The 56,054-nt window shown below is 60.4% G+C and carries 54 protein-coding genes, 2 tRNA genes and 4 pseudogenes (1 of these 60 running past the window's edge); 31 read left to right on the top strand and 29 right to left on the bottom strand.

Annotation, left to right across the window (positions count from 1 at the left end):
* Positions 1-217, bottom strand: the 5' portion of a protein-coding gene (locus AC0L3D_RS05170) for an FkbM family methyltransferase (RefSeq protein WP_473643327.1). Its footprint begins 488 nt before the window's first position; 217 of the gene's 705 nt are visible here — the first part of the coding sequence; the start codon lies at positions 215-217; its stop codon lies beyond the left edge, outside the window.
* A 354-nt stretch (positions 218-571) separates the two neighbouring features.
* Here AC0L3D_RS05170 and AC0L3D_RS05165 point away from each other — a divergent pair, with 354 nt between their 5' ends.
* Positions 572-1,882 (top strand): hypothetical protein, encoded by a 1,311-nt coding sequence (locus tag AC0L3D_RS05165; RefSeq protein WP_473643325.1) that lies wholly within the window; start codon positions 572-574, stop codon positions 1,880-1,882.
* Here the strand turns inward: AC0L3D_RS05165 and AC0L3D_RS05160 are convergent.
* Both AC0L3D_RS05160 and AC0L3D_RS05155 read right to left on the bottom strand, forming a co-directional pair.
* Positions 1,868-2,698, bottom strand: coding sequence for an O-methyltransferase (locus AC0L3D_RS05160; protein ID WP_287181990.1), 831 nt, complete (start codon positions 2,696-2,698; stop codon positions 1,868-1,870). The two genes, AC0L3D_RS05165 and AC0L3D_RS05160, sit on opposite strands and share 15 nt — an antisense overlap.
* A gap of 172 nt (positions 2,699-2,870) precedes the next feature.
* Positions 2,871-3,167: a hypothetical protein gene (locus AC0L3D_RS05155; RefSeq protein ID WP_473643323.1), complete on the bottom strand. Its 297-nt coding sequence runs from the start codon at positions 3,165-3,167 to the stop codon at positions 2,871-2,873.
* Between the two features lie 93 nt (positions 3,168-3,260).
* Between AC0L3D_RS05155 and AC0L3D_RS05150 the strand changes: the two are divergent.
* The 3 genes and pseudogenes from AC0L3D_RS05150 to AC0L3D_RS05140 all read left to right on the top strand — a co-directional run.
* A pseudogene (locus tag AC0L3D_RS05150) lies at positions 3,261-3,479 on the top strand (C40 family peptidase); the annotation flags it as partial.
* 124 nt (positions 3,480-3,603) lie between these two features.
* Positions 3,604-3,762 carry a hypothetical protein gene (locus AC0L3D_RS05145; RefSeq protein ID WP_473643395.1) on the top strand — a complete coding sequence of 53 codons (159 nt, stop codon included), beginning with the start codon at positions 3,604-3,606 and terminating at the stop codon, positions 3,760-3,762.
* 364 nt (positions 3,763-4,126) lie between these two features.
* Complete coding sequence (locus tag AC0L3D_RS05140; protein ID WP_473643321.1) at positions 4,127-4,678, top strand: hypothetical protein; 552 nt, start codon at positions 4,127-4,129, stop codon at positions 4,676-4,678.
* Here AC0L3D_RS05140 and AC0L3D_RS05135 read toward each other — a convergent pair.
* From AC0L3D_RS05135 to AC0L3D_RS05110, 6 genes are all read right to left on the bottom strand, one after another.
* Entirely contained in the window at positions 4,617-5,441 is an 825-nt protein-coding gene (locus tag AC0L3D_RS05135; protein WP_473643319.1) for a class I SAM-dependent methyltransferase, read from the bottom strand. The genes AC0L3D_RS05140 and AC0L3D_RS05135 overlap by 62 nt on opposite strands.
* Before the next feature lie 300 nt (positions 5,442-5,741).
* Complete coding sequence (locus tag AC0L3D_RS05130; RefSeq protein WP_473643317.1) at positions 5,742-6,590, bottom strand: phosphorylase family protein; 849 nt, start codon at positions 6,588-6,590, stop codon at positions 5,742-5,744.
* Positions 6,591-6,670: 80 nt separating this feature from the next.
* Positions 6,671-7,306 carry an ABC transporter permease gene (locus tag AC0L3D_RS05125; RefSeq protein ID WP_473643315.1) on the bottom strand — a complete coding sequence of 212 codons (636 nt, stop codon included), beginning with the start codon at positions 7,304-7,306 and terminating at the stop codon, positions 6,671-6,673.
* A 148-nt stretch (positions 7,307-7,454) separates the two neighbouring features.
* Entirely contained in the window at positions 7,455-8,342 is an 888-nt protein-coding gene (locus tag AC0L3D_RS05120) for an ABC transporter permease (RefSeq protein WP_473643313.1), read from the bottom strand.
* Complete coding sequence (locus AC0L3D_RS05115) at positions 8,339-9,376, bottom strand: ABC transporter ATP-binding protein (RefSeq protein ID WP_473643311.1); 1,038 nt, start codon at positions 9,374-9,376, stop codon at positions 8,339-8,341. The genes AC0L3D_RS05120 and AC0L3D_RS05115 overlap by 4 nt, the downstream gene beginning before the upstream one ends.
* A gap of 28 nt (positions 9,377-9,404) precedes the next feature.
* Positions 9,405-10,445 (bottom strand): ABC transporter substrate-binding protein, encoded by a 1,041-nt coding sequence (locus AC0L3D_RS05110; RefSeq protein WP_287344674.1) that lies wholly within the window; start codon positions 10,443-10,445, stop codon positions 9,405-9,407.
* 197 nt (positions 10,446-10,642) lie between these two features.
* Between AC0L3D_RS05110 and AC0L3D_RS05105 the strand changes: the two genes are divergently transcribed.
* Entirely contained in the window at positions 10,643-11,641 is a 999-nt protein-coding gene (locus AC0L3D_RS05105; protein ID WP_128169409.1) for a LacI family DNA-binding transcriptional regulator, read from the top strand.
* A gap of 59 nt (positions 11,642-11,700) precedes the next feature.
* Here the strand turns inward: AC0L3D_RS05105 and AC0L3D_RS05100 are convergent, their stop codons facing one another.
* Positions 11,701-12,486, bottom strand: a complete 786-nt coding sequence (locus AC0L3D_RS05100) for a DUF1499 domain-containing protein (RefSeq protein WP_473643309.1) — start codon at positions 12,484-12,486, stop codon at positions 11,701-11,703.
* A 75-nt stretch (positions 12,487-12,561) separates the two neighbouring features.
* Positions 12,562-14,190: a fatty-acid--CoA ligase gene (locus AC0L3D_RS05095; protein WP_473629716.1), complete on the bottom strand. Its 1,629-nt coding sequence runs from the start codon at positions 14,188-14,190 to the stop codon at positions 12,562-12,564.
* Positions 14,191-14,386: 196 nt separating this feature from the next.
* Between AC0L3D_RS05095 and AC0L3D_RS05090 the strand changes: the two genes are divergently transcribed.
* Positions 14,387-14,743, top strand: coding sequence for a hypothetical protein (locus tag AC0L3D_RS05090; RefSeq protein WP_023797902.1), 357 nt, complete (start codon positions 14,387-14,389; stop codon positions 14,741-14,743).
* Between the two features lie 130 nt (positions 14,744-14,873).
* Positions 14,874-15,263 carry a DUF427 domain-containing protein gene (locus AC0L3D_RS05085; RefSeq protein ID WP_473629717.1) on the top strand — a complete coding sequence of 130 codons (390 nt, stop codon included), beginning with the start codon at positions 14,874-14,876 and terminating at the stop codon, positions 15,261-15,263.
* A 95-nt stretch (positions 15,264-15,358) separates the two neighbouring features.
* On the opposite strand, the gene ppdK is transcribed toward AC0L3D_RS05085, so the two are convergent.
* Entirely contained in the window at positions 15,359-18,037 is a 2,679-nt protein-coding gene (ppdK, locus tag AC0L3D_RS05080; RefSeq protein WP_473629718.1) for a pyruvate, phosphate dikinase, read from the bottom strand.
* Positions 18,038-18,268: 231 nt separating this feature from the next.
* Here ppdK and AC0L3D_RS05075 point away from each other — a divergent pair.
* Both AC0L3D_RS05075 and AC0L3D_RS05070 read left to right on the top strand, forming a co-directional pair.
* Positions 18,269-18,380: pseudogene (locus tag AC0L3D_RS05075) on the top strand (VOC family protein); the annotation flags it as partial.
* A gap of 172 nt (positions 18,381-18,552) precedes the next feature.
* Positions 18,553-18,627 (top strand) — tRNA-Gln (locus tag AC0L3D_RS05070).
* A 61-nt stretch (positions 18,628-18,688) separates the two neighbouring features.
* Here the strand turns inward: AC0L3D_RS05070 and AC0L3D_RS05065 are convergent.
* Positions 18,689-18,838 (bottom strand): annotated as a pseudogene (locus AC0L3D_RS05065) (SLC13 family permease); the annotation flags it as partial.
* A 22-nt stretch (positions 18,839-18,860) separates the two neighbouring features.
* Between AC0L3D_RS05065 and AC0L3D_RS05060 the strand changes: the two are divergent.
* Positions 18,861-19,100: pseudogene (locus AC0L3D_RS05060) on the top strand (transposase); the annotation flags it as partial.
* A 268-nt stretch (positions 19,101-19,368) separates the two neighbouring features.
* Positions 19,369-19,686 carry a hypothetical protein gene (locus AC0L3D_RS05055; RefSeq protein WP_128174332.1) on the top strand — a complete coding sequence of 106 codons (318 nt, stop codon included), beginning with the start codon at positions 19,369-19,371 and terminating at the stop codon, positions 19,684-19,686.
* A 70-nt stretch (positions 19,687-19,756) separates the two neighbouring features.
* Here the strand turns inward: AC0L3D_RS05055 and AC0L3D_RS05050 are convergent, their stop codons facing one another.
* From AC0L3D_RS05050 to AC0L3D_RS05025, 6 genes are all read right to left on the bottom strand, one after another.
* Entirely contained in the window at positions 19,757-20,320 is a 564-nt protein-coding gene (locus tag AC0L3D_RS05050) for a DUF995 domain-containing protein (RefSeq protein ID WP_473629719.1), read from the bottom strand.
* A 132-nt stretch (positions 20,321-20,452) separates the two neighbouring features.
* Positions 20,453-21,397, bottom strand: coding sequence for a glycoside hydrolase family 26 protein (locus AC0L3D_RS05045; RefSeq protein ID WP_128169368.1), 945 nt, complete (start codon positions 21,395-21,397; stop codon positions 20,453-20,455).
* A 15-nt stretch (positions 21,398-21,412) separates the two neighbouring features.
* Positions 21,413-21,919, bottom strand: coding sequence for a DUF995 domain-containing protein (locus AC0L3D_RS05040; RefSeq protein WP_473643307.1), 507 nt, complete (start codon positions 21,917-21,919; stop codon positions 21,413-21,415).
* 201 nt (positions 21,920-22,120) lie between these two features.
* A complete protein-coding gene (locus AC0L3D_RS05035; RefSeq protein ID WP_473643305.1) occupies positions 22,121-23,959 on the bottom strand; it encodes a glycosyltransferase in 1,839 nt (612 codons plus the stop codon).
* Entirely contained in the window at positions 23,956-24,942 is a 987-nt protein-coding gene (gene galE, locus AC0L3D_RS05030) for a UDP-glucose 4-epimerase GalE (RefSeq protein ID WP_473629721.1), read from the bottom strand. Before galE ends, AC0L3D_RS05035 begins: the two co-directional genes overlap by 4 nt.
* Entirely contained in the window at positions 24,942-25,955 is a 1,014-nt protein-coding gene (locus AC0L3D_RS05025; RefSeq protein WP_473629722.1) for a UDP-glucuronic acid decarboxylase family protein, read from the bottom strand. The genes galE and AC0L3D_RS05025 overlap by 1 nt, the downstream gene beginning before the upstream one ends.
* A gap of 574 nt (positions 25,956-26,529) precedes the next feature.
* Between AC0L3D_RS05025 and AC0L3D_RS05020 the strand changes: the two genes are divergently transcribed.
* Positions 26,530-27,672, top strand: a complete 1,143-nt coding sequence (locus AC0L3D_RS05020) for a helix-turn-helix domain-containing protein (protein ID WP_473643303.1) — start codon at positions 26,530-26,532, stop codon at positions 27,670-27,672.
* Positions 27,673-27,691: 19 nt separating this feature from the next.
* Here AC0L3D_RS05020 and AC0L3D_RS05015 read toward each other — a convergent pair whose 3' ends face one another.
* Positions 27,692-29,464 (bottom strand): SLC13 family permease, encoded by a 1,773-nt coding sequence (locus tag AC0L3D_RS05015; protein WP_473629723.1) that lies wholly within the window; start codon positions 29,462-29,464, stop codon positions 27,692-27,694.
* Between the two features lie 279 nt (positions 29,465-29,743).
* Here AC0L3D_RS05015 and AC0L3D_RS05010 point away from each other — a divergent pair, with 279 nt between their 5' ends.
* Positions 29,744-30,313: a peroxidase-related enzyme gene (locus AC0L3D_RS05010; protein WP_473629724.1), complete on the top strand. Its 570-nt coding sequence runs from the start codon at positions 29,744-29,746 to the stop codon at positions 30,311-30,313.
* Between the two features lie 2 nt (positions 30,314-30,315).
* Positions 30,316-30,705 carry a rhodanese-like domain-containing protein gene (locus tag AC0L3D_RS05005; RefSeq protein WP_027150948.1) on the top strand — a complete coding sequence of 130 codons (390 nt, stop codon included), beginning with the start codon at positions 30,316-30,318 and terminating at the stop codon, positions 30,703-30,705.
* A gap of 44 nt (positions 30,706-30,749) precedes the next feature.
* On the opposite strand, the gene AC0L3D_RS05000 is transcribed toward AC0L3D_RS05005, so the two are convergent.
* Both AC0L3D_RS05000 and AC0L3D_RS04995 read right to left on the bottom strand, forming a co-directional pair.
* A complete protein-coding gene (locus tag AC0L3D_RS05000) occupies positions 30,750-30,986 on the bottom strand; it encodes a hypothetical protein (protein WP_023797920.1) in 237 nt (78 codons plus the stop codon).
* Between the two features lie 111 nt (positions 30,987-31,097).
* Entirely contained in the window at positions 31,098-32,030 is a 933-nt protein-coding gene (locus AC0L3D_RS04995; RefSeq protein ID WP_473643301.1) for a complex I NDUFA9 subunit family protein, read from the bottom strand.
* Between the two features lie 665 nt (positions 32,031-32,695).
* Between AC0L3D_RS04995 and leuA the strand changes: the two genes are divergently transcribed.
* From leuA to AC0L3D_RS04975, 4 genes are all read left to right on the top strand, one after another.
* Positions 32,696-34,414 (top strand): 2-isopropylmalate synthase, encoded by a 1,719-nt coding sequence (gene leuA, locus AC0L3D_RS04990; protein WP_473629742.1) that lies wholly within the window; start codon positions 32,696-32,698, stop codon positions 34,412-34,414.
* 182 nt (positions 34,415-34,596) lie between these two features.
* On the top strand, positions 34,597-36,369 hold the full coding sequence (locus AC0L3D_RS04985; protein ID WP_473643299.1) for a hypothetical protein: 1,773 nt from the start codon (positions 34,597-34,599) through the stop codon (positions 36,367-36,369).
* Between the two features lie 88 nt (positions 36,370-36,457).
* Entirely contained in the window at positions 36,458-37,261 is an 804-nt protein-coding gene (locus AC0L3D_RS04980) for an alpha/beta fold hydrolase (RefSeq protein WP_473629727.1), read from the top strand.
* 124 nt (positions 37,262-37,385) lie between these two features.
* Positions 37,386-38,006 carry a hypothetical protein gene (locus AC0L3D_RS04975; protein WP_023797926.1) on the top strand — a complete coding sequence of 207 codons (621 nt, stop codon included), beginning with the start codon at positions 37,386-37,388 and terminating at the stop codon, positions 38,004-38,006.
* Here the strand turns inward: AC0L3D_RS04975 and AC0L3D_RS04970 are convergent.
* Positions 37,996-38,910: a metallophosphoesterase family protein gene (locus AC0L3D_RS04970; protein WP_023797927.1), complete on the bottom strand. Its 915-nt coding sequence runs from the start codon at positions 38,908-38,910 to the stop codon at positions 37,996-37,998. The two genes, AC0L3D_RS04975 and AC0L3D_RS04970, sit on opposite strands and share 11 nt — an antisense overlap.
* A gap of 53 nt (positions 38,911-38,963) precedes the next feature.
* Here AC0L3D_RS04970 and AC0L3D_RS04965 point away from each other — a divergent pair, with 53 nt between their 5' ends.
* A complete protein-coding gene (locus tag AC0L3D_RS04965; RefSeq protein WP_031254497.1) occupies positions 38,964-39,464 on the top strand; it encodes an NUDIX domain-containing protein in 501 nt (166 codons plus the stop codon).
* A gap of 1 nt (position 39,465) precedes the next feature.
* Here AC0L3D_RS04965 and AC0L3D_RS04960 read toward each other — a convergent pair whose 3' ends face one another.
* A complete protein-coding gene (locus AC0L3D_RS04960; RefSeq protein ID WP_023797929.1) occupies positions 39,466-40,455 on the bottom strand; it encodes a glutathione S-transferase family protein in 990 nt (329 codons plus the stop codon).
* A gap of 310 nt (positions 40,456-40,765) precedes the next feature.
* Here AC0L3D_RS04960 and AC0L3D_RS04955 point away from each other — a divergent pair, with 310 nt between their 5' ends.
* The 6 genes from AC0L3D_RS04955 (at position 40,766) to AC0L3D_RS04930 (ending at position 45,866) form a co-directional block, all read left to right on the top strand.
* Positions 40,766-41,302: a GNAT family N-acetyltransferase gene (locus AC0L3D_RS04955; RefSeq protein ID WP_128174312.1), complete on the top strand. Its 537-nt coding sequence runs from the start codon at positions 40,766-40,768 to the stop codon at positions 41,300-41,302.
* Between the two features lie 172 nt (positions 41,303-41,474).
* On the top strand, positions 41,475-42,236 hold the full coding sequence (locus AC0L3D_RS04950; protein ID WP_023797931.1) for a 3-hydroxyacyl-CoA dehydrogenase: 762 nt from the start codon (positions 41,475-41,477) through the stop codon (positions 42,234-42,236).
* A 6-nt stretch (positions 42,237-42,242) separates the two neighbouring features.
* Positions 42,243-43,433: a CaiB/BaiF CoA transferase family protein gene (locus tag AC0L3D_RS04945; protein WP_128169354.1), complete on the top strand. Its 1,191-nt coding sequence runs from the start codon at positions 42,243-42,245 to the stop codon at positions 43,431-43,433.
* Positions 43,434-43,471: 38 nt separating this feature from the next.
* Positions 43,472-44,233 carry a HugZ family pyridoxamine 5'-phosphate oxidase gene (locus tag AC0L3D_RS04940; protein WP_031254499.1) on the top strand — a complete coding sequence of 254 codons (762 nt, stop codon included), beginning with the start codon at positions 43,472-43,474 and terminating at the stop codon, positions 44,231-44,233.
* A gap of 173 nt (positions 44,234-44,406) precedes the next feature.
* Positions 44,407-44,745, top strand: a complete 339-nt coding sequence (locus AC0L3D_RS04935; protein WP_128169352.1) for an ArsR/SmtB family transcription factor — start codon at positions 44,407-44,409, stop codon at positions 44,743-44,745.
* Positions 44,746-45,062: 317 nt separating this feature from the next.
* Positions 45,063-45,866 carry a TrmH family RNA methyltransferase gene (locus tag AC0L3D_RS04930; RefSeq protein ID WP_473629730.1) on the top strand — a complete coding sequence of 268 codons (804 nt, stop codon included), beginning with the start codon at positions 45,063-45,065 and terminating at the stop codon, positions 45,864-45,866.
* A gap of 29 nt (positions 45,867-45,895) precedes the next feature.
* Here the strand turns inward: AC0L3D_RS04930 and AC0L3D_RS04925 are convergent, their stop codons facing one another.
* A complete protein-coding gene (locus AC0L3D_RS04925) occupies positions 45,896-47,044 on the bottom strand; it encodes a coiled-coil domain-containing protein (RefSeq protein ID WP_473629731.1) in 1,149 nt (382 codons plus the stop codon).
* A gap of 148 nt (positions 47,045-47,192) precedes the next feature.
* On the bottom strand, positions 47,193-47,801 hold the full coding sequence (locus tag AC0L3D_RS04920; RefSeq protein WP_023797936.1) for a DUF1134 domain-containing protein: 609 nt from the start codon (positions 47,799-47,801) through the stop codon (positions 47,193-47,195).
* Positions 47,802-48,158: 357 nt separating this feature from the next.
* Between AC0L3D_RS04920 and chpT the strand changes: the two genes are divergently transcribed.
* Positions 48,159-48,788 carry a histidine phosphotransferase ChpT gene (gene chpT / locus AC0L3D_RS04915; RefSeq protein WP_473629732.1) on the top strand — a complete coding sequence of 210 codons (630 nt, stop codon included), beginning with the start codon at positions 48,159-48,161 and terminating at the stop codon, positions 48,786-48,788.
* Positions 48,789-49,025: 237 nt separating this feature from the next.
* A complete protein-coding gene (locus AC0L3D_RS04910; protein WP_128248043.1) occupies positions 49,026-49,394 on the top strand; it encodes a response regulator in 369 nt (122 codons plus the stop codon).
* A 121-nt stretch (positions 49,395-49,515) separates the two neighbouring features.
* Here the strand turns inward: AC0L3D_RS04910 and ctrA are convergent, their stop codons facing one another.
* Entirely contained in the window at positions 49,516-50,211 is a 696-nt protein-coding gene (ctrA, locus tag AC0L3D_RS04905; RefSeq protein WP_006203583.1) for a response regulator transcription factor CtrA, read from the bottom strand.
* Positions 50,212-50,661: 450 nt separating this feature from the next.
* Between ctrA and AC0L3D_RS04900 the strand changes: the two genes are divergently transcribed.
* Positions 50,662-51,039 carry a flagellar export protein FliJ gene (locus AC0L3D_RS04900; RefSeq protein ID WP_029349790.1) on the top strand — a complete coding sequence of 126 codons (378 nt, stop codon included), beginning with the start codon at positions 50,662-50,664 and terminating at the stop codon, positions 51,037-51,039.
* Positions 51,040-51,456: 417 nt separating this feature from the next.
* On the opposite strand, the gene sciP is transcribed toward AC0L3D_RS04900, so the two are convergent.
* Positions 51,457-51,732 (bottom strand): CtrA inhibitor SciP, encoded by a 276-nt coding sequence (gene sciP / locus AC0L3D_RS04895; RefSeq protein ID WP_006203587.1) that lies wholly within the window; start codon positions 51,730-51,732, stop codon positions 51,457-51,459.
* Between the two features lie 274 nt (positions 51,733-52,006).
* Between sciP and mnmA the strand changes: the two genes are divergently transcribed.
* Positions 52,007-53,197, top strand: a complete 1,191-nt coding sequence (gene mnmA / locus AC0L3D_RS04890; RefSeq protein WP_473629734.1) for a tRNA 2-thiouridine(34) synthase MnmA — start codon at positions 52,007-52,009, stop codon at positions 53,195-53,197.
* 55 nt (positions 53,198-53,252) lie between these two features.
* Here the strand turns inward: mnmA and AC0L3D_RS04885 are convergent, their stop codons facing one another.
* Complete coding sequence (locus AC0L3D_RS04885) at positions 53,253-54,218, bottom strand: Gfo/Idh/MocA family protein (protein WP_473629743.1); 966 nt, start codon at positions 54,216-54,218, stop codon at positions 53,253-53,255.
* A 329-nt stretch (positions 54,219-54,547) separates the two neighbouring features.
* Between AC0L3D_RS04885 and AC0L3D_RS04880 the strand changes: the two genes are divergently transcribed.
* Both AC0L3D_RS04880 and AC0L3D_RS04875 read left to right on the top strand, forming a co-directional pair.
* Positions 54,548-54,624 (top strand) — tRNA-Met (locus AC0L3D_RS04880).
* A gap of 276 nt (positions 54,625-54,900) precedes the next feature.
* Positions 54,901-55,680, top strand: coding sequence for a DNA-methyltransferase (locus tag AC0L3D_RS04875; protein ID WP_473629735.1), 780 nt, complete (start codon positions 54,901-54,903; stop codon positions 55,678-55,680).
* Positions 55,681-56,054 lie beyond the last annotated feature (374 nt).

The raw sequence follows: 56,054 nt of genomic DNA, 5'->3' as shown, positions 1-56,054 counted from the left end.
TTGAACTGCCAGCCTCGATCACCTTGTCTGTCTTGGTGATGAACTTTTCGGCAAGCTCAGCATCTCGCGTCTCGTAGCCGCGAAACATCACATAACGCATACGGCTAGAAACACCCTCCAAGGAAAGGGTGGCTCCTTCAACGGTGACACTTTTCTTCCCCGCTGTTGCGGCTGCAAACGCGTAGTCACGAACGGTTCTGGCTACATTGGTGATCATGAGCGTGCCCCATTGACAAGCGCTATCGCCGCCTTAATCCTCGGCTCTGCTTCGCCTCGAATGTGGCGATAGGCATCGATCAGGGCTGCCAGATAGCCAATGGTGAAATCTATGTCCGGCGGACTCGCTTTGTAATTGTCGATCCTGTCCCTAAGCCAAGTCGCTAAGCGCGTTTCATCGAGGTCAACGACCCACCATCTGGTTTCAAATTCATATGTCCGCCTCAGGAAAGTGAGGCGCGATACAATCCTTTCGGAACGGAATAGTCAACGCTAACGTAGCCGTGTACTTGACCTTTGGAGAAGCACAGATGACGATGACGGCGCCGTCCGTGATGCAGCGAGGGGAGCCGACTTGATACTTGTCCTTTGGGCCGCCGTGATAGGCGCCATAGTTGTCTGCTACATTAACTTCCCGGCTGTCTCCGTGCCTTGGATCGGGGTTGTCGGGCTGTTTTCCTACACCATACCGGCTCTGGTCGGGCTCACGAGCCCGGTTATGCCGACCGGAATGGCTGCCCACTTCGCCCCGGCCTCGGCTCATGCGACGAGTGTCATGGCGATCGTGTGGATATCGTTTGCCGCGTCCATAGCCATCGCAAATTCGCTTGGCGTTATTGTTCGAAATCCAATCCGGGTGGTGCCGCACCCGCGCTACGTTTCACGTTTCCTTACGCTGATCTTCCTTCTCAGCGCCGGTATATTCGCGTCCTACGTGGCGAGGCAGGGCACCGGATGGTTTCTTCAGAGCCGTTCGGAACTCGGGTCCGCAATCGGCGTCGACTGGCTGATCTGGAAATGGAGCAATGCCTTAGGGCTGATCGTTGCCGCGTATTTCTTTAGTTGGTCCCGACTCTCTAAGGTCTACGCGGCCTATTTTGCCACAATGATCGTGATCAACATGATCGCCGGGGATCGAACCACGCCCGTTATCGCCGTGATCGGCGCTATCTTTTCTGTGAGTTGGGGAATGCCCATATCACGAGCGGTGTTATCGCCTAAAGCGTGGCTCAGCGGTGGGGTTGTCCTCGCCATCGTCTTCCTCGCCAAGCCGTTCTATGTTGCTATGAAGACCGGGCAGTCCTTCGGCTACGTGTTCGACAGCATGTCGACGATGGCGTTTCAGTCTGGCTGGGAAGCCTTTGCAACGCATGAATTGCTTGAGCGAGTTACGGCCCTGGGAGTCTCTTATTCCCCATGGGCCACCCTTCGGGACAGCCTGGCTCAATTTTTGGTGATGCCATCAGCATTCGGTTTCGACAGTACCGGTTATAACGAGTTGATCCAAACTCAGATCGTTAGCTACGCGACCTATGGATTAGCATCGAACTTCTGGGCTCACTGGTGGTCGATGTTTGGCCTGGTCGGAGCGGTAGCCGGCGGGATGGTTTATGGGTTCTCCCTGATTTTCTTGAACAACAAGATCCTGCGCAGCGAAGGGACGGGGTTCTTCCTTTTCATGATGCTCGCCGCGATTCTAGGTGTTTATGTTCACCGGAACTCGCCGGAAAATATCCTTGCGCTGATGAGGCCGATCGTTCTTGCCTACGGGGTTGTCTGGCTGGCGATGCACGTCATTCCTTTGCGGGCGCAATATCGCGGAATGCAGCCTATGCCTAACCGGAATGATGGGTTCCGCGGCATCGTCTCATCACGCTCGTTTTGAACCCCAAGCATAGGACCGCGTCTGGGAAGCTGTCAGCCGTCGAATGGAATATTCTCCGGCTTTCTCGATTTCATCGACGGCAGCAACAACGCCATCAAATGTGCCGGGTGTGACGTCATCGAACACGATCATATCGTCCTTTGCCTGCAGCCGCGACACGCATTGGAATTCTTTCATCACGTCCTTTTTAGTGTGCTGTGCGTCAACGAAGGCAAAATGAATCCGATCGACCCCGAGCCTTGGCAATTGGAAGAGAGTGTCGCCTTGCAGGAAGACAATTTTGTCCAATAGAGATTGCCATGGCTGGAGGAGTTCCGCCCTGGTCTTCTTGCCTTCCTGATCGTCAATACAGTTCCAGAAGAAGCTTCTATGGTGAGGAAGGACATCCAGCGTGAGGATGTGACCAGCGACGCCTGCGTCCTCCAGTGCCTTGGCCATACATATTGCGGAGAAGCCCCGCGCTGTACCTGTCTCGACTATGGTGACAAAAGAACTCGGGTTCTCAGCAAGGTAGCGTCGCAATAAACTGTAAAGCACGCGTCCGTGAGGATACGCGAGTGGACTCTTCTTGATGGTGATCTGGGTGTGGAGGGCTAGATCGTCGAGCCACTCTCGGCTGATCGCGAAGCCGGTTTCTGCCTCGAGCTTATCAATTTCCGGGAAAGCGACCTGCCGCGTTTGTTCGAACAGCCGCAGATACTCCTGCTTTGAGGCGCGCGGGGACTTGCCAAACGGGTCCTCGTTCCAGCGACGATCGATCAATGCGGATAGACGGTCAAAGGCCATGCGACTGGCCGCGCCGATGAAATGTCTCATCTAGTAACCTTTTCGTTGTTTGGGATAACAGTGGCGCGTTGTCAAAAGACGGTAGTCAGTAGCAGGTAGAGCGTTACCACGCCCAAGATGAACATAAATGGATCATACCATTCTTGCTTGCGCGGAGGCTCGTCCTCGTCAAAACTGGGGCGTCTGTCCAGCATGGCGGCTCTTAGTGAAACCTATGCAGATCAAACGAAATAAGACGATCCACATTGCGAACTGGAAAGACCCGGGCCAGCCAGCCTTTTCGCGCCACTATCAGACTGTCCATGCGAAGCGTGTATTTCCCGGCATCGTGTGACCAGTTGATAATAACGGCATCGCAATCAACGGGTTTGCCCGCCATCTTTGATAGCGTCAGGAGGCCGGTTCTTTCCATCAGGATCATCGTCCCTGGTGGTGGCAGGGCGTCAGCGTCGCCAGAGAACTCGTAAAAATACGTATTGCTGAAATCCAACGGGTGCATGGCGCCGGTCCTCGATAGGTACGCCCCACAAAGGCGGCATCTAAACATACCCCAGCACCGAAAAGTCAATCCCCACAACTCATAGGTACACCAATGTCTGATCCGGCATGGCTTTCGACTGCCAAAAAGTATCTCGGGCAGCGGGAGGTCCACGGCCCGCAACATAACCCGCACGTCCTCCAATGGCGGAAGAACATGGGCGCGCCGTTCAAAGACGATGAAACGCCCTGGTGCGGGGCCTTCGTGGGGGGTGTTCTGGTCGAGACCGGCATCAAGCCGGTTGTCGGCGATGCCAGTGCGCAAGCTTGGCTGAAGCTCCCGGTTAAGATACCCAATCCAGCGGCCGGCTGCGTCGTCGTCTTCTGGCGCAAATCGCCGACCAGCGGCCTTAGGCCATGTCGGCTTTGTCGTCGGCAAGGACCAGGCTGGGCATATCATGGTGCTGGGCGGGAACCAAGGCGACATGGTGTCGATCAAGCCGTTCTCGACCGATCGCGTAAAGGTCTATCGCTGGCCCAGTGTCTATCCCTATCCGGAGCGCTTCAATCTGCCCGTCATCAGCAGTGATGGTCGCGTTTCCACGAACGAGGCGTGACGTGAACCTTCTCGCTCGCAACGTTCACAAGCCGATGGCTGATCTGGAAATGGAGCAATGCCTTAGGACTTATCGTCGCTACTTATTTTTTCGGCTGGTCGCGGTCATGCAAGCTCTATGCGATCTTTTTCACCACAATGATCGTGATCAACATGATCGCCGGGGATCGAACCACGCCCGTCGTCGCCGTGGTGGGAGTCATTGTCACGCTGAGTTGGGGAATGCCGATCTTTCGTGCTGTGTTCTCCATCAAGGCTTGGTTCGGTGCTGCCCTGGTCCTCGCCGTCATCTTCCTAGCTAAGCCGTTCTATATAGCGGTAAAAACTGGGGTGTCGTTCAGTTCCGTTTTCGACAGCAGTCGACGATGGCGTTTCAGTCTGGTTGGGAAGCCTTCCAAACGCATGAGCTGCTCGAACGCGTGCTTGCGTTGGGAGTTTCCTATCCGGCATGGGACACCTTGCGCAATTCCATGGCGCAATTGTTGGTCATGCCATCAGCATTCGGTTTCGACAGAACCGGCTATAATGAGTTGATCCAGACCCAGATCATCAGCTACGCGACTTATGGACTGGCATCGAATTTTTGGGCGCACTGGTGGTCTACGTTTGGCCTGGTCGGAGTGGTAGCCGGCGGAATGGTCTACGGGTTCTCGCTGATTTTCTTGAACAACAGGATCCTGCGCAGCCGGGGGACGGGGTTCTTCCTATTCACGATGCTAGCGGCAATTCTAGGTGTTTACGCTCATCGCAACTCGCCGGAAAATATCTTGGCGCTGATGAGGCCAATTGTTCTCGCCTACGCGGTAGTGTGGCTTGGAATGTACGTTGTGCCCTTGCACACGGCCTATCGACGCATCATGCCGTCCAGGATTCAGACTTGGGCTTTTGGAAAACGTAGAGGCGGGTGTGAAAGCTGAGTGGGCTAATCACCCTATCCACACCGGCCCTGATCATCCGGGCGAACGGCTGCTTCATATCGTAAAGCACCTGGAGAGGGGCGCGGAGAAAACCTGCCTCATCCTTCATTCCCTTGAAGCCCCCGCGAGGCTTTGACGAGATGAGCCGGAACCCGTGTCTCTCGAAGCCCTGGACGATCGATCCCGGGGACAGGATGAACTGATAGAACCCGGTGAGGTCGCGGCCATCAATAGAGGGGTATGATCCCATCTTCGCCTTCAGCCGGCGCAGTGGCGACATCGACGGAACCGTGATGAAGGCATAGCCGCCGGGACGCAGCACCCGATACATTTCGGCAAGGATTTGGTCATAGCCATCAAAAAAGTGCTCGATGACACCAAGCGACCAACAGCCATCGAAAAACTCATCGGAGAACTGGCGAAGGTCGCGAACGTCGCCGAGTGAAACCTTTAGCTCTGGCGCAATGCTGTTTACCAGTTCGACCGTTCTGGGCGCGTAGTCGATGCCGTAGGCATCAAAGCCGGAGTGATGAAGCCCGAACACTGTCTGGGCAAGGCCGCAGCCGGCGTCGATGACCTTAGCCCCCTTTGGCAATCTGGCGGCCGTCTCTTTAACGACGAAGCGATCCTTGCGCCGGACGGCCTTGGCAGCTTCGTCATTGGACCAGTGGTCATCCCAGAAGCCTTCGTCGGCAGGCCGGCCAACATACACTAGACGGCTGTTGGGCCGGTCATAATAAACTGAAACGGCTTCACGCCCCATACGTCACCTACAACGCCTTTCGAGGCGCCTTTCGAAGGCGGCATCTAAACATCTCCCGGCACTGAAAAGTCAATCCCCACTACCTGCCGTGATGGCCTGACGACGGACCCCCTGATGCCTTCGGGCAGAGAGGCGTCGCCGGGCCGGACCTTCTCTTGGCCCAACCGCCGGCGCGCTGCTCAACTGGTTCAGGGAGCTTTTGTGGCTGCTCATCGTGCTCAATTGCCTGAGAAACCTGTAGCAGCCTGATCCGCCTTCATTGTTCACGGCGACTACATCGCATCAGCTCATTTCACGGGCTCAGAACCGGCTGGAGCGCTCTTCCGGTTGAGGCGACTTCAGAGCCTGGCAAGAGCATTGCGGATTGGCCGGAAGTCGCGCGGCGGTCTCCAGCGCGACAAGCGAGGCTGTCATGGACAGATTGGGCAGCACGTCCTCCTGCAGCAATTTCTGGCGGTTGCGGTCCATATAGTCGTTAAAACCCGCCGTGACGAACGCACAGGGCACGAAGCAGGCGCCGATCTCGCGCGCCAAGGTGGCCTCAGGGGCGATGGAATGGTTGAGCACATCCGCCCCCATGCCGCGATAGGCCAAGGCTTCGGCCGGCGTTGTCAGCCGCGGCCCATAGCAATGGGCAGCCACCAGCTGCTGTTCGATGCCATGGACGCGGGATGGCCAATGGCGACGGGCCGTTTCGACCAGAACCGCCGCACATCTTGGGCATACGATCTGCTTGCCCGAACAGTCAAAACTCTGGCGATCCGGAAGCAGTGAAAACGGGGTCTGCGTCAGTTCGATGATGTCGGCGGGCACCACCATGTCGCCGGGCTGGATCGCCTTGTTGACAGCGCCAACGGTCGAGCAGGCGAGGACCTGCCGCACACCCGCTTGCATCAACACCCAGAACGCTCGGCGATGGCAGGAATGGTCGATATGGTCGCGGGGATTGCCGTGCGAATACATGCACAACGCGCGCTTTTCTCTGCCTTCGGCTGAAATCGAGGCATCGAACTCGAGCAACTTCCAGTTGTCGGAACGACCGAAAGGCGTTTCAAAACTCATGTCGCGCCGCAGCGTGCGCACGCCCTCGACTCCGACATCTTCCGGGAAGGCAAGCCCCCAGTTTGCCGACCCGGTGATGATGGCCAAGCCTACCTGAGGGATGTCAGTCGATCGGTCCGCCGGAGCACCGGCCGCGTGATGATTTTGGGGCATGCTTCCAGTCTCGGTCAGGATTTTTGGCGAACGGCCACGATCACGACGACGACCACAACAATAGCGGTCCACAATGTCGAGATCGCCGCAATGGTCGGATCGATCTGATCGCGCAGCGAGATGAACATGAGCTTCGGCATCGTGCTGTTGCGACCACTTGCGACGAAGATCGAAATCACGGACTCATCGAGCGACGTCAGGAAGGCCATCAAGGTCGCCGACAACAGGCTGAGCCGAAGTTGCGGAACGATTATTCCGCCAATGGCCCTGGCCCAGTCCGCGCCGAGGCTGCGCGCCGCCTGAACCTGGTTCCAGTCGAAGCGAGCCAGGGCCGGCAACAACACAATGCACGCCACCGGAACAGCCAGCACCACATGTCCGACCAGCACACCGAACAGCGTTCCGACCAGACGTTGCGCCGCCAGCACAAAGAAGAGGCCGATCGCCAGCAGGATTCCGGGGGTGACCGAGGGGGTGAGCAGGACGCCCTGGATGGAAGCCGCGGTCTTGCCGCCCAGCCGATTCATCGAGATGCAGGCGAGCAGCGCAAAAGGCACCGCGATCAGCGCCGTCAATGTCCCGAGGATCAGGCTGGTCCTGAGCGCTGCCATCCACGTCGCCGAGCCGAAGAAGTTCTCGTACCAGCGCAACGAGTAGGCTTGCGGCGGAAACTCGAGGAGGCTCGACGCCGAAAACGAAAGCGGCACCACCACGAGCGTCGGCAACATCAGAAATGCCATGACCAGAGCAGCAAAGCTCCACAGGACGATACGGGCGAGCCTGTTTTGCGGATAGGCTTCAAGCATGGGAGGCTGCCGCTGCGTTCTGGGCCAGCAGGCGGCGTGCCGCCAGCAGCATCACACCGATCAGCGCCATCAGAACGAGGAGCAGAATGCCCAGGACGCTCGCCGATCCCCAATCCTGAAAGGTCGATAGCGCACGCTCGATCCGGGTGGAGAGAGGATTTACCTTGCCGCCGCCAAGCACCGCCGGCGTGATGAAAAAACCGATGGAATAGATGAGGACGATGACCGAACCCGAGAAGATGCCGCCGGCCGAAAGCGGCATGATGACGGTGCGGATGACCTGCCCGAGCGTGGCTCCCATGCTCGCTGCCGCGCGAACGAGGTTTGGGTCGATATCGCGCATCGCGGCATAAACCGGCAGCAGAAAGATCGGCAGCATGTAGTGAACCATGCCGATCAGCGTCCCGGTGAAGTTGTAGACCAGCGGCAAAGGCTCCGCCGTCAGGCCCGAACCAGTCAAGGCCGCGTTGATCAGGCCATCACGCCGCAAGAGCACGAGCCAGCCATAGGTGCGCACCAGGATGGCGGTCCACAGCGGCAGCATGACGAAGGCCATCAGCACGTTGGCCACCCTTGGTCTGGCGCTGGCCAAGGCGAGTGCCAGCGGGATGCCCAGAAGAATGCAGATCGCCAGCGTGCCGAGGGACAGTTCGAGGGTGGTGACGAGCGCCGACCATGTCAGTCCGCTCGACAGCACTTTGGCGTAGTTGCCGACAGTGTACTCACCGCCTGTGGTCAAAAAAGATTGCCGGATGATCCAAAGGATGGGCAGTATCGCCGCCAGTCCAACGATGAACAGCGCCGGCAGCGAAAGCGAAAGAAAAAACCGCCGCTCGCGGCGCGCATCCGCCAAGAGCGCTGGATCCGCGGTGACGGTCACGCCAGCGCTCCCGGTATCGCGTGAACCTTCGCTGCTGGTGCATAGGCGGTCATCCGCTGACCGGCGGCAAGCTCGGCGCAGCCGCCGGCCAGTGCTGCCGGAATGCAGACAAGGACCTCCTGGCCACCGTCAAGCGCCAGCGTCAAAAGCCAGTTCTCGCCGCGGAACGCCTTGGCGCGCAGTGTTCCTTCGAGAGCCACTGCGTCTGCCCCGGCGAGCTTGGCATCAAGATGGAAGCTTTCGGCGCGAATCATCAGGGTCTCGCGTGACGCTTCGGCGCCGTCGATCCTGCGCACCGAGCCCGGCGGCACAATGTTTGCTTCGCCCATGAACTCGGCGACGAAGCGGGTCGACGGACGATCATAGATCCGCTGCGGCGTATCGATCTGTTGGATGCGGCCGGAGTTCATCACCGCAATCCGGTCGGACATGATCAGCGCTTCGCGCTGGTCGTGTGTCACATAGATTGTGGTGATCCCCAGGTCATCGTGCAGACGCCGGATCTCGTACTGCATGGTTTCGCGCAGATTCTTGTCGAGCGCCGACAGCGGCTCGTCCATCAGCATCACGCGCGGTTCGAAGACGATTGCCCGCGCCAATGCCACCCGTTGACGCTGGCCGCCGGACAGTGCGGCAACATTGCGCTCCGCCAGGCCATCCAGCTTGACGCGGGCCAGGGTGGCAAGCGCCCGCTGACGCGCCTCCGCTCTCGGCGTCTTGCGCAGCGCCAGCGGATACGCGACATTCGCCAGGACATTCATGTGGGGAAACAAGGCGTAATTCTGGAATACGATGCCGATGTCGCGTTTGTTCGGCGCCAGGCGGGTGATGTCGCGATCGCCCAACAACAGCTTGCCGGAATCCGGCCGGACAAAACCGGCCAGAGCCATGAGCAGCGTGGTCTTGCCCGATCCCGATGGCCCCAGCAGCGTGAGGAACTCGCCAGCTTGAATGTCGAGCGAGACATCATCCAGTGCGACGTAGGACCCGTAAGCCTTGCTGACGCTGTCGATGGTGATCGGGAGCGACTTCATCATCTGCTCCAGCCTTGTCAGCCGAGACTCAGCGGGCCATCATCTCGTCGAAGGCCTGTTGGGCAGCCTCGCCGTTCTTGACCCACCATTCCGAATTCGAAAACACCGAAGTGCCGGCATTTTCAGGCGCGGTCGCAAGCGTCTTCAGACGGTCCTCGGGAATCAGGCCACCCTCATAGGCCGCAGGATTGACCGGGCCATAGGCGATGAAATCGGTCAGCTTCGCAACACGCGCGGGCTGCGTCATCGCTGCGATGAGCTTCATCGCGGCTTCCTTGTTCGGCGCGCCCTTCGGCACCCCGAGGCAGTCCGTGCCGATGACCGAACCCTTGAACGTGTAGTCGGCCGCGCCGCCATCTTTTTTCACAGTCTCTGCCCGTCCGTTCCAGGTAACGACCAGATCCGCCTCACCATCCTTCAGCAGCTGCGCGGACTGGGCTCCCGAGGTCCACCACACGGCGACATCTGGTTTGATCGCTTCAAGCCGCTTGATGGCGCGCTCCAGCCCTTCCGGCGTGCTGAGCACGGAATAGACGTCCGCCGGCGCCACGCCCTCGGAGAGAAGCGCGATCTCGATCGAGTCCTGCGCATTGGCGCGCAACGCGCGGCGGCCGGGGAATTTGGCTACGTCCCAGAACTCGGCCCAGGTCTTCGGCGGGTTCTCGCCATAGGTCTTGGTGTTCCACGACAGGACGGTGCCATAGGAATCGAAGGGATAGCAGTAGTCGGACGCGGCACCCTCCGGCACGGATTTGGGATCGATGATCTTGTAGTCGAGCGGCTCCAGCAACGACTGAGCGGCGGCCTGGGCGCCTTCCGGCGAGCCGAGGTGGATAATGTCGGTCGCAACTGCCCCCGAGGTGACCTGCATCTTCAAGGCGGCCAGGCCGTCGCTCAGCGTCTCCTCGCGAACATCATGGCCTAGCTCTTGTGCAGCAGGGCCCCACATGGCCTCTTTCATGGCGTTGCCATAATCGCCGCCTGCGGTCGTGATGGTGAGTGTTTGCGCATGGACGGGCAAGGCAGCCGAGATGGCGAATGCTGTTAAGGAAATGCGCAGCCAGGACATAGGTTCTCCTCCCCAACTTGATCAAATAATGCCTGAAATGGCTATTTATTTGTAATCGTAACGTTACGATTGCATCTGAATACGCAGGAGTCAAGCTGCTTGCGACGGGCGTTCGGATTGACCGGGATGTCGAATCCGGTAACGTTATGGCGGTCAGCAAGTCAGCCGGCGCTTTCGCAAATGAAGTCGGGCGAACAATGGCCAATCTAAAGCAGATCGCGGCGGAACTTTCCCTCTCGGTGACCACAGTGTCCCGCGCTCTGAAGGATGGGCCGGAAGTGCAGCCCTCGACCATAGCCCGCGTCAAGGAGGCGGCCAAGCGGGTCGGCTATCTGCCAAATCATCATGGCCGTGCGCTAAAAACCGGTCGAACGCTGACGCTGACGGCAGTGCTGCCGATGGAGACCCGAGACCATCTCTCCGATCTGTTGAAGCTGCCTTTGATCGAAGGCATGACGCTGGCGGCGCGAAAAGCCGGTTATAGTCTGTCCATCTATTCCACCACGCCCGACGACGATCCCGTCGAGAGCGTGCAGCGGCAGCTCCAGGCGCGCAGCACGGACGGACTGATCATCACGCGCCTGGTGTCGGGTGATCCGCGCGTCAAGCTGCTGCTGGATCAACGCATGCCATTCGTCGCGTTTGGAAGAACCGACCTGGACACCGCCTATCCTTATGTCGATGTCGACAATGAACAGATTGCCTACGAGGCAACCCGACGGCTCATGGACAAAGGCTGTCGACGCATTGCACTGCAACTTCTGGTTCCAGAGGATCAGGCGAGTGCCATGCGTCTTTCCGGCTATGCAAGGGCAATGGCCGAGGCCGGCATTCCGATCGACCAAGCGCTGATCGGTCATGGCATGTTCACCATGGAATCGAGCGCAGCCTGGTTCGATCGCTTGCTGGCTTGTTCAGATCCGCCGACAGGCTTGGCATGCGCCAACGAACTCGGCCTTCTGGGGGCGCTGCACGCTCTTGGCAAAAGAGGTCTTGCGCCGGGGAGCGACGTCCACATCGTCACGCGTGACAGCACACGGCTGGCACGCTTCCTGCCGGCAAAGATCGAAGTTCATTCCGTCGATATGGCGGCTGTCGGACGCAAGCTTGTCGAAGTCCTGGAGAGCCGGATCATCAATCCGCTTGGACCGGTGGAGACAATCCTGCTCAAGGGTGAATTCGACCCCGGCGAATAGCCTGCCCGCATACTCAACCCGTGATTGTATCAGCCGCATTTCTGTGGCGTCAAAGCGATTCACTCGGCCGGGGCCGTGCCGACCTGGCCGGCGACTTCCTTATCCAGCTCGGCCAGGAAATCCACGATGCGGGCCGCATTGTCGCCAAGGTCGTAGCGGCCGTAACGCGAGGCCGAGCGCATGTCGACGATGACCGCATCGCCATCGTCGGTCACACGGATGGCGACGTCGGCGGGAAGGCTGAGGATGAAGCTCCTGGCCAGGGCGTTGATCGTCACCTCGCTCTGCCCGATCGCCCGCGGAAACGGCGCCGCAAGCTGCCAGTCCCGACGATCAAGCACGGTTTCGACTGCTTCCAGGACCCGATCGAAAGGCAGATTGTAGCTGCGTCCGGTGACAAGCGGATAGGTCTCGGCCTGCAGGCGCCGCTCGCCCGGGTTCGGTGGCGAAAGCGCGTTCATATCACCGGTCCGGGTGCTGGTGTCGAGCACCGGCGGATCGTCGAAATCCGTCGAGATATCCCTGAGCGGCGGAGAAGTCGCTGCCCAGTAGGCGGCAATGCCAAAAGGAACAAGCACCAGCAGTGCCAGCACCGTGCCGACGGTGAGATCGCGGCCGCCACGGTCGCCGAAATTCCACAGTCTCGAAAAGGCAAATCCGGCGAACAACAGCGCAAAGGCGGCAAGCAGCGCGACAATGCCGAGCACCCAAAGGAAAGCCGGCGTTTCAACAAGCTGATATCGGTGGCCGACGAGAACCGTCAGCAGAAGGACCGCCGAAAAAGCGCCTGTCCGCCGCGACCAGCCGGCCGCCCTCGACGTCTGTCGCTCGGGAGTTTTCATCATTTTCAGCACTGCTTCACCCCGGACCGGCGCTTAAGCCGTCCAGCGGCGGCTTGAAAGCGAAAGACGTCATGTCAGTCAGTCCGTCGGCAGGCGGTAGTCCCTGAACTGCCGGCGCAAGGTTGTCTTCTGGATCTTGCCGGTAGCGGTGTGGGGAATTTCGCCGACGAAGGCGACGTCATCCGGCATCCACCACTTCGCCACCTTGCCGTCCATGAAGGCGAGGATATCCGTCTTGGTCGGCTCGCGGCCAGGCTTGCGGACGATGACAAGCAACGGCCGTTCACCCCATTTCGAATGTTGGATGCCGATGGCGGCCGCCTCCGCCACATCCGGGTGACCGATCGCGAGATTCTCGAGCTCGATGGTCGAGATCCATTCGCCGCCCGACTTGATGACGTCCTTGGCGCGATCGGTGATCTGCATGTAGCCGCCCGGGTCGATATGGGCGACATCACCGGTATCGAACCAGCCTTCTTCATCGAACTGTTCGGATCCGATGCCGCCATAATAGGCACGCGCGACGGCCGGTCCGCGGACCTTCAGCCGCCCGAATGTCCTGCCGTCCCAAGGCAGTTCCTTGTCGTCGTCGTCGGTGACCTTCATTTCGACCCCGAAAGGTGGAAAACCCTGCTTGCTCTGGACGTCGAGCCGGGCTTCGCCCTCAAGCCCGGCATAGCCCGGCTTCAAGGTACACAGCGTGCCGAGCGGCGACATTTCGGTCATGCCCCATGCATGGATGACCTCAACATCGTAATTGCCCTGGAACTTTGCCGTGATCGCACGCGGGCAGGATGAGCCGCCGATAACGACCTTGTTCAGATAGGGAAGTTTCTTGCCGGTCTCCTCCAGGTACTGCAGCAGCATCAACCACACTGTCGGCACGGCGGCGCTGAACGTAACCTTTTCGGTGTCGAGCAATTCATAGATCGAGGCGCCGTCCATCTTGCAGCCAGGCATGACCAGCTTGGCGCCGATCATCGGGCCGCTCTGGCCGAGGCCCCAGGCGTTGGCGTGGAACATCGGCACAACCGGCAGTATGGTGTCGCGCGAGGAGAGGCCCATCGCATCGGGCATCGCCGCAATCATGGCGTGCAGCACGTTCGAGCGATGGCTGTAGAGCACGCCTTTCGGATCGCCTGTCGTGCCCGAGGTGTAGCACATGCCGGCGGCGGTGTTTTCATCGAACGTCTTCCAGGTGAAGGCGCCGTCGGATTCGTCAAGCCATTCCTCATAGGCAACAGCATTCGGCAGCGCCGTTTGCGGCATGTGCGCCTTGTCGGTCAGCACGATCACCTTTCTGAGCGATTTGACCGCGCCGGCGAGCTTTTCAAGCAGCGGCACGAATGTCAGATCGACGAAGATCGCCTTGTCCTCGGCATTGTTCATGATCCAGGCGATCTGCTCGGGAAACAGGCGCGGATTAAGCGTGTGATAGATCGCGCCGACACCCATGATGCCGTACCAGGCTTCGATGTGGCGCGCCGTATTCCAGGCCAATGTGGCGATGCGGTCGCCAAGCCCAAAGCCATCACGCTCGAGCCGCTCGGCGACCCGCAAGGCGCGGCGATGAATTTCGACGTAAGTGGTGCGGACGATCGGGCCCTCGATCGAGCGCGACACAATCTCGCGTTCGCCGTGCTGCCTGGCTGCGTTGTCGATGAGCTTGTGGCAAAGCAGCGGCCATTCCTGCATCAGTCCGAGCATTCTTTTCCTCCCATGGGTTTTCGTTCCCCCATTGGTTTTCGTTCCATTGTGGGACGAACACGCGGATTGTCCAGCCATGACCGGGCAGAAGCAGCCCATTGTTCAAAAAGGCAGGGAAAACCGCCACAATCCGGCCATTGTCGACATTAACTTTGATTAATGGTAGGGGTGTGATTGGCGAATGAAAGAGGTTCGCATGGACGCGCAGCTCGACGACAAAGCTCTCGAAGATTCGCTTGCCGAAAGCCTGGCCGATTTGGTGCCGGACGCCAAAACCGTTTCCGAGGACGAATTCGTCGAAGTCGTCGGCGGCGCCCTAGAGGCGGTCGGCGGCACGCTGCTGTTCAAGATGTGCGTTCAGAACGAAGGCGAAAGCCAGCACGTCGCCGCGGCTTGCGTCGGCGATGGCGGCAACCGCCAGTTCCTGCTTCTTACCTTGCCGACCGGCGGTGGTGCGCTCAAGGTCGAAACCGCGTCGCGAAGCACCAATCCGGTCGCCGGTATCGCCGCCGCCTATGCCGGGCTGATGGACGCCTTTCAGGCTGCCGCCTGATCGGTCATAGCCAAGCTCGATTTGACGAGAGATCCTTCAACGCCAAAAGGCGATGGAGCCCCCGCATTCGACAGCGACCTTGCGTAGCGCGCACGCCCTACACACCTTAGGTCGTGCAAGGAGAACCGTCATGGACCAGACCGCCAATCCGTCACCCGGCTTTCAGCGCAACCCGGATAAAGTCATTACCATCGAGCCGTACAGCGGAACTGTGACCGTACGCGCCGGCGACGCGGTCATTGCCTCGTCCAGGAGGGCCAAGGTGTTGACCGAATCCCCCTACCCCGGGATCCTCTACATTCCATTCGAAGACATCGATTTCGACCAGCTTCGCAGGACGGACTCGTCGACTCATTGCCCATTCAAGGGCGATGCGGGCTATTGGAGCGTGCTGCCTGCCGCGGAAGCAGGCAGGGATGCGATGTGGGCCTATGAGCGGCCTTTCGACGAGATGATCGAAATCCGCGATCACGGCGCGTTCTATCCCAACAAGGTGACGGTCGAAGCCAAACCAGCTTGAACAGGGCCAGCCTGAGCAGGGCCAGCCTGAGCAGGGACGGCTCGTGGCCTGTCCCGCCGATCAAACGCTGGCACGGCCAAGCCGACGTCGGCCCGTTACCCACGACCGTTCTTGGCAGCCTGCACCGCCGCCTGCGCGGCAGCCAGCCTGGCGATCGGCACGCGGTAGGGCGAGCACGACACGTAGTCGAGGCCGATCTCCTCGCAGAAATGGATCGACGCCGGATCGCCACCATGTTCGCCGCAAATGCCGAGCTTGATGTCCGGCCGCGTTGCCCTGCCTTTTTCGGCCGCCATCCGCACCAGTTCGCCGACGCCCTCGATGTCGAGCGACACGAACGGATCCTGCTCGATGATGCCCTTCTGGCGATAGGTCTCCAGGAACGAGGCCGCATCGTCGCGTGAGATGCCGAAGGTGGTCTGGGTCAGATCGTTGGTGCCGAAAGAGAAGAATTCGGCCGCCTCGGCGATGACCTGGGCGCGGATCGCGGCGCGCGGCAGTTCGATCATCGTGCCGGTAAGATAGGTGATCTTGACACCGGTTTCCTCCATCACGCTCCTGGCGACGGCATCGATCCGCGCCTTGACGTAGTCGAGCTCCTTCACCAGACCGACCAGCGGCACCATGATTTCCGGGACCACCAGCGCGCCGGCCTTCCTGCCGGCTTCGACGGCGGCCTCGAAAATGGCGCGCGCCTGCATCTCGGCGATTTCGGGATAGGAAACCGCAAGCCGGCAGCCGCGATGGCCAAGCATCGGGTTGAATTCGTGCAGGGCTTCGGTGCGCTGCCTGAGCTTGTCGGGCGACAGGTTCATGGCGGCGGCGACTTCGGCCACCTCTTCCTCGGTCTTGGGCAGGAATTCGTGCAGCGGCGGATCGAGCAAGCGGATCGTCACCGGCAGGCCGGCCATGATCTCGAACAATTCGAGGAAATCCGAGCGCTGCATGGGCAAGAGTTTTGCGAGCGCCGTTCGCCGGCCCTTTTCCGTGTCGGCCAGGATCATCTCGCGCATGGCAACGATGCGGTCGCCCTCGAAGAACATGTGCTCGGTGCGGCAAAGCCCGATGCCTTCGGCGCCGAAGGAACGCGCCATGCGCGCGTCGAGCGGCGTTTCGGCGTTGGTGCGCACCTTCATGCGGCGCACGGCATCGGCCCATTCCATGATGGCGGCGAAATCGCCCGAGAGCTCCGGCTGCAGCATCGGTACGGCGCCTTTCAGCACCTGGCCGTTGCCGCCGTCGATGGTGATGATATCGCCCTTGCGGAACGTCAATCCCATCGCCATCAGGGTGCCGGCCCTGTAGTCGACGCGCAGCGAGCCGGCGCCCGACACACAGGGCTTGCCCATGCCGCGCGCCACCACCGCAGCGTGGCTGGTCATGCCGCCACGCGTGGTCAGGATGCCTTCCGCCGCATGCATGCCGTGGATGTCCTCCGGACTGGTCTCGATGCGCACGAGAATCGCCTTGCGGCCTTGCGTCTTGAGCTCCTCGGCATCGTTGGAGGAAAACACGATCTCGCCGGTGGCTGCCCCCGGAGATGCGGGCAGACCGATGCCGATGACATCGCGTGCCGCCTTCGGATCGATGGTCGGATGCAGCAACTGGTCGAGCGAGGCCGGATCGATGCGGGCGACGGCCTCCTCCTTTGAAATGAGCTTGTCGCGCGCCATTTCGACGGCGATTTTGAGCGCCGCCTTGGCGGTGCGCTTGCCGGACCTGGTCTGCAGCATCCACAATTTGCCGCGCTCGATGGTGAATTCGAGATCCTGCATGTCGCGGTAGTGCTTTTCCAGACGGTCGGAGATGGTGACGAAAGACTGGAAGGCTTCCGGCATCAGTTTCTGCAGCGACGGCTTGTCGGAGCCGGCGGCAATGCGCGCCGCCTCGGTGATGTTTTGCGGCGTGCGGATGCCGGCGACGACATCCTCGCCCTGCGCATTCACCAGGAACTCGCCATAGAGCATCTTTTCGCCGGTCGACGGATTGCGGGTGAAGGCGACGCCGGTGGCCGAGGTCTCGCCCATATTGCCGAAGACCATGGCCTGGACGTTGACCGCGGTGCCCCAGCTTTCGGGAATGTCGTGCAGGCGCCGGTAGGTGATGGCGCGGTTGTTCATCCAGCTCGAAAACACGGCGCCGATCGCGCCCCAGAGCTGCTCGTTCGGATCTTGCGGAAACGGCTTGCCGAGTTCCTCCTCGACCTTGGCCTTGTAGAGCGCGATCACGCCCTGCCATTCGATGGCGCTCAGATCGGTATCGAGTTCATGGCCGAGCCCGCCCTTCTGGTCTTCGAGGATTTCCTCGAACACCTCATGGTCGAGGCCCATGACGACATCGGAATACATCTGGATGAAACGCCGGTAGCTGTCATAGGCAAAGCGGGCGTCGCCTGAATCGGCGGCCAGTGCCTCGACCGTCTCGTCGTTCAGGCCGAGATTGAGCACGGTGTCCATCATGCCGGGCATCGAAGCGCGGGCACCGGAACGCACCGACACCAAAAGCAGTTTTGAGGGATCGCCGAAACGGCGCCCGGTCAGCCGGCCGATGTGGTCAAGCGCAACCGCGACGTCCGCCTCTAGCGAGGCCGGGTAGGTGCGGCCGTTGGCGTAGTAGGCGTTACAGACCTCGGTGGTGATGGTGAAGCCCGGCGGCACCGGCAGGCCCAGGCTGCACATTTCGGCCAGATTGGCGCCCTTGCCGCCCAGCAGGTTCCTGTCGCCGGCACGGCCTTCTGCAGCGCCGTCGCCAAAGGTGTAGACCCATTTGGTCATGCTTGCTCTCCGGTTGCAGGAGATTGAAAAGATTGACGAAGCCGAAGTTCCGCCGTGTCCCTGCACGAGCGATATGATGCTGCAGTGCGAAAGGCAAGCCGTCGGCAAGCCAGCCGGCTTCTACAATCGATTAAGAAAAAGCGATGACAAAAAGACTTGCGGCTCGACCGCCAGTTGAAGGAGGACAAAACAGGAACTAGCGATAACGCCATGTGACTGACCGGAGAACTCGAAACGCTGGGCGCCGTCGAAAATGCCGGCGGCACGACCCCAAGCCGATCTTCTCACTCCCGGCGGCAGGCGGTTCCATTTCTTCGATCCGGCCGGCAATGAAATGGCAGTTGGGGTGAATAGATGCCATCGCCCGACAGCAGACGATGATACGCGACGCCAATCTGCGGGAACCGGTGGATCAGTTCCGCGCACTTTCCGTTCTCGACACTTGCCATTCTCGCCATTGAGCTTTCCGTCGGCTCGTCCTATAAGGCCGCGCGCAGCGGGCATGTTCCGACTGCTGGGGCGTAGCCAAGTGGTAAGGCATCGGTTTTTGGTACCGACAATCCCAGGTTCGAATCCTGGCGCCCCAGCCAATCCGGCATTTTCCGAACTGTGGACCGCGAAGGCCGCCAGGATTGATCCGTCCGCCGTATATCAGCTCATTGGCCAAACGATCATGAGCATCGGCACGGCAACAATGACGACGAGGAACGATAGCAGCAGTCCCAAATGTGGATAATCGCTGAAACGGTAGCCGCCCGATCCCATGGCGAGCGTGTTGCACTGGTGGCCGATCGGTGGCAGCCCTTTTCTCGAATCCAATGGGGCGCGGCGGGATGAGGCGCTGAGTGCCTCGAAGGCGAGTGGACGCTGGAGCGGCTCGGCTACCGCTCGAGTTTATTACGGCCGCACCCTTGTCACCCGCGTCGGCAAGCTTGAGCTGCGGATTCCGTAGGACCGGGTTGGCCGCTTCTCCACCGGGCTGTTCGAGCGTTGCCAGCGTTCGGAGCGGGCCTTGGTGGCCACGCTTGCGGGGTTGTATGTGCAAGGCGTGTCGACCAGCAAGCAGCTGGTCCAGCAGTTTCTCGATAGCCAAGCGATGATTCTTTCCTTTCCATCATCATGGCCTCGCGCACAGAATTCCTGCAGGCCCGCGCGATGACTGCCTGCAGGAGCTGTCGATGCCGGCACGCTCTCGCCGAAGCCAAGTCCAAGGCCGATCTCTCTGCATGAGGAATGCAACATTTTGTCTAAATTTATCAAGATAGTTCAAACCAGAACCTAAAGTCCTGTGGGTACAACGCACTCCAGAACAAAACATTGGAGGCTAGCACATGACGTTTTCTACTGCGCATCGGAACCGTTTTAGAAGAGTGGCGATTGCAGCGATCGGGCTTGCTTTTTCCGTGGCTCTCGGCGCAAACGCGCGAGCAGGCGAATTGCGTAAGCCAGAGAGAGAGACACGGTCCGTCTACCTTGTCAAATATCGGGTTAACAACGATGTTCGCTACAACAAGAAACCCGTCGGCAAGGTCGTTAAAATATCAGCATCCCGGTACTTGAACAGCAACAGCTATGTCTGCACTCCGAGCGGCTTTGGTCAGAAAGCGCGTTGCTACACTCGAAGGGGCTCGAATCAGCCGGGCGTTTAATGTTGGACCTGGTTTTGACAGAAGCCGCCGCGCCTGAGCCTGAAGCCGCGGCGGCTCCGTTTTTGCGCGGTTATCGAGAATTCGCCTTAAGATGCGAAACTTCTTTGCTTACCCGATTACCTTTGACCAGTTTGCGCGCCTCATCGTCCCGGCGAGCGGGATTGTGACGAAAGACATACCATTTCCCACCGGTGGAAGGCTTCTGATAAACGACGCCATGTTTTTCACGGTGCAGGAAACATGTGATTGCACCGTTTCTGGCCAGACTCCCTTTCGCTACTTTGCTGGTCCAGATAGCGCGCATACAGAGCTTGCCCCCATTGGTCGCATACCAGTTTCCCTCCGCATAGGACCATGCTGCCCGTTTGCGCGACCAAGCGGCGAACGGCTTCCTATTTGCAGAGAACAGCCCGCGAGCAGTTGTCTCCGCAGAATAGAACCCGCCGCCGTTTTGCCATTTCCAGGTGCGGCCGGCATAGAGCTTTTCAACCGCTGAGGCCCTCATCGGCGTCGCGGCAGCGGCGCGTTTTTCTATAGCGTCGCCCGCCGGTTGTTTGGGAGCGGCGTAGGCATTGCCTGCAAGCAAGAACACAAACAGCACCGCACTTGAGATAATCGAACGGATCGAAAACATTTTACTTCCTCTCCACCAAGGCAATTCCAGTAAGACTGCGTAAGAGTCCTGCGTTGGAACCGCATAGAAATAAAGGGATGGAGCGGTTCGGCCATCTGGTGAAAGCCGAACCACTCTGTCGAACGACTTGGATCAGTCCAGCGGATGGTTGGCCACGCGCCAATCGGGCCGGCCAACCTTCCTCGGCCATGGATAGACTTCAAGATCGTTGAAGTAGACAACGGCTGTCATGTCCGGGAACTCGGCATGCGGCTTGTTTGCTTCCGCGGCCCAGTCACGAGCATATTCGTCGTTACCTTCGTAGCCAAGCTCCGCAATGGCGATCGGTTTGCCGAAGCCCGTCACACGGTCATAACCCGGCTTTGTGCGCTCCACAAAAGTCGTATCACGACCGACCTCCAGCTTGTCATAGGGCTGATAGCCAAAGACGGACAGACCGATAATGTCGACATACTTGTCGCCAGGATAGAAAGCTTCCAGTCCTTCTTCTCCTTTCGGTGACCACATGTATTGGGCCGACGGAAGGTGCTTGCGGCATATGTCGATGGCATGCCTGTAGGCGTTCACATAACCTTCAGGCTTCCAGAAAGCCCAGGTGAATTGCCCGTCATTATCTTCCATTTCCTGCGCCCAGCGGATAGTGACGGGGCTTTTCAGCTGCGCCGCCGCAGAGCAGACCGCTGACATATTGGCATCGTAGCGCCCGCCCAAAATCCCGGCGAGCAAATCCTCGGGACCTACACGCCAGTCCCGCGCCCAGGACCACGGCTCGACCGTGATCAACAGGGAACGTCCACGCTCACGCGCATAGGCATCTGCGGCGCTGAGCGTTGCCAGATCCACATCTTCCCAGGGAAGAAAAAGGTGTTCGATTTTTGAGTTGGAATCGTTGGTATAATCCGCATGCGGATCGTAGGCGCCGGGGGTTACGGAGTCAGCCGTGATGATGGGACGCTTGTCCCGAAACTGATTGCGGCTGTCGACACTCGCTCCCGACACGCCGCTGGCTGCATAAACACCACCGGAAATGCATAAGCCGCAAAGCAAGGCTGCTGATAGTTTAAAGAGACTTTTCAAGGACCCCTCCCTTTCTTACTGTTCAGATTGCTGTGCCGCACCAAGCGCGGCTTTGATGGCATCGAGTTGACGGGAAACCAGATCGGTGGACACTAGCTTGCTGGCCTCGTCGCCTTGGTGGACCTCGGCGTTACGGAACGCATACCACTCACCACCGGGCTCGCGCTTCTGATAGATCGTTCCATTATCGATGCGATGCGAAAAGCAGGTCTTGGCGGGAAATACACCCTGTTCGGAATGCCATGTCGCGTTGAGACACATCCCACCTGTCTCGGTGATGATCCAGCGGCCTTCCGCCCAGGATTTGCCCGTCTCACCGTCGGTCCATGCGGAAAATTGCCGGTCCGCGCCCACCATTCGTCCGGCTCCGCTGTCCCACTGCCAGCTCTTGTCTCTATAGAGATCGTAGATTTCGCCTGCTGTCATGCGACGTGCCCCTTCCGGCAGAACGGAAACCTGTGAGGAAGAGGCAAAGGCCGGTGCGGCAATGCAGGACACTGCCCAAGCGACTGCTGTCAGCATCCGGAAACCTGACAGCAATAGAGTCCTTTCAGATTTAGAAGGTGCCACCGGAACCTCCTGCCATATCGAGATGAGCGGCGCCCGCCGTTTGTCCTCGATGGGCGTGTCCGGTCGCATGAGGCAGTGCGGCCAGGCATGTGCCGCTGACCAAACCGACATAGCCTGTTCCAATGATTGCGATCTTCATGTGTTGATTGCCTTCTATCGCTGATTTGAATTGCTGGGAGTGCGCCAACGTGGATTGAAGATGGTCTTGTGAACAGCGCGACCACCGACGCCTGCCCCTGCAATTGAGAAGCTGTCGTCGAACAGGGAAAAGCTTTTGGTTCCCCAGGCGAGCGCCTCGATGCCGTCGCGTCCACGCTCGACCGTGGCGAAGCTGGTAACCATCAAAAGGGCCATGAAGCTGCTTGCCAGCGCGGGGCGATAGGCGCGGCTTTTCATCCGCACGTCATTCTCCCGGCCATGCTGCAGCAAGATCATGAAGATCAGCAGCAAGTAAAAGCATGCATTGATGATGGCGAAGACGAAAAAGCCGCGCGTTTGATACGCATCCTGCATGAACACGACCGGCAGAATGGAGATCAGGACCACGAAGGCATACGGTGCCAGCACGCGGAACGGTAGCGGATCGACTTCGGACGTGCCTTTTGGCGTGACGCGAAAATCAACAAAGGATCCGGTCATCCAGTCACGGAACGCGGCAAAGGTCCCAGCCAGAACCCACGGCCAGCGCGCCAGCAGAAACAGCATCGCTTCCCAACTGAAAATCTTGCCGTCGATAGGCCGAAATGTGCGACTCGACCGCCACCAGAATGCCAAAAGCAGGATCATAAGCGACTGCGGCATGAAATGGAGCAGAAACTCTAGGTAAGTGACGTTGACGAAATTATCGCCCTTGACCAGCACAATCACGGGCAACAGGAATGTCAGAGCAAGAAAGAAGGCGTAAAGCGGGTACCAGAACTGCGAAAATATGAATTGAACCTTCAAACGCAGCGGCAAGTGTCCGATCAGTTTTGGTGAGTATTGCAACAGGATCGTCACCAGGCTCCGCGACCACTGGAACTCCTGCGTTACAAGATCGGCAAACGTCCGTGGGCCGTCGCCATGGGCGATGGCATCAAGCGCGTGAGCCCCTCGCCAGCCATAGGCATTCATGAAGAGCGTTGTGGAATGATCCTCGGCGAGTTCTGGCCCCAGCCCGCCGATTTCCTTCAGTGCTGCAGTGCGCACCGCATAGTGCGATCCGATGCATACCGGCGCGAAGCCATTGTTGTATCCGGCTTGCAGTGACCCATGCATGCTCGCTTCGATGTAGAGGCGGCCACGCGCGGACCAGCTTTCATGTGCATTGCGATCGCAAATGCTGGGCGCGGAAACATAACCGATTGTCGGGTCGGCAAAAGGCCGCAACATGTTATATAGGTAGTCCGGTTCGGGAACATGATCGGCATCGAGCTGCGACACAAAATCATATTGGTCGTAGCCATAATGATCGTAGAAGAAAGCCAGGTTGCCTTCCTTGCAGCGTGTGCGGCGGGGCCAGGACTGGCGATGGTAATCGGCGCGATTTTTGCGGGTGGAAACGAATACGCCATGTTCGCGACACCATGCGAGCGTTGCGGGCGATGGATCCTCATCGGCCAGCCACGTGTCGTGAGGCACGTTCTGGGCTAACATGGCCCGCAAGGTTTCGGCCACCACCTCAAAAGGTTCTGATGGAGCCTTGGTGACCACCATGGCAACGCGACTTCCTGCGGAAATACGCAGTCGTCCGTGCGGCCGGCGTGCATTGAAGAAAATGGTGATGAAGTAGACTGGCAAAAGCGTTACCCACGCCAGAAGCGCCGTCACCAGAATTGAGCCGGCCATGTTGGTGTGGGTGGCTCCGAAAACCCACCATTGCCAGAAGAATGCGACGGCCATCGCCCACAAAACCGCGCCCATAATGTACTCGACGCGCTTTCGGCCGGTGAAGACCGGCACCATCAGGGGTTCTTCCCTGTCAACGGACAGCGCGATGCGCGACGTGCTCATGAGCGCACATCGAGCCCGAAGAAGGGAGCCGCTGTGCGAATGATCGTATCGAGATCGGAATAGAGCGCCTGAAAGCCAAGTTTTTCGGCAGCGAGCGCCGGATCGGCATAAAGCACCGGAGGATCGCCCGCACGACGAGCGCGCATCTCGACCGGCACGTTACGACCTGTCAGCCGGCTGATCGCTTCGAGAATTTCCTTGATGGATGTACCACGCCCGCTGCCAAGATTGACGGCCAGATTGCCACCGCCGTTGATCAGATGTTCGAGCGCCAGCACATGCGCGCGCGCGAGATCCGCGACATGAATATAGTCGCGAATGCAGGTGCCGTCGGGCGTATCGTAATCCTGGCCATAGACTTCGAGAAAATCGATCCTGCCTGCAGCGGCCATCATGGCTCGCGGAATGAGATGTGTTTCTGGATCGTGGGTTTCGCCGATTTCCCCGTCGATATCCGCGCCGGACGCATTGAAATAACGCAGCGCCACGTAGCGCAGCGCATAGGCAGCCGAATAATCGGCAAGCATTTGCTCCGCGATGAGCTTCGTGCGTCCATAAGGATTGATCGGGCGCTGGCTCTCGCCTTCGCGGATCGGCAAGCGATCCGGAATGCCGTAGGTGGCGCAGCTTGACGAGAAGATGATATTGCGCGTTCCGCTTCTCTGGCAGGCGTCCAGCAGCGATTGGGTCCCGTTGACGTTGTTCTGATAATATTTTGCCGGTTTCTCTACGGATTCGCCGACATAGGCCGATGCAGCAAAATGGATCACCCCGATAGGGCGATACTCATCCATGACGTGGGTCAACCGCTCCGAATCAAGGATGTTGCCTTCAACGAAGGCGCCCCATCGGACGGCTGACCGGTGACCCGTGGATAGATTGTCGTAGACAATCGGATCATAACTCTGCCTGGCCAAAAGCTTGGCTGTATGGCTGCCGATAAAGCCGGCCCCACCAACGACAAGTACGTTCTTGCCGGACATCAGGCGGCCTCCGCCAGCTTTCCGGAGGGCTTCCTCAACTGCCGTTCGAAATAAGCGATCGTTGACTTCAGCCCATCGGCCAACGCCACGGTCGGCTCCCATCCAAGTTCTCTCTGGGCCACTGTGATGTCGGGCCGACGCTGGCGCGGATCGTCCACGGGCAACGGGTGATAGACGACTTTGGAGCTCGAGCCGGTCATTCCCACGATCTGCTCGGCCAACTCACCGACTGTAAATTCGCCGGGATTGCCGATGTTGACAGGCGTATGGATCGCCTGAGGGCTGTACATGAGCCGGTAGAAGCCTTCGATCAGATCGTCCACGTAACAGAAGGAACGGGTCTGCGACCCGTCGCCGTAAACGGTGATGTCTTCGCCCTTGAGCGCCTGCACGATGAAGTTGGAAACGACCCGGCCGTCATCCAGGCGCATGCGCGGACCATAGGTGTTGAAGATGCGCACGATACGGATGTCGACGCCGTATTGCTGATGAAAATCGTAGAACAGAGTCTCGGCAGAGCGCTTTCCTTCGTCATAACAAGAGCGCGGACCGAAGGAATTGACATTGCCCCAATAGCTTTCGGGCTGCGGATGCACATGGGGATCGCCGTAGACTTCCGAGGTGGAAGCCTGGAAAATCCGCGCCTGGTAATGTGCTGCCAGTTCCAGAAGATTGAGCGACCCGATCACGTTCGTCTTCAACGTATGGACCGGGTCGGCCTGATAGTGCGGCGGTGAAGCCGGGCAGGCGAGATTGTAGATCTCGTTGACCGGCAGATCGAGCCGTTCCACGATATCGTGGCGCACAAAGCTGAACGTGTCGTAGTTCAGGAGGTGGCGCAAATTCTCAAGCCGCCCCGTGGAAAAATTGTCTACGCAGATAACAGAATGGCCGTCTTGCAAAAGACGTTCGCACAGATGTGATCCGAGAAAGCCGGCCCCGCCCGCGACAAGTACCCTCCGTTGCGATGAAAGAGCAGAGTTCAAATTTGTAGGATGAAATCCTATACTCACTGGAACACCTCATTCGTTAACCATCAGCGCTAAAATGAAGACATGTAGGTGTCTAGAATGCACTGAGACTTCAGGTTTTCTTTCTCAAGTGAATTTGATGATGTCCAATACCTCCCCGGTTCCTACGTTGCGATATCAGGGAATCCGGAAACTTTTCACATCGTCCATTTTTGCAGCTGACCGCCGCAGACATTTGTTTTTTGATGGAGACGGTGGGCTTCAGGCGATTCTATTGCCTGTGCCGAGATCGGTGCTGCCAAAGGCCTTTATCTCGAAGCGAGCCAAGAAACCCATCATGGTCGGTTCAGGATCGATCCGCTAACGGCTAAGCTTTGTTGACTTGGTGCGCGATATAATTAACTACTTTACAACCAGGGACCCTTAAATATAGCCAATGATTTTGTTTCTTATAAACGATACACTTCGAAGATGACGACGCATGTCGTTCTTCCATACAAGTTGGCAGGGTCGGAATGTTGTCTATGCGGTCGGTCAGTTCCTCCCCATGGCGATGACATGGCATATCTCCTGAAGCAGCGCGACGTCGCGGACTTCCGGGTCGTGGCTGGAGGCAATGATGTCGGATAAGACGGTCCCACTTAACGACAGGGAGCCGACATCTGTCGAACGTCGCCGCTGGCCGCGCATGTCGCAGGATCCACTCGGTGAGGATGAGGTGGGGAAGGCCGTCCTGACGTCGTTGCGCTTTGAGACGGAAATCCTTCCACCAGTCCAGCAGTTTGCTGCCTGGCGGGAGCATATGGCGATATTGATGGATTCGCGTCTGCCGAACAATGTGAATCCCGAGGATGGATTTGTCGTCCAGCAGGCGGTGTGGAATCTGGGCGGCATGCTTTTGTTGCAACAAACCGTTCCGGCCTTCAGTTACGAACGCTCGCCAGACGCGGTCCGGTTCAGTCCAATCGACCATTGGCAGATCACCGTTCTCCGCGCCGGTCGCACCTGGACCGGAGTTGACGGACGTGTCGCGCAAAATGAACCGGGCATGATTGAAATCCGCTCGCTCGGGCATCCGTTTAGCGGGCGGGCGCTGGCAACAGAGTCGATCAGCCTGATCGTTCCCGTCGATCTGTTTGCCGATGGAGGTAGCTTGCCGGCGGCGAGCAACAATGTCGTTTTGGGTGGACACCGGGCCAAACTGCTGATCGATCTTATTTCAAGCGTTGAAGCCAATCTCGATCGCTTCACGCAAGACGACCTTCCTAGAATCAAGGACCGTTTGCGGCAAATGGTATTCGACGCGGTTACACCTTTGGTGGATCGCGATGACGGCAACGATCAGATCTCACAAATCGGATTGATGACGCGGGCGAGACGCTTCATTTCGAGCAATCTTGCCTCGCCCGACCTGACACCGGATGCTCTCGCCCGGCAACTGGCGATCTCGAGGACACGGCTCTATGAGCTTTTCGAAACGTCCGGCGGCGTTGCGAATTACATTCGTCGACGACGTCTATCCGCAGCTCATGCAATGTTAGCGGATCCTTCCGACACCCGAAAGGTCGCCGAAGTTGGTCTAGCAGTCGGCTTTGATTCAGCGGCGAATTTCAGTCGAGCTTTCACGCAGCAGTTCGGCTATAGCCCGAGCAACATACGCAAGCAGTCGTCCGAAGACTATACGTACCCGGATAGGCAAACAGATAAGAAACCCAAGGTCACATTCGAAAGCCTGCTGCAAACACTCGGCCTCTTTTGAGGATGGCGAGGAGCATATATTAGCTCATCGGCCAAACGATCATGAGCATCGGCACGGCAACAATGACGACGAGGAACGATAGCGGCAGTCCCAGGCGTGGATAGTCGCTGAAACGGTAGCCGCCAGGCCCCATGACGAGCGTGTTGCACTGGTGGCCGATGGGGGTGAGAAAATCGCAGCCGGCGCCAATGGCGACTGCCATCAGAAATGCTTCCGGCCGGTAGCCGAGATCGCCGGCAAACGCGGCGGCGATGGGCGCCATGACCAGAACGGTTGCGGCATTGTTGAGGAATGGCGTAACGGCCATGGCGGCGACAAGGATGAGCATCAAGGCGCCAGGCGCCGGAAGAATGGTTCCCAGTTTGGCAAGCTCGCCGGCAATGATGCCTGTCGCCCCCGTACTGCGCAGCGAATCGCTCACTGGAATGAGAACGGCGAGCATGACGAGGATTGGCCCATCCAGCGATTGGTAGACGTCCCGGACCGGGATGACCTTGAAAAGCACCATCCCGACCGCGGCCGTAAAGAAAGCGACGGAGACCGGGAGCAGCCCGAGCGCAGTCGCCACCATGGCGAGAGCAAGGATCGTTACCGGCACAACACCTTTGCGGACGCTGCCAAGCAGGATAGCCCTTTCTGCCAGCGGCAGGCAGCCGAGTTCACGCAGTATCTCGGGTATCGTCGCTGCATTGCCCTGCAGCACGATGACGTCGCCCAGCCTTAGCTGGATTTCGGCCAGCCTGCGGTCGGGGCGCTCGCCGTGACGGCTGACAGCCAGGAGGTTGACATTGAAGCGGTGATAGAGGGCAAGGCGCTGGGCCGTCCAGCCGATCAACGGGGAGTTTTCACCGATGACGGCTTCGATAGCGACCAGCTCGCCGGTCGTGTCATCCCCGCTGGCCCTGCTGCCCGTAACGCTGAGTTTGCCCTGGGAGACGAGGCGATCCAGCGCCCCTGGGTCGCCCTCGAGCAGCAGAATGTCGTTCATCTTGAGGACAACGTCGGGCAGTGGCGTCATCCGCATGGTCCGGTTGCGCAGGATCGATGTCACGATAGCATCGCCGCCGGAAAGCTTCATGAGGTCTGCCACGGTTTTGCCGAGCACAGTGGAATCGCGGACAATCCGGGCCTCTGTCACGTAATTCTTGATATCGATGGCTTCATTCACCGACCCGCCGAGCTTTTCGCGCACCGGCAACAGCCAATAGAAAAACACCAGGAAGATCGTTCCGGCGGCGGCCAGGGCGGCTCCAACAGGTGTAAAATCGAACATTGTGAAGGCGGTGCCGGTCAGTTCCTCCCGCACCCGCGACACAACGACATTGGGAGATGTCCCCACCTGCGTCATGAGTCCGCCGAGCAGCGACCCGAACGCCATAGGCATCAGGAATATCGACGGTGAAACGCTCGACCGGCGCGCGAACTGGAAAGCTATCGGGATCATGATCGCGAGCGCACCGATGTTCTTTACGAAGGCAGACAGGATCGTGACCACGATGACCAGCAGCGCCAGTTGCGAGCGAACGCCCGACAGGTTCGGAGCGAACCGCCTGATGGCGACTTCCATGATGCCCGAGCGTGCGATGCCTGCGCTCACCAGCAGGGCACTGCCGACAATGATCACGATATCGTCGCTGAACCCGCTGAAGGCCTCGTCAAAAGGCACGATGCCAACCGCGAGTGCGCACAACAGTGCCGCGGCTGCAACCAGATCATATCGATACCGACCCCATACGAGCGCCGCCATCATTATGAAGATAACGGCGAACGACAGGATTTGCGGCGTAGTCATGTCTTCGGATACCCCGCCGCTTGTGCGGCTGATCAGAACGGCCAAACCGCCCTTTTGTTGCTTTCGCTGGTCACGGTTTTGCTACCACGGTTCCGTGCCTGCCAATAAGCCCGTGTCGAGCAATGTTCCTGACTTTCGCAGCCATGGTCCTGGGGCGGCGCCTTTCAACCTGGCCGGCGCGCGGCCGTTCCGACTTCAGCCCTTCCATGAGGCTCGCAGAAAAGCCTTCGACGGCCTAAAGCTGGTCGCATTGACGGCCGTGCAAGGGAGAGAACACAGATGACCGCGCCCGCCATAAGCCGCTTCCCCGTTCCCGAGATCGCCGGCCTTCCCGACGACATCCGCGAACGGATACTCGCCGTACAGGAGAAGTCGGGCTTCGTGCCCAACGTCTTCCTCGTGCTTGCGCATCGGCCGGACGAGTTCCGCGCCTTCTTCGCCTATCATGACGCGCTGATGGACAAACCCGGCCCGATCACCAAGGCCGAGCGGGAGATGATCGTCGTGGCCACGAGCAATGCCAATCAGTGCCAGTACTGCGTAGTGGCCCATGGCGCGATCCTGCGCATTCGCGCAAAGAACCCGCTGATCGCCGATCAGGTGGCCACCAACTCCCGCAAGGCCGACATCACCCCGCGCCAGTTGGCGATGCTCGATTTCGCCATGAAGGTTTCCGCGCGCGCCTACGAGGTCGGCGACGCGGACATCGCGGACCTCAAGATGCATGGCTTCACCGACGAGGACGCCTGGGACATCGCGGCCATCGCCGCCTTCTTCGCCATGTCAAACCGGCTGGCCAACGTCACCAGCATGAGGCCGAACGACGAGTTCTACGCGATGGGGCGCTGACCATGCCGAAGGGATACAAGGACCTTCTGGCCGACGCCGATGCGGTCGTCCGCTCGGTCGAGGCAGCGGACATGGCGACCATTCCCGACGGCGTTGTCATGGTCGACATCCGGGATCCGCGGGAACTGGAGCGCGAGGGCATGATCCCCGGCGCGTTCCATGCGCCGCGCGGCATGCTCGAATTCTGGATCGACCCGGAAAGCCCCTACCACAAGCCGATATTCGCCGAGCCCAGGACCTTTGTGTTTTACTGCGCGTCCGGCTGGCGCTCGCTGCTCGCCGCCAAGGTCGCGCAGGAGATGGGACTTGACGCGCGCAGCCTGCGCGGCGGCTTCTCGGAGTGGAAGAAGCGCGGCAATATCGTCGCCGAGAAACCGAGGAAGGACAGCTAGGCTCGACGACCGGCACCGTCGCTTGCCACTGGGAATGCGGGCGATCAAGGCGCGCGATCGGTCAGCGCGCTTGCACCTTCCTCCGCGGCGCAATGTGCGCAGCAGTAGATGATGTCATCTTGTTCGACACCATGTCCGATGATCCGGCACCCGCAATGCGGGCAGAGCGGCGCAAGTTTCTGGATCGCGCATTCGAAGCTGTCGAACGTATAGCTTTCCTCAGCCAGCGTCACTTCGAAAGCCTTGTCGTAGTCATTCCCGCATTGATCGCATCTGGCCATAGTTCTTTTCCTTCTTCCTCATTGGTTCAAACTCGACCAACCCGCCGCATGGCGATAGGTTCCCGGCAGGATCGTAGAGTCCTGCCAAGCAGGAGACGAGCCCGAGCAGCCTCACGCGCGCCGTTCGATCAAGCGGATCACCTCCTCGATGTCGCGCGGCGCGATGTCGAGTTCCTTCAGGCCCGGCGCGCCGATTGCGGCCACATTGTCGTGCCGCATAAGATCGACCTGGTTGCGCGTTATCGGCGCTCCCGGAAGGAGTTCCGCGACGCCGGCCAAGGCGTCCCACGCCGCAAACGGCACCGGCATCAGCCTGATGTGGGTATCGAGCTGTCGGGCGATCTCCCGCAGCAGTTCCTTATAGGTGTAGATGCGCGGGCCGCCGAATTCGAATATCGATGAGCCCTTGTGGTTTCGCCCGCCGATCAGCCGGCTGACTGCGTCTGCGACGTCTTCCACATAGACCGGCTGAAGCCGTGTGCCACCATCGCCGAACAGCGGATAAACCGGCAAGAGACGTATCAGCCTGACAATCGTCGTGAGGAAAACGTCGTCAGGTCCCGTCATGACGGCGGGACGCACAATGATGGCGCCGGGAAATGCGCCCGCCACCGCCTCTTCTCCGCGCCCACGTGCCCTGATGTAGTTCGAATCCGATTGAGGATCGGAGCCGATCCCCGAAATCTGGACGAACCGGTCGACCTCGCCAGCGCGCGACGCGGCGGCAAGTTCAGCTGCGGCTTCCACATGCACGCGCTCAAACGTCTGGGCGCCCTGCTCGACGTAGAGACTGACGGCGTTCACGATCGCTTGTGATCCGTCAATGGCCGTGCCGATCGAGGACGCATCCAATATGTCCGCCTCGACGGCTTCGGGCGGCCTTGCCGTCGAGGAAAAAACCTGGCCCACACGAGCCGGGTGGCGGGATGCGGCGTGGACCGTGAAACCCCTTTCCAGGAGCCGCTTCACGATCCGGCGCCCGAGAAAACCTGTCCCGCCGAACACAGTGACGATCCGTTCTGTATTGAGATCGTCAGGATCCATTTGCCTCGCCATCCCTTGGCTTTGCGTGCCCGCCGAGCGCCTGCCGCAAGGATCGCCTCTGGCCGGCGTATAACCCAGCCCCTTCGAACATCGGGACGGTTGGAGAACAACGCAGGAACGTTTTTTGTTCCAGTCGGCGCCAGGTTCGATCGAGAGACGGCCGATGTTGCTGTGGACGGCGAGTGTTCGACGCCGGGTTGCCATGCTGTCCGTTTCATCCCCAGCCTCCATGCGCTGGTGATAAAATCGGACAACTCACGTGCTACCTAATCCGGACAACTCATCTGCTTACGACACTGTCGTTCGGCCCCACTTGCCTCGCTTTGGCTGCTCCTGTATGAAAACCGCCATGACCAACCGCGCCACCTCCGTCGCTTCCCGTCAGACCGGCTTTGCTGGCGAGACCGTGCGCGCGCTTGCTTCCGCTCTGCTGCTGCTCGGCCTTATCGGCGATCGCCGGGTTCGCTGAAGGAGCGCCCGGCGGTCGAACCGCCGCTCACGCGCATGCTCCTTGGCCAGTCTCAAAATTGGCAAGTCACATCTAGCGAATGAACATCTGGTAAAGGCGCCGCTCGGCACCAAATCCGCCTGAAGGCGGATCCCGCGAGCCGCCGGGAGAGACGACAATGAACGCACGAGAAGAGATCCGCTCAGACAGCGGGGAGATGGGCCAGGATGCCCGGGCCATGCCGGGGGCAGCCCGGGGCATGCCGGAGGCAGCCCGCAAATACCAACCCTACCCGACCGTCGGTCTCACCGACCGCGTGTGGCCTTCGAAAGTCATCGACAAGGCCCCGATCTGGTGCTCGGTCGACCTGCGCGACGGCAACCAGGCGCTGATCGATCCGATGGGCCACGAGCGCAAGGCGCGCATGTTCGCCCTGCTCCTCGACATGGGCTTCAAGGAGATCGAGATCGGTTTCCCGTCGGCCTCGCAGACCGACTTCGATTTCGCCCGCTGGTGCATCGAAGAGGGCAATGTATCAGACGATGTCTCGCTGCAGGTGCTGGTGCAGTGCCGGCCGGAACTGATCACCCGCACTTTCGAGGCGCTGCAGGGCGCCACCAACCCGATCGTGCATTTCTACAATTCGACCAGCGAACTGCAGCGCCGCGTCGTCTTCGAGAAGGACGTCGCCGGCATCAGGCGGATCGCCACCGATGCGGCCAAGATGATCACCGACATGGCAGCGAAGGCCGGTGGCTTCTATCGTTTCGAATATTCGCCGGAGAGCTTTACCGGCACCGAGCTCGAAGTGGCGTTGGAAATCTGCAACGCCGTCACCGAAATCATGAAGCCGACGCCGGAAAACAAGCTGATCATCAACCTGCCGTCCACGGTCGAGATGTCGACACCCAACATCTATGCCGATCGCATCGAATGGATGTGCCGCAATCTCGACAACCGCGAGAACCTGCTCATTTCGCTGCATCCGCACAATGACCGCGGCACCGGGATCGCCACCACCGAACTCGGCCTGATGGCGGGCGCGGACCGCGTCGAAGGCACGCTGTTCGGCAATGGCGAGCGCACCGGCAATGTCGACATCGTCACGCTGGCGCTCAACATGTACACGCAAGGCGTCGATCCCGAGCTCGACTGCTCCGACATCAACCGGATGAAGGACGTCTACGAATATTCGAACCAGTTGAAGATCCCCGAGCGCCATCCCTATGTCGGCGAGCTCGTCTACACCGCCTTTTCCGGCTCGCACCAGGATGCCATCAACAAGGGCATGAAGGCGTTGCGCAAGGCCAACACGCCGTACTGGGAAGTGCCCTATCTGCCGATCGACCCGGCCGATGTCGGGCGCAACTACGAGGCGATCATCCGCATCAACTCGCAGTCCGGCAAGGGCGGCATCGCCTATGTGCTGCAGGCGGACTACGGCCTCAATCTGCCGCGCAACCTGCAGATCGAGTTCAGTCAAGCGATCCAGGCGATCACCGACGCCGAAGGCAAGGAGGTGCCGGCCAAGCGCATCTACGAGCGCTTTCTCGAAACCTACGTCGATCAGCCCGACGCGCGGCTGAAATTCCTCGACCACCACACTTATCCCGACATCGAGATCAAGGGGCGGCGCGCGGTGGAGGCGATCATCCTCGACAGCGGCAAGGAGGTGACGATTTCAGGCTCCGGAACCGGCCCGATCGACGGCTTTGTCGACGCGCTGTCGCGCCATGTCGGCGTGCCGATGTCGGTGCTCGACTATTCGGAGCACTCCATGCAGCGCGGCTCGAATGCCTCGGCCATCTCCTATGTCGAGATGGAGCATCCGGGCGGCAAGCTGTTCGGCGCCGGCATCAACACCAATATCGTCGCCGCTTCGCTGGAAGCCGTGGTTTCCGCCGCCAATCGCATCGTCGGCGGAAAGGCCGACTAGAGGAGCTGAGCTGGAGCAAGATGACCCCGGATGGTATCATCCTGCTCCAGTCTTTCGCGCCATTAACCACCGGAATATTATCCGGTGGGGTACGCGATCGCATAATGGATGCATGCTTGTATGGCAGTGCAGGCGCTATATGATTGCGTCTTAACCTGTGCCGACTTCGAGAGGATCGACACTTGCAGCATGCCACGCCTGCCGCCCCCGCAGTGCGCGAGACGCTGGAGCGATTGCTAGCCAGCGAAACGTTCGGGAGATCCGAACGAGCGCGTAAGCTGCTTCGCTATCTGGTCGAGCGCGAGCAGGCAGGCGAAGCCGACAAGCTCAAGGGCTTTTCCATCGCGATGGATGTTTTCGGCAAGGACGGCGATTTCGATCCGTCGACCGACGCCGTGGTGCGGGTGCAGGCGGGCAGGCTGCGCGAGCTTCTGCAGCATTACTTTGCCAATGAGGGTGTTGCCGAGCCGATCCGCATTGCCATTCCGCGTGGCGGCTATGTTCCATCCTATGAACTCAACGCGATCCGCCTGCCGGTCGAGCCGGCGTCGGCGGAACACGTCGAAGCGGCGGCCACCTTGCCGGAATCGCCCGAAGAACCCGTCATGGCCGCACCTGCCGCATCGTCCCCCGTCGTTCGCCAGCCGGCACCCTCGCTGCTGCGTCATCTCCAGTTCTTCTGGCTGGCGATCGCTCTGGTCATCGCCATGCTGGGGGTGCTGATCCTTCGTCAGGGAAGCAGCGCATTGCTGGCGGGAAGCGATGCCGCGCCGACGATTGAAAATGCGGTGGCAACCGGCAGCATTGCGCCATGGGCTCCGGCTGAAAGCCTTCCGCTCGTCTACATTGCGGTGAAAACCAACAGTGCCGAGGCTGCCCGCGTCGCCGCATCGCTGCGCGCCGGCCTCAGCCGCTTCGACACGGTCACCTTCATCGGTCGCGATGCTGACGGCCCGCCCGATCCTGTCGCCGATGCGATCAGCTTCGTGTTCGATGTCTTGCCGGGACCAACGGCAGGCGATGTCACCCTGGAGCTTCAAAGCGTGGCGACCGGCCGGGTGCTGCTGTCACGCAACTTGACTGCCGCCGACAGCACACCCTCCACCGTCGAGGACAGTGTCGCCGGCATTTTGAGTTCGGCCGTTCCGGCTCCGGGCGCGATCTACAACTATATCGAACAGAGCGGCCTTCAGACCGGCCTGACCGAATGTCTGCTGCTCAACGACAAATACTATCTCGACCAGGGCGCCAAAACCCATGAGGCTGCCTATCGCTGCCTCGAAATCCTGGTCGATCGGGATGCGAAATCGTCGCTCGTCTTTTCGGAGCTGGCGACCCTGCATCTCGAGGCGGGCACAGATCACTACGCCTATCCAGCCGGCGCAACGATCGAACAGGCGATGTCGCTGGCCCGTCGCGCCGTGCAGATGGGGCCGACCAGCCCCTATGCCCACCGTGCCTATGGCTATCTCAATTCCCGCCTCGGCAATTCGGAGGAATCGATCCGCTGGATGCGCAAGGCCTACGAACTCAACCCTTACGACCTCAGCATGGCGGCAGCTTATGCCTACGGGCTGATTTTCGCCGGCAGGTACAGGGAGGGAACACCGATCCTTGCTCACGCCGCCGAAACCTCCAGCGCCCATCCGACCTGGTGGGATTACGGGCTTTTCGTCGGCCAGTTCATGGCTGGCGATATGAACAAGGCCGCGCTTGCCAGCGATGCGCTGCAAGCGACGCCGACGAAATCGCACTATCTGGCTGCGCGGCTGATCACTGCCAAGGCCGCCGGTCGCAATCATCTGGCGCACGAACTTTTGGACGAGTTGACGGTCAAGTTCCCGAAATTCGCTGCCGATCCGCGCGCGGCTTTTGTCGAGCGGAAATACCCCGCCGATCTGACCGAGCGGCTGGTCGAGGCTTTGCGTGCCGCCGGGCTCGGCAATGCCAGCTAGTCCTTCCGACCAGCACGGCCGATCGCGAAAAACTTGGTACAAGACACAATCCAGCCACATCCGAATTCGCATAAAACCATAGTATTTCATGATTTCATCGCTTTACGTTGCCGAACGGGGCGCCGGCCCGAAGACGGTTGTCTTTCTGCATGGCTTCGGCGGTTGCCACGGCGACTGGCACGAGGTGATTTCGACACTGGCACCTGGTTCACGGACGCTGGCCTACGATCTTCCGGGCCATGGGCTGTCCCTCGATTTCCCGGGTGGCGGCCCGGCCAGGACAGCCGCCCGGGCTGTTCTTGCAGACATCGCCGCTCGCAGAATCAGGAGGGTGCATCTCGTCGGCCATTCGATGGGCGGGGCGGCGGCTGTGCTGATGGCACTGGCCGAACCCGCAAGGATAGCCTCGCTGACGCTTCTGGCGCCGGGCGGGTTTGGCACTGAGATCAATGGCCCGCTGTTGCGCCGTTACGCAGCGGCAGCCGGCAAAAGTGAAATTCGCGCCTGCCTCGCCGCCATGTCCGGACCGCAAAGCCCGCCCTCGGAGCGCATCGTGGATGTGCTTGGCGCAATGCGCGCGCGTCCCGGCCAGTCGCACAAACTTGTCGAGATCGCAGCCGCCATGACCAGGGACGATCGGCAGGGCGTCATCCCGCACGAACGGCTCGAAACACTGGATATGCCGGTGATTGTGGTCTGGGGGACCGATGACGCGGTGCTGCCCTTCAGCCAGGCCGATGGTCTGCCGGCGCATTTCCACCTGCACCACGTGTCGGAGGCCGGCCATATGCTGGTCGAGGAAGCGCCCGGCCTGATCGCCGAGATCGTCCGCCGCAACATGAAACGCCGCAGCAGGCCGCTTCGTCCAAACTCCGCTCCCGCAGCGGGCTGATCCCTGTCAAAGCGCGGCTTCGGGCCGGATTTTGCAAGCCGCCTATCGATCTCGCAAGCGCATTTTGCTGCATTTTGCCAACGACTGTGTTAATTCGGTGTTAACCAAACGCGAGGCAACGCCGATGAAGGATGCAGCCGAGACCATAAGCCAGGCCGATGAGTCGCGAAAATTGTCGGACGCCATCCGCGACGTGAAAAACGCTTTCGCCGACCGCGACGACGTCGTGGTCGACATGCGCGAAGCGCATCGCATGCGGCTCGAATTGCTTGCCGCCGAACTCGCGCCGGTCTTCGCCGACGTGCCCGCCGACATGGACAATTTCGACTTCGCCGTCTCGTCCGGGCTGCAGCCGCGCCTCTGGATCGACGCCGTCAGCCATGTCGCCATGGGGCGCGACCGCCGCACCTATCGCTTCCTCAAGGACACGCGCATCGGCCGCGTGGTGCTCGCCGAATCGACCGAGATGAAACCGGTTGCCGATCAGGTGACGCGCTACGTCGCGGAGCGCGTCATCGAACGCCAGAGAATGCTGGAAGGCGGGGTCGAGCAGGCTGCCGGCCTGAAACGTGCCTTGGTCCCGGAAGCCGAGCCGCCGCTGCGATCCGTCAAGCGCCGCAAACGTTGGTCAGCCTTTCTCTCCGGTCTCGGCCTGATCGCTGCCGGCGCCCTGGTCGGGCTGGCGGTATCGATCGTGTTGTTCTGGGACCGCCTCGTTGCGATGGGACTGAGTTTCACGCCATAGCGTCCGCGCCAAGCTCCACAACCTCCAGATCGGCAGGCGGGATGGCCGGCCCGGTCAGGCCACGTCGCGTCAGCCTGAGCCGCCAGTTGCCTATTTCACCATCGATCTCCAGCAGATTATATTGCGCCGCTGGACGCCTGCCGCCTGGCGCCTGCCCTGCGGCAGCGACGCCGACCACTGGAATTTTGGCGCCGCGCCCATTGATCGAGAACAGCGTCGGCTCGTGCGAATGGCCGTGCAGCACAAGCTCGGCCCCGTGCCGCTGAACGACCTTTTGGAAGCGGGCAATGCCGAACAGCCGCTTGGGCTGCGAAACGGCGCCGCGCACCGGCGGATGGTGGATCATGATCACCCGGAACAGCCCGCGTTTGGCCGTGGCATCGAGCACGTCCCGCAGCCTTTCCGCCTGGTCTTCCAGAAAAAAGCCGTTGGCCATGAACGGAGCCGTCGCCCGCGCCGTCGTGACACCGATCAGCGCGACGTTGCCACGCACGCGCAGATAGGGAAAGGCTTCGCGGTCGACCGGCGTATTGACGCCGTCGCCGGTCATCCACGCCGTCCACGACCGGCAGGACTTGTCGAAAGCACCGGGCACATAGGCGTCGTGGTTTCCCGGAACGACCGACACATCGTCGGGGGAGCCCAGCGTCTCCAGCCAGTGCTTGCCCATCTCGATCTCGCCATCGAGCGCCAGATTGACCAGATCGCCGGTGACGGCAAGGTGATCGGGTGCGCTCGCCTTGATATCGGCGACGATGGTGTCGATGACGGCGTCGCGCATGTGGCGGCGGCGATTGCGCTGCCAGTTGACGTAACCGACCACCCGCTTGGAGGCGAGATCGCGATAGGTTACACCGGGAAGCGGTCCCAAGTGGATATCGGAAATATGCGCGAGCCTGAACATCCCTCCTTCATAAGCGACGCACGCGCTGCTTTCCACCCACGGTTTCGTGGGTGATGATGCGGCCCGATCCGGAGCAAGCTTTCCGCCAGACCGGCTGGCCGGGTCTCAGGGCAAGGCTGTTTCATCTGTACTTCGTGCTGCGGCGGCCGATGACGCTTGGGGTGCGTGGCTTGATCCACGATCGCACGTCCAGTTCCGTCTTCCTCATTCGCCATACCTATGTACCGGGCTGGCAGCTTCCCGGCGGGGGCGTCGAGCTGGGCGAGACGATGATCGAGGCGTTGGCGCGCGAGCTCTCCGAGGAGGGCAATATTGCATTGACCGCGCCGCCGGTGCTGAAATCGATGCATTTCAACCGTCGGGCCAGCCGCCGCGACCATGTCGGCCTCTATTTGGTCGAGCAGTTCAATCAGACGGCGCCGAAGCTGCCGGACCGCGAGATCGCCGCAGCCGGCTTCTTTCCGCTCGACCGCCTGCCGGAAGCAACGACGCCGGCCACGTTGCGGCGGATTGCCGAGATTTTCAGCGGCGCGGCGGCATCGCCCTTCTGGTAGATCACGCTGCCTTCCTGAACCGCGCCCGATCATGCGGCGCCGCGTAGTCCAGTTCCGGCCCGACCGGCACGATGTGCGTCGGGTTGATCGTTGCGTGGCTGCCGTAATAGTGCGCCTTGATGTGGTGCAGGCTCACCGTGCCGGCGACGCCCGGGACCTGGTAGAGGTCGCGCAGATAGTTCGACAGGTTCGGATAGTCGGCGATGCGGCGCAGGTTGCACTTGAAATGGCCGACATAGACCGGGTCGAAGCGGACCAGCGTGGTGAACAGCCGCCAATCGGCCTCGGTGATGCGGTCACCGACGAGATAACGCTGGCGAGATAGGCGATCCTCGAGCTGGTCGAGCGCCGCGAACAGTTCGCCAAACGCTTTCTCATAGGCCGCTTGCGTGGTGGCGAAGCCGGCGCGATAGACACCGTTGTTGACTGATGGATAGACCAGAGCGTTGACCGCGTCGATTTCGCCGCGCAGTGCTTTCGGATAAAAATCGAGGCTGGCATCGCCCCATTTGTCGAAGGCTGAATTGAGCATCCGAATGATCTCGGAGGACTCGTTGCAGACGATTGTCTGTTCTCGCCTGTCCCACAGAACCGGCACCGTCACGCGGCCGGAATAGGCGGGATCGGTCTTGGTGTAGATCTGATGCAGGAAGTCGAGGCCATAGAGCGTATCGCCGGTGGCGCCGTCCTCGGCCACGAAGGTCCAGCCGTTGGCGCCCATGAAATGATGGACGACCGAGACGGAAATCACGTCCTCGAGCTTTTTCAGTGCCCGAAAGATCAGCGTCCGGTGCGCCCAGGGACAGGCAAGCGAGACATAGAGATGGTAGCGGCCCGGCTCGGCCTTGAAGCCGCGCGTGCGGCCTTCGGCGGGCCTGCCGTCAACCGTGACCCAGTCGCGCCATCGCGACTGCGCCCGCACGAATTCGCCGTCGCTCGCCTTGGTGTCGTACCCGCTGTCCTGCCATTTGCCGTCGACCAGCAATCCCATGTGATGTCCTTTCCTCTTCGTAGGGATGTAGGCACAAACCGACGATGCGGAAATCGCCAGGCGTTGAACAGTTCGTCAATCGCCCGGTGCGGCAGACGAATGACGGCAAACGAAGGCGGCAAACGAATGGCGGCAGCAAACGGCCGATTGCAGTGGCTGAAGATTGGTGCTAGCGGAAAATCCGCATGCTTGACTTTGCCTTGATCCGGTTCGACCGACGACGAAAGGGCGCCCGCGCTTGATGAAGCGCTGACTGGCGAACGCTGCCGTTTGCAGCAAACCTTTCCCGTCTACCCGGAACGCAAAGACCATGAGCCTTGCCGACGTGAAATACCTGCCGGAAACTCCGGCGCATGACCCCGAAATCGAAACCATCAACGACGAAGCCTTCGGGCCGGGCCGTTTCGTGCTGGGCGCCTACAAGATCCGTGAGGGCGGCCCGCATGAACGCGCTCTGTCCTTCGTGGCCGTCGATGGCGATATCGTCGTCGCCTCTGTGCGCATGACGCGCATCGCGGCCGGCGCCGGCCGCGCGCTGATGCTCGGACCGCTTGCCGTGCGGCCGGCCTACAAGAATCTCGGCATTGGCCGCCGGCTGGTGGCGATCGCGCTGGAGGCCGCCGCCAAGGCCGGTATGCCGGCGGTGATGCTTGTCGGCGACGAGCCCTATTACGGCCCGCTCGGCTTCAAGAGAATCCCGCGTGGGCAAATCTCCATGCCGCGCCCGGTCGATCCTGACCGGCTGTTGTCGCATGAGATCGTGCCGGGCGCGATGGCACGGCTGGTGGGGGAGGTTTGCCACGCCGATCAGGCAAGGATTGCCGCGCAAATCGCCGCGATGGCGTGACCATCCGGATGCTGTTGCGCCATACTGTCAGGCTTCGTAGCATGTTGCCGATGGTGCATGTCGCCCAAAAGTGCGCAGCGGTTTTGGGTAACGAGATGCAATAAAAACAGAGATTTAAAGCGCTTCGATTGAGTCCGTTCAGTTCGACGCGCTTTAGATGGAGGACGCCGACATGAACCCGAACGGCCAGATTGCGATCGTCACCGGTGGCGGCTCCGGCCTCGGAGAAGCGACGGCACGTGCACTGGCCGCAAAGGGCGCCGGCGTTGCCATCCTCGACCTCGGCATCGAGCGTGCGGCGAAGATCGCGGCCGATATCGGCGGCATCGCCATCCAATGCGACGTAAGCAGCGCCGACGGCGGTGCTGCTTCAGTGGCAGAAGTGGTAAAAAAGTTCGGTGAACCCCGTATCCTGGTCAATTGCGCCGGCATCGCCATCGGCATGAAGACGATCGGCAAGGACGGTCCGCACCCGCTCGACCAATACCGCAAGGTGATCGAGGTCAATTTGATCGGCACCTTCAACATGATCCGCCTCGTCGCCGACCGGGCCGCGAAGCTTGAGCCGCTGGAGGGCGGCGAGCGCGGCGTCATCGTCAACACGGCATCGGTCGCCGCCTATGACGGTCAGATCGGCCAGGCGGCCTATTCAGCCTCCAAAGGCGGCGTCGTCGGCATGACGCTGCCGGTGGCGCGCGATCTTGCCCGGTCGGGCATTCGCGTCTGCACCATCGCGCCCGGCATCTTCAAGACGCCGATGATGGCCGGCATGCCGCAAGAGGTGCAGGATACGCTCGGCGCCGCGGTGCCCTTCCCGTCCCGTCTCGGCGAGCCTTCCGAATATGCAGCCCTTGTGCTGCATATCATCGAAAACCAGATGCTCAACGGCGAGACCATCCGCCTCGATGGCGCCATCCGCATGGCGCCGAAGTAGCCGACCATGAGTGCCGAAGTCGCCCTTCAGGCGAAGACTGGCCCGCTCGCCGGCCTGACGGTGATCGAGATGGCCGGGCTTGGACCGGTGCCGCTGGCCGGCCTGATGCTGTCGGAGATGGGCGCCGAGGTGCTGCGCATCGAGCGGGCTGGATCGAGCCAGCCGTTTCTGGCGCTACCGGACGAATACGACATCGACTGTCACGGCCGCTCCATCCTGCGGATTGACCTGAAGCGCTGGGAAGGCGCCGAACTGGTGCTGCGCCTTGCCGAAAAGGCCGACATGCTGGTCGAAGGGTTTCGTCCCGATGTCATGGAGCGGCTTGGTCTCGGGCCGGATGCGGTTCTGGCGCGCAATCCGGCCCTGATCTACGGCCGCGTGACGGGTTTCGGTCAGGACGGTCCGCTATCGGGACGTGCCGGCCACGACATCACCTACCTCGCCTACTCGGGTGTGCTGCATGCCATCGGCCAGCAAGGCGGCCGGCCGGTCCCACCGCTCAATCTTGTCGCCGACTACGGCGGCGGCGCCATGATGCTGGTCGCCGGCGCACTGGCCGCTCTGTTTGAGCGCTCGCGCTCCGGCAAGGGTCAGGTGATCGACGCCGCGATGACCGAGGGCGCTTCAATGCTGGCGACACCTGTGCACGCCCTGATGGCGGCGGGCCTGTGGAGTGACACGCGTGGCACGAACCTGCTCGATTCCGGCGCGCCCTTTTACGACACCTATGAGACCGCGGACGCACGGCACGTCGCCGTCGGCTGCCTTGAGCCCCGGTTCTTCGCCGAATTCGCAAGACTGCTGCCGCTCGACCAGATTTTTGTACGCGGCCAATACGACAGGTATTTGTGGCCGCAGATGCGGGCCGCCATTGTCGATCGGGTCGGGCAAAAGTCACGGGACGACTGGGACCGTCTCTTTGCTGCGACCGATGCTTGCGTCGCACCGGTCTTGTCGCTGCGGGAAGCCAGGGATCATCCGCACAATCGCGCTCGCAACGCCTTCTTGAAGTCGGGTGCGCTTGAGCGCCCCGCCCCAGCGCCGCGCTTTTCGCGCTCCCGGCCGACGCTTGCCGCCATGCCGGCCGATCACGATTGTCAGGCGGCGACGGTGCTGGCACGCTTCGGTCTTTCGGAAAGCGAGACTGAGGCCCTTTTCAAATCTGGGGCCCTTGTCAAATCCCGTGTGATAGGTTGATAACTGGAGAGCAAAGATCAGCTTAGGACGGTGTGGATTTGAACGATCGGAAGAAGGACGTGATCCGCGAGACCGACGCCGAAGCGATCAGGCTGGCGAAGACGCTGATCCGCAGTGCCCGTTTCGGCGCGCTGGCGGTGATCGAGCCCGGCACCGGTTCGCCGCTGGCCAGCAGGGTTGGTGTCGCCACCGATATCGACGGCACGCCGCTGATCCTTGTATCGATGTTGTCCGCCCATACCGGCGCGATCCTTGCCGACCCGCGCTGTTCGCTGCTTGTCGGCGAGCCCGGCAGGGGCGACCCGCTGGCGCACCCACGGTTGACGCTCGTCAGTCGGGCGGCACGGCTTGAGCGTGGATCCGACGAGCACGCCGGCGCCGAACGGCGCTATCTCAACCGCAACCCCAAGGCGAAGCTCTATGCCGGCCTTGGCGACTTCTCGATCTTCCGCCTGGAGCTGGAGCGCGCCAGTCTCAACGGCGGCTTTGGCAAGGCCTACCTGCTCGAACGCGCCGATCTGGTCACGACCGCGCCGATCGTCGAAGAGCTTGCCGCTGGCGAACAATCCGCCCTCGACCATATGAATGCCGACCATAGCGACGCAATTGCCGTCTACGCGCGCCACTTCGCCAAGGCGGCGGGCGACGGCTGGGTCGTCACCGGCTTTGACGCCGACGGCATGGACCTGGCATTGGGCGACGATATCTGCCGGGTGTTCTTTCCCGAGCCATTGAGGACGGCGCGCGAGCTCAGGCATGTTCTGGTCGACATGGCAAAAACCGGCCGAGTGGCGGATTAAACACAGTCCGACAGTTAATCGCGCCGGGTCGAAAGCAAGTCTTGAGGTTTGAGCTAGATGTTCTACGCTTTCCCGGTAGCGTTGAATCGCCAGCGCAAATTCGCAAGTGAGCCTATGGAATCAGACGCTATTGCCCCCATAGCGCCGGAGGAGCAGGAAGGTATGGGGGATCGATGGTCTCGAAAAAGCTAATCGCCAATGCCGAATCAGCGGCCTCGTTTCTGACGCTGATGGGCAACGAGAAACGACTGTTGATCATGATCCACCTGGCCGAAGGTGAAATGTCGGTCGGCGCTATCGCCGAAAAGGTTCTGCTCAGCCAATCCGCCCTGTCACAGCATCTGGCCAAACTGCGGGCGCTCGATCTCGTCGAGACCCGGCGCGACCGGCAGATGATCTACTATTCCTGCAAATCCGATGCCGTGCGCGAACTTCTCAACACGCTGGACGGGGTTTTCGGCGAGGGTGAGCTATCGCAGATGGCATACCGCTCGCGTCGCTCCGGGACTTGACCGGCCAATGCATGTCGCCCAAAGCCGGCACATGCATAAGATAAGAACTGGTCCGAGCGCCCCTTGCCTCGCTGACGACTCCTAATGCATGTCGCGCAAAAGCATGCCCGTGCAGCGGTTTTGCGATAGCGACATGCATAAAACAACAACCTAAAGCGCGTCGCGAGAGGTCGGTTGAGGTCGGTCGAACGCGACGCGCTTTTGAGCGACTTGCGTCCACTTGGACGCAGAAGGTACGCTCTGACACTTTGGATCCACGCGTCGTGCTGTCGCAAAACCCACCACGATCGGGCCGATGCGGGTCAGTTGAGGCAAGCATGCGCAGCATTCGTATCGACGACCCGCAAGACCCGCGCGTCGCCGCCTATCTCGACATTCGCGAGCGCGATCTTGCCGGCCGGCAGGGTCGTTTCGTTGCCGAAGGCAAGGTGGTGCTCGAAATGTTGCTCGCGGCCAAACGCTTTGCCGCCGAATCGGTGCTGGTGCTCGAAAACCGGCTGGCAGGCCTCGACGCAACCCTGCGCAAGGCGCCCGCGGACCTTCCGGTCTACGTGGCGGCCAGCGAGGTTATGGACAGGATTGCCGGCTTTCACATGCATCGCGGCATATTGGCGATCGGCCGCAAGGGCGAGGCGCAGCCTGCAGAGGCCTTGCTGGATGCCCTGCCCGCCCGCGCGTTGATCGTCGCGCTGGTCGGCATCGCCAACCATGACAATATGGGCTCGATCTTTCGCAACGCCGCCGCCTTCGGCGCCGATGCCGTGTTTCTGGACGCGGCCTGCTGCGATCCCCTGTACCGCAAGGCGATCCGCGTTTCGGTCGGCGCCGCGCTGAAAGTTCCTTTTGCCTCCTTCGCTGAGACCGTCGGCTTTACCGCGGCGCTCGATCGGCTGGGCTTCGGCCAATTCGCATTGTCGCCGCGCGGACAAACCGACATCCGCGATGCGAAAAGGACCGAACGGCTGGCACTCTATCTCGGCACTGAAGGCGAAGGCCTGCCCGAGATGCTGCTCGCCCGCCTGCGGACGGTGCGGATCAATATGACAGAAGGCTTCGACAGCCTGAATGTCGCCGCCGCGTCAGCCATCGCCTTGCATCATTTCTCGGCAAGCAGGACCTGAGCCGCAGAAGTCAGCATCACTGCCTGGGCTCAATGCGCCGATTCGGCCTGCTGCAGCGCCCGCACGCGATCGGCAAGGCTGCGTTCACCGCTTCCCGGTGGGTTGGGTGCCGCAAGAACCTTTGCGATCGGCGATTCCGGCCCGTCGAGCTTCGCCGTCAGGGCTACGACCTGCGCCGCCAGGTCGCTCATCTGCTCGCGCAACGCAGCGCTGGCGCCTTCGGATCTGGATGCCGCGTCGGCGGCAAGATCCGTTTTCAGCCTCTTGTTCTCGCTGGCCAGTGCCGTCAATCTCGCCTCCAACTGCTCCCGGTCGCTGTCGAGCTTGGCGATAGCTTTTTCCATATCGCCCTTGACGGCCACATCGGCCTGACCGCCTTGCGCTCCGACGAGACGCACCGCTGCCGACGCATTTTCCACGCTTTCGCTTTTCAGCTTTTCGCGAAGCCGCGCGATTTCCTTTTCGCGGCGTGCAAGCTTGTCCTCGCGATCGGCAAGCGTGGCGAGCAGGCGCTCGATCTTCTTGTCCAGTTCACCGGTCCTTTTCTTCTCGGCTTTCAACGCGTCTCGCGCGGCCTTGCTCTCGGCCGCGATCTCCTGTTGGCGCCTGTCCGCCTCCTTGCGCTGGCCGCGCAGCACTGAAATATCATCGGCCAGCTTTTGCAATTCGGATTCGCGCGCCACAAGTTCGATCTGACGGCTGCTGGAAGAAAAGCTGGCGTCGTCATACATGTGCTCCAGTTTTTTCAGCTCGAGCACACGCTTTTCCAGGGCATGCTCGGTTTGAGCAAGCCGATCCGACAAAAGCTGCAACTCGTCTTTGCGCTGCCGAAGGTCTTCGCCCTTGGCCTCGAGCGCGGAAAGGGTCTGTTCCTTGTCCTTCCGCTCGAGCGCCAGTTCCTTCAGTGCTTCGCGGCCACGGCCGATCTCGACAAGCTGTTCGGCCGATTTCTCGCGCAACGCCTTGACGCTCATCTCAAGCCGACGTGTCGCCATAGCGAACTCGGCGCGGATGCGATCCTTCTCCGCCTGGATCTCGGCCAGCGTCAGCGGCATCGAGCCCTCGATGCGTTTACGCGTCAGCATCACGGCCCGCCGCCAGATGGCCGGGGCAATCATCAGCGCCAGAAAGCCGGCGCAGAGAAAGCCGAGGACAAAGAACAGGACCGACTGAACCAAGGTGACTATCCGTTATGAACGGCAAACAACCGTAAGGGACTGTGCCACGTTCGCATGACGGAATTCCAGTGCCGCGGCAAGGGTCTGCCGCAGCATTGTTCAGACCGTCGATCCTGGAAACAATCGCGGTGACGAGGCAACCGCTTGCTCAGAATGGATTCCAAGTGGCGCGCTGGGTAAGCTTGAGGTAGCCGAGATTGACGCCAAGCCGGGCGCCGACGCCGGTACGGATCGGGACCAGCAGCACATTGTTGTTCTTCATCACGTTGAAGCCGACGCCAGCCACAAGGTAGGCGGAGCCGGCAAGGCCGCCGAAACGATTGTAGAGGCTGTTCACATCGTCGAGATTATAGACCAGCATCATCACCCGCGAGCCCTCGCCGCCAAAATCCCAGCCGAGCGACGGGCCCTGCCAGAACACTTTGTGATCGCCGGCATTCTTCGTGTAGAGTGTGCCTTCACCATAGGTCAGGCCACCGATCAGGGCGCCCGAGCCCTCCTCCCCAAGCAAATAGCCATTGGGCAGGCCATAGGAGGAGAAAATCTTCTCCACGACGGTGGCGAGCCCGCCCGACGTCGCACCGAAGAATTTATGACCGGAATCGACGATCTCCTGAGCGGTGTATTCCTGGGCCCGCGAAGGCGAGGTTGAAAAGACGACAAGGCCCATGAGAGCGATTGCCATTGAGAAGACACGGAGAAAACTCCGGTCTGTGAAGACACGGAAAAAACTCCGGTCGTAGTATCGGGAAAACATGCTTCCAATCTCCGTCAGGGAGCACTTTCGCCGACGCCTCGCATCCGTGCGGCTCTTTGGTGGCCGTTAAGGATGACTGTTAAGGACAAACTATGCCGTAATCCTTTTTCAACCATTAAGCTTTCACATGAAGATGGCGGTTCGTAGGCTGGTTTCGCGCTGATTTCGCGTCGGCCCGCAGTATCCGCACCCTGCGTGAACACACCATTTTCGATAGCGACAATTCCGGATTTGTTGCTGCGCGCTCAGGCGCTGTGTATTCAGTAGGCCTTGGGAGAGCGAGCGTGATTCGTGTGGACAGGCGTGATCGTTGATCGCCCGGCCATTTCCAGTGAATTTTTGCAGGGACTTTCGTCGATGGCCGAGCTTTTCACCCTTTCCGCACCCGATCTCGCCGCGCTTTTGTGCAGCCGGGTCTGCCACGACATCATTTCGCCGGTCGGCGCCATAAACAACGGGCTTGAGCTGCTCGACGAAGGCGGCGCCGACGAAGACGCCATGAAATTGATTCGCCAGAGCGCCAGAAACGCTTCGGCCCGCCTGCAATTCGCCCGCATCGCCTTCGGCGCAGCCGGTTCTGCCGGCATGATGATCGACACCGGCGATGCCGAGGCCGTTGCGATCGCCTTCTTGAAGAACGAGAAGCCGGAACTGATCTGGAATGGACCCCGTGCGCTGCTGCCCAAGAACAAGGTAAAGCTGCTGCTCAACCTTATTCTCGTCGCCCACGCTGCCATTCCGCGTGGCGGCAAGCTTACGGTCACGCTTGAAAACCTCGACACGGAACCACGCTTTGCGCTCGCCGCGAGCGGTCCGATGCTGCGCGTGCCGCCCAAATTCCTGGAGCTCCATTCCGGCAACAAGCCTGAAGAACCGATCGACGCGCATTCGGTGCAGCCCTACTACACACTGCTTCTGGCGCGCGAGGCGAACATGACAATATCGATCCACGCGACCGCAGAAGAAATCGTTCTCTCGGCTGCTTGAAGTTACTAAGAAATGATTGAAAAGAACAGATAAGAGTTTTTAGACTACCCCATCACGGTGGAATGAAATGAGCCATCCAGGCTAGTTCGGCCGAACCATCGGTCAAGAAGTTTCCGTAAAAGCTGTTCTTGCAAAAATTTTACCTATCGGCTTTTCAGCTTCTTTACCGGATTGATCCTACGGTGCCTTCCAGACCGCGACGCTGCCGGATTGCCGCATGGCAAAGAGGGCCCGGAAATGAAACGCTGCATGTTCATCGACGATTCGAGCGTCATCAGGAGGGTTGCAAAGCGCATCCTGGGTGGTTCCGACATGCTGGTCATCGAAGCTGCCAGCGGGCTTGATGCGGTTGAGATGTGCACTGCCGACATGCCGGATATCATCATTGTCGACGGCGCCTTGCCGGACATGCAGGCCGAGGACGTCATTCGCCGCGTACGCGCCATGGAAAGTCCGATACAACCTCAGATCCTGATTTTGCTGGTTGAGGTCGACGTCGCTTCGATCATGCGGGCAAAGCGCGCCGGCGCCCAAGGCTATCTGCTGAAGCCGTTCACTCGGCCGCAACTTCTCGAGCGCTTCCGCACCTTGAGATTTGCCGGCTGATTCGCCACCGCTGGCGCATGGCCGCGGAAATCGGCTCTCCAATATCTGCGACATAAAAACGCAAAAATCCGGCCGAAGCCGGATTTTTGTCGGAAAAATCGATCGGATCGGCGTCGTCAGCTCAGGCGCTGACGCGGATGTCTTCCGGCTCGCGCAGCACATAGCCGCGACCCCAAACCGTCTCGATGTAGTTCTGGCCGCCGGAAGCAGCGTCGAGCTTCTTGCGCAGCTTGCAGATGAAGACGTCGATGATCTTCAGTTCCGGTTCGTCCATGCCGCCGTAAAGGTGGTTGAGGAACATTTCCTTCGTGAGCGTGGTGCCCTTGCGCAGCGAGAGCAGCTCCAGCATCTGGTATTCCTTGCCGGTCAGATGCACGCGCTGGCCACCGACCTCAACGGTCTTGGCATCAAGGTTGACCACCAGGTCCCCGGTGGTGATGACCGACTGGGCATGGCCCTTGGAACGCCGCACGATGGCGTGGATGCGGGCGACCAGTTCGTCCTTGTGGAACGGCTTGGTCATATAGTCGTCTGCGCCGAAGCCGAGGCCACGTACCTTGTCCTCGATGCCGGCCATGCCGGAGAGGATAAGGATCGGCGTCTTCACTTTGGAGAGGCGAAGTGTTCTCAAGACCTCGTATCCCGACATATCGGGGAGATTGAGATCGAGAAGGATGATGTCGTAGTCGTAGAGCTTACCTAGATCGACCCCTTCTTCGCCAAGATCGGTCGTATATACATTGAAACTTTCCGATTTCAGCATCAGCTCGATGCTCTGTGCGGTCGCACTGTCATCTTCTATCAGCAGAACACGCATTTCATTCCCCTTTTCTGCTGCCGGACCATTTCACGACCCGTCCAGGACCGGAGCAGTGATTGCCTGAGCAGAGGCTGCCATCGAATGGTTAACAAAACCTAATTCCGTGCCGTTGACGGTAACAGATTTTTTAACCCCTTTCTACACCTCGTTGAATCTAATAGCGAATCTCAGAACAAAACCGCTAATGCAAAACATTAATAAGCCAGACTAAGTGACTCCAGGGACTCGCTAGCCGTGCTTCCGCATCGGGGCCGGAATTTTTACCCGGCCTTAAGTCCTGAGCCGTATGATTAACAATGCCCGTAAACGAATGGTTACCGCCGGCAAAAAACTTTAGGAATTTGTTTCCCATAGTTCTGGTAAAGTCGGTGGAAGCGGGTCGAAGCCTGAGTTTGCCAGGCGGATTAGACGATATGTGCAGGTGTGCATTTCCAGGAGTACCGAATCATGAAGTCACGTGAAAACCTCGTTCGGCTGAAGCAGTTTCAGGTGAACGAGAAGCGGCGGCAGTTGCTGCAACTCGACATGATGATCGCCGAATTCGAACGCATGGCTGTCGAACTCGAACTCCAGATCACTGCCGAAGAAAAGAAAGCCGGCATCACCGACATCAACCATTTTGCCTATCCGACCTTCGCCAAGGCAGCACGCTTGCGCCGCGACAATCTCAGAAATTCGCAAAGCGACCTCGCCCAGCAGCGTAGCGTTGCCGAATCACTGCTCGGCGAAGCCGAAGCGGAGCTTTCCAAAGCAGAAATGCTCGAATCGCGCGACACCAAGATCCGCGACGCCGAGACCGGCGGCCGCAGCGCCATGATCGGCTGAAAACAAGGCTTTAAGGCCGGTCAGCACCCAGCGATCAGGGCGTTGCCCATCTGGAACGTCGCCGCTCATTGGTCGAGCAACTGCCAGTTTCAGGCCTACGCTGCAAAAATCTCTTTCACGTTCCGCGATCGCCCGCATCTGGGCATCCTGATGTCGGGCGCAGGCGATTCCGGCCAGAACCCATCTGACTGAGCAGCCCACCGGTTCTGGCAGAGTTCGGCTCGGGGCCGACCGCGCAGGCTTGTGGAACGCGGCAAGGTCGACGCGAAAAATGCTTGCTTCCAAGAAGCAGGCGCCGCTCATGCCTTTTGTCAGCCCGATCGGCAGGTGGTGCTGACCGTCTGAAGCAGAGAGAACCGTTGCGGCAATGCAAAAAGGGCGCGGATTGCCGCGCCTTTTGAAATCCTTGAACCAGCCCTAATGCCGATATTGCTGGATGCGCGTCGTGCGCAGGCCGGCAAGGCCATATTCATCGATCGACGCCTGCCAGGACAGGAATTCCTCCGTGGTCAGCTTGTAGCGCTGGCATGCCTCCTCGAGGCTCAAAAGCCCGCCGCGCACCGCCGCTACCACTTCGGCCTTGCGCCGGATAACCCAGCGACGTGTGTTCGTCGGCGGCAGATCGGCAATCGTAAGGGGGCTGCCGTCAGGCCCGATAACATATTTGACGCGCGGTCTAACAAGATCGGTCATCGTACTCTCTACTAAAAACTCAAAGACCCAATCCCCACCACATTACCGCCACAGCTTTAAAATTTGCCTAAGCGATCCCTAATAGCTAGGTAAGGATCATGAACGCCGCGTTAGTCTTTTCGTCGGCATTTGAGGCATCTGCCCAGCAAGCGCCCGAATCCGTTCAAAAAAATCGGCCGGTTCGCGAAGCTGGCGCACCCGGAAAGCTTGACCTATATTCCGGCCATTGGCATTCAGGCGCCGTCATCCAGGCGCCGTGCAGAACGAAAGAACCATGAACAGCCTCGACCTTCCCGGACGCCCCGAAGAGACCCGCATCGTTGTCGCCATGTCGGGCGGCGTCGATTCGTCCGTCGTCGCCGGTCTTTTGAAGCATGAAGGCTATGATGTCGTCGGCGTCACGCTGCAGCTCTACGACCATGGCGCGGCAACGCACCGGGCCGGCTCCTGCTGTGCCGGCCAGGACATCGACGATGCTCGCCGCGTCTCCGAGACGCTCGGCATTCCGCATTATGTGCTCAATTACGAGGAGCGCTTCCGCAAGGCGGTAATCGACCCCTTCGCCGAGAGCTATGTGGCCGGCGAAACGCCGATCCCTTGCGTTTCCTGCAACCAGACGGTGAAATTCGCCGACCTCCTGGCGACCGCCAAGGAACTCGGCGCCGAGGCGCTGGCCACCGGCCATTACATCCGCTCCGGCGCCAACGGCGCCCATCGCGCGCTATACCGGCCGGTCGACGCGGACCGCGACCAGAGCTATTTCCTGTTCGCCACCACACAGGCGCAGATCGACTACCTGCGCTTTCCGCTTGGCGGCCTGTCGAAGCCGCAGGTTCGCGCCATCGCCGAGGAAATGGGGCTGACGGTCGCTGCCAAGCAGGACAGCCAGGACATCTGCTTCGTGCCGCAGGGCAAGTACTCCGATATCATCGCCAAGCTGAAGCCGACTGCTGCCAATCCGGGCGACATCGTCCATATCGACGGCCGCGTGCTCGGCCGCCATGAAGGCATTTTGCGCTACACGATCGGTCAGCGCCGCGGCATCGGCATTGCCTCGGGCGAGCCGCTCTACGTCGTCCATCTCGACGCCGACCGGGCCCGCGTCGTCGTTGGCCCGCGCGAGGCGCTTGAAACGCACAAGATCTATTTGCGCGACATGAACTGGCTGGGCGACGCTGCGCTGTCAGATATCCCGGCCGCCGGGCTGGAGCTTTTCGCCAAGGTCCGCTCGACACGCCCGCCACGCCCGGCCGTGCTGCATCACAACGCCGGGATCACTTCGGTGGAACTGGTCGACGGCGAGTCCGGTATCGCGCCCGGCCAGGCCTGCGTGCTCTATTCCGACGACGGCAACGAGGCCCGCGTTTTCGGCGGCGGCTTCATCGAGCGTTCCGAACGCGGCGCCGAGGCCGAGGCGATGCTGACGCGGCTGGCGGCCCGGCCGGCGCAGATTCCCGCCGAATAGACGATAATCCCGATCTATCGGGATCGATCAGGCTCTGATACAGCCGCACTTTCTCTCAGGAAGACGATCCGGTGTGGGCAACGGTGCCAGCGGTCAGGATACGCAGCACCCTGATGGCTTCCTCGCCGCTGGTACGCGGTTCTGCCCGCGTCTCGATGCACTGGATGAAATGCTCGAGCTCTCGCGTCAGCGGCATGCCCTCGCCCACTGCAACATAGGACGGCTCGTTGGTGGTGAAGGCCCATTGGCCGCTGTCTTGCCAGACCGCGTGGCGGTAGACGGCGAGCTTGCGCTCCCACGGCTCGACATCGTCGAACACCGCCATCGCCTTGGTGCCGACCACGGTCAGCCGCCGTTCGCGGTAGGGATTGAGCCGCGACGCGAACAGGTGGCTGCGCAGACCGTTGGGAAAGCGCATGTGCAGATGCGCGAAATCGCTGAGATTGTCGAGGAGCGCAGCCCCTTCGCCACGCACCTCGATCGGCTCCGTGCCGGTGATGGCCAGGATCATCGACAGATCGTGCGGCGCCAGATCCCATAGCGCATCGTTCTCGGTGTGGAATTTGCCGAGCCCGAGCCGGTGCGAATGGATATAGCGGACCTCGCCGAGTTCGCCATTGTCGATCAGCGCCTTCAACGTCTCGAAGGCGGGATGAAAGCGCAGCACATGACCGACCATGAAGACGCGGCCATTGTCGACCGCCGCCTTCACCGAACGCTCGGCATCGGCCACCGTCAGCGCGATCGGCTTCTCCACCAGCACGTCCTTGCCGCCCTGGACGGCGCGCACCGCCATATCGGCGTGGAACTGCGGCGGCAGCGCCATCACGATGGCGTCGATGTCGCTGCGCACAAACAGCCCCTCCGGCTCGATCGCCAGGCAATCCTGCTCACTGGCGAAACCTTCGGCGCGGGCAGGGTTGACGTCCGAGACCGCGTGCAGCGCGCCGAGCGCCTTGAGGGTGCGGATGTGGTTGCTGCCCCAGTATCCGCAACCGAGGACTGCAATGCGCGGTTTCATCATTCCAACTCTAGAATTTCGTGGCCGAGACATAGCGGCGCGCCCCGCCGAACTCAACCCGGCATTTCTGTGCCCGATTATCTGCCCGGCAAAGCTTTTCGGCCATCAGAGCGACGTGCGTGCGCCTGGACACACAAAGTACGTCTCAAGACCGTGAAGCTTGGCGACGCGACAGGATGCGATAGTGTGTGGCGCCAGACCGGCTGCATCGACACCGGCTGCATCGATGCTTGACAGGCTTGGCGTCCCAACCTTATATCCGCCCGACCTTGGCGAACGCTTCGACATGCCCTCTGATTTGAGGCGGATTTCGGGCCTTTCGCCGCCCTGGCGGGGTAGCTCAGTTGGTTAGAGCACGGGAATCATAATCCTGGGGTCGGGGGTTCAAGTCCCTCTCCCGCTACCACTTAATTCTTCCACAATGTTCTCTGCATGGACTTCGCGGCCCCGAAACCCCGCAGAACAGCAGGCCCTTCGGCCAAAAGCTGTGGAGTCGCTGTAGTGGTGAAAGCGACTCATTTGCTCTCTGTCGGCCGATATTCTCCAAAGCTGGGGAGTGCGCCTTTTTACTCCCTAGCTTTCCCCCATTGAAATCACAGGGTTTTCCGGCTCGAAAGCTGGGGGTCGTTTGGTGCAATGCCGCTATGCGGAGAACACACAAAGCAAACCAACTGGTGACCAATTGGTCACCCTGCCCGGCGATGTCTGGCTTTTGGGCAAGCACCGGCTTATCTGCGGCGACAGCACCAATGCTGAGGATGTCGAGCGGGTGCTTACCGGCGTCAAGCCGCACCTGTGCGTTTGCGATCCTCCATATGGCGTCAGCTACGATCCCTCATGGCGAGAGCGGTTCGGCGATGGAGAAGGTCTCGCCAGAGGCAAGGTGCTCAATGACGACCGCGCCGACTGGCGGGAAGCATGGGCGCTGTTTCCGGGAGATGTGATGTATGTCTGGCATGGCGCCCTTCATGCCGCCACGGTCGCTTCAAGCCTTGGGGCCAGCGGCTTTGCCGTCCGCGCCCAGATCATCTGGGACAAGACCCGGCTGGTCATCGGCCGCGGCGACTACCACTGGCAGCATGAGCCGGCCTGGTATGCGGTCAGGAAGGGCAGGAAGGGCCACTGGGCGGGTGATCGCAAGCAGACCACCGTCTGGGCCATTCCGCATCGAAAGTCCGACACGGGCCACGGCACGCAAAAGCCCGTCGAATGCATGCGGCGACCCATCGAGAACAATTCCTCGCCAGGCCAGGCTGTTTACGAGCCCTTCTGCGGCCCTGGCACCACCATCATCGCTGCCGAGATGACTGGCCGCTGCTGTCATGCCATCGAACTGAACGCAGCCTATGTCGACGTCGCGGTGCTGCGCTGGCAGGCGTTTACAGGCAGCATGGCAATCCTGGAGGGCGACGGCCAGAGCTTTGCCGAGGTAAAGCTCGAGCGGATCAGGACCAGGCCATGACCACCAAGACAGCAATCCTGCAGGCCATACGCCACAAATGTCTGGACTGCTGCGTCTATCAACCCGCCGAGGTTCGGGAGTGTCCCGTCAGCACGTGCGGTTTGTGGCTGTTCAGGTTCGGGATGGACCCCGACCCCAGCCGCACCCGCGGCTTCGCCAAATCCCCTGTGTACACGGACCCTTCGGGGCAAGACATGCCTATCTCGAAGGCGAGGCAGCACATCGGAAACGGAGAGAGCTGAGATGGCCCGCCCCAGCCATCAGCCCGATGCTTTTCATCGCCGCCAGGTAGAGGCGCTGGCAGGCTATGGTGTTCCGGAGGCCGAGATTGCCGGCATGGTCGGTGTCGATCCAAAGACGCTGCGCAAGCACTA

The organism is Mesorhizobium sp. WSM4837 (assembly GCF_055811435.1).
This window is presented reverse-complemented; position numbering and strand designations above follow the sequence as displayed.

What these genes read in the sequence shown, in the direction of transcription:
- AC0L3D_RS05115 (WP_473643311.1), bottom strand. Translation starts at nt 9,376, where the DNA reads ATGAAGTCGCTCCCGATCACCATCGACAGCGTCAGCAAGGCTTACGGG.
- AC0L3D_RS04980 (WP_473629727.1), top strand. Translation starts at nt 36,458, where the DNA reads ATGATTTCATCGCTTTACGTTGCCGAACGGGGCGCCGGCCCGAAGACG.
- AC0L3D_RS05000 (WP_023797920.1), bottom strand. Translation starts at nt 30,986, where the DNA reads ATGGCCAGATGCGATCAATGCGGGAATGACTACGACAAGGCTTTCGAA.
- AC0L3D_RS05040 (WP_473643307.1), bottom strand. Translation starts at nt 21,919, where the DNA reads ATGCTGACAGCAGTCGCTTGGGCAGTGTCCTGCATTGCCGCACCGGCC.
- AC0L3D_RS04885 (WP_473629743.1), bottom strand. Translation starts at nt 54,218, where the DNA reads ATGAAACCGCGCATTGCAGTCCTCGGTTGCGGATACTGGGGCAGCAAC.
- AC0L3D_RS05015 (WP_473629723.1), bottom strand. Translation starts at nt 29,464, where the DNA reads ATGACTACGCCGCAAATCCTGTCGTTCGCCGTTATCTTCATAATGATG.
- AC0L3D_RS05100 (WP_473643309.1), bottom strand. Translation starts at nt 12,486, where the DNA reads ATGATGAAAACTCCCGAGCGACAGACGTCGAGGGCGGCCGGCTGGTCG.
- AC0L3D_RS04950 (WP_023797931.1), top strand. Translation starts at nt 41,475, where the DNA reads ATGAACCCGAACGGCCAGATTGCGATCGTCACCGGTGGCGGCTCCGGC.
- AC0L3D_RS05035 (WP_473643305.1), bottom strand. Translation starts at nt 23,959, where the DNA reads ATGAGCACGTCGCGCATCGCGCTGTCCGTTGACAGGGAAGAACCCCTG.
- AC0L3D_RS05095 (WP_473629716.1), bottom strand. Translation starts at nt 14,190, where the DNA reads ATGCTCGGACTGATGCAGGAATGGCCGCTGCTTTGCCACAAGCTCATC.
- AC0L3D_RS04910 (WP_128248043.1), top strand. Translation starts at nt 49,026, where the DNA reads ATGAAACGCTGCATGTTCATCGACGATTCGAGCGTCATCAGGAGGGTT.
- AC0L3D_RS05050 (WP_473629719.1), bottom strand. Translation starts at nt 20,320, where the DNA reads ATGTTTTCGATCCGTTCGATTATCTCAAGTGCGGTGCTGTTTGTGTTC.
- AC0L3D_RS05135 (WP_473643319.1), bottom strand. Translation starts at nt 5,441, where the DNA reads ATGGGGCGTGAAGCCGTTTCAGTTTATTATGACCGGCCCAACAGCCGT.
- leuA (WP_473629742.1), top strand. Translation starts at nt 32,696, where the DNA reads ATGGGCCAGGATGCCCGGGCCATGCCGGGGGCAGCCCGGGGCATGCCG.
- ppdK (WP_473629718.1), bottom strand. Translation starts at nt 18,037, where the DNA reads ATGACCAAATGGGTCTACACCTTTGGCGACGGCGCTGCAGAAGGCCGT.
- AC0L3D_RS05110 (WP_287344674.1), bottom strand. Translation starts at nt 10,445, where the DNA reads ATGTCCTGGCTGCGCATTTCCTTAACAGCATTCGCCATCTCGGCTGCC.
- mnmA (WP_473629734.1), top strand. Translation starts at nt 52,007, where the DNA reads ATGAACAGCCTCGACCTTCCCGGACGCCCCGAAGAGACCCGCATCGTT.
- AC0L3D_RS04935 (WP_128169352.1), top strand. Translation starts at nt 44,407, where the DNA reads ATGGTCTCGAAAAAGCTAATCGCCAATGCCGAATCAGCGGCCTCGTTT.
- AC0L3D_RS05055 (WP_128174332.1), top strand. Translation starts at nt 19,369, where the DNA reads ATGACGTTTTCTACTGCGCATCGGAACCGTTTTAGAAGAGTGGCGATT.
- sciP (WP_006203587.1), bottom strand. Translation starts at nt 51,732, where the DNA reads ATGACCGATCTTGTTAGACCGCGCGTCAAATATGTTATCGGGCCTGAC.
- ctrA (WP_006203583.1), bottom strand. Translation starts at nt 50,211, where the DNA reads ATGCGTGTTCTGCTGATAGAAGATGACAGTGCGACCGCACAGAGCATC.
- AC0L3D_RS05155 (WP_473643323.1), bottom strand. Translation starts at nt 3,167, where the DNA reads ATGCACCCGTTGGATTTCAGCAATACGTATTTTTACGAGTTCTCTGGC.
- AC0L3D_RS05090 (WP_023797902.1), top strand. Translation starts at nt 14,387, where the DNA reads ATGGACGCGCAGCTCGACGACAAAGCTCTCGAAGATTCGCTTGCCGAA.
- chpT (WP_473629732.1), top strand. Translation starts at nt 48,159, where the DNA reads ATGGCCGAGCTTTTCACCCTTTCCGCACCCGATCTCGCCGCGCTTTTG.
- AC0L3D_RS04965 (WP_031254497.1), top strand. Translation starts at nt 38,964, where the DNA reads ATGATGCGGCCCGATCCGGAGCAAGCTTTCCGCCAGACCGGCTGGCCG.
- AC0L3D_RS04970 (WP_023797927.1), bottom strand. Translation starts at nt 38,910, where the DNA reads ATGTTCAGGCTCGCGCATATTTCCGATATCCACTTGGGACCGCTTCCC.
- AC0L3D_RS05085 (WP_473629717.1), top strand. Translation starts at nt 14,874, where the DNA reads ATGGACCAGACCGCCAATCCGTCACCCGGCTTTCAGCGCAACCCGGAT.
- AC0L3D_RS04955 (WP_128174312.1), top strand. Translation starts at nt 40,766, where the DNA reads ATGAGCCTTGCCGACGTGAAATACCTGCCGGAAACTCCGGCGCATGAC.
- AC0L3D_RS05010 (WP_473629724.1), top strand. Translation starts at nt 29,744, where the DNA reads ATGACCGCGCCCGCCATAAGCCGCTTCCCCGTTCCCGAGATCGCCGGC.
- AC0L3D_RS05005 (WP_027150948.1), top strand. Translation starts at nt 30,316, where the DNA reads ATGCCGAAGGGATACAAGGACCTTCTGGCCGACGCCGATGCGGTCGTC.
- galE (WP_473629721.1), bottom strand. Translation starts at nt 24,942, where the DNA reads ATGTCCGGCAAGAACGTACTTGTCGTTGGTGGGGCCGGCTTTATCGGC.
- AC0L3D_RS05020 (WP_473643303.1), top strand. Translation starts at nt 26,530, where the DNA reads ATGATGTCGGATAAGACGGTCCCACTTAACGACAGGGAGCCGACATCT.
- AC0L3D_RS04945 (WP_128169354.1), top strand. Translation starts at nt 42,243, where the DNA reads ATGAGTGCCGAAGTCGCCCTTCAGGCGAAGACTGGCCCGCTCGCCGGC.
- AC0L3D_RS05160 (WP_287181990.1), bottom strand. Translation starts at nt 2,698, where the DNA reads ATGAGACATTTCATCGGCGCGGCCAGTCGCATGGCCTTTGACCGTCTA.
- AC0L3D_RS04960 (WP_023797929.1), bottom strand. Translation starts at nt 40,455, where the DNA reads ATGGGATTGCTGGTCGACGGCAAATGGCAGGACAGCGGGTACGACACC.
- AC0L3D_RS05105 (WP_128169409.1), top strand. Translation starts at nt 10,643, where the DNA reads ATGGCCAATCTAAAGCAGATCGCGGCGGAACTTTCCCTCTCGGTGACC.
- AC0L3D_RS04975 (WP_023797926.1), top strand. Translation starts at nt 37,386, where the DNA reads ATGAAGGATGCAGCCGAGACCATAAGCCAGGCCGATGAGTCGCGAAAA.
- AC0L3D_RS04900 (WP_029349790.1), top strand. Translation starts at nt 50,662, where the DNA reads ATGAAGTCACGTGAAAACCTCGTTCGGCTGAAGCAGTTTCAGGTGAAC.
- AC0L3D_RS05145 (WP_473643395.1), top strand. Translation starts at nt 3,604, where the DNA reads ATGGTGCTGGGCGGGAACCAAGGCGACATGGTGTCGATCAAGCCGTTC.
- AC0L3D_RS05140 (WP_473643321.1), top strand. Translation starts at nt 4,127, where the DNA reads ATGGCGTTTCAGTCTGGTTGGGAAGCCTTCCAAACGCATGAGCTGCTC.
- AC0L3D_RS04930 (WP_473629730.1), top strand. Translation starts at nt 45,063, where the DNA reads ATGCGCAGCATTCGTATCGACGACCCGCAAGACCCGCGCGTCGCCGCC.
- AC0L3D_RS04995 (WP_473643301.1), bottom strand. Translation starts at nt 32,030, where the DNA reads ATGGATCCTGACGATCTCAATACAGAACGGATCGTCACTGTGTTCGGC.
- AC0L3D_RS04920 (WP_023797936.1), bottom strand. Translation starts at nt 47,801, where the DNA reads ATGTTTTCCCGATACTACGACCGGAGTTTTTTCCGTGTCTTCACAGAC.